The organism is Chryseobacterium sp. Marseille-Q3244, from assembly GCF_940807095.1.
GTDB lineage: Bacteria > Bacteroidota > Bacteroidia > Flavobacteriales > Weeksellaceae > Chryseobacterium.
The window spans coordinates 230,686-288,356 of sequence record NZ_CALNWX010000006.1 but is presented as its reverse complement, the minus strand read 5'-3'; the positions used below and the strand labels follow the sequence as shown (position 1 = coordinate 288,356).

At 35.1% G+C, this 57,671-nt stretch carries 53 protein-coding genes and 1 tRNA gene (2 of these 54 only partly in view); 32 read left to right on the top strand and 22 right to left on the bottom strand.

From position 1 onward, the window contains the following. On the top strand, nt 1-588 hold the 3' portion of the coding sequence (gene fmt / locus NBX25_RS13345; RefSeq protein WP_250253974.1) for a methionyl-tRNA formyltransferase. The gene continues 357 nt to the left of window position 1, outside the view; 588 of the gene's 945 nt are visible here — the last part of the coding sequence; its start codon lies beyond the left edge, outside the window; it ends in the stop codon at nt 586-588. Between the two features lie 123 nt (nt 589-711). Here the strand turns inward: fmt and NBX25_RS13340 are convergent, their stop codons facing one another. From NBX25_RS13340 to NBX25_RS13320, 5 genes are all read right to left on the bottom strand, one after another. Further along, nucleotides 712-1,296, bottom strand: coding sequence for a Crp/Fnr family transcriptional regulator (locus NBX25_RS13340; RefSeq protein ID WP_123857542.1), 585 nt, complete (start codon nt 1,294-1,296; stop codon nt 712-714). 98 nt (nt 1,297-1,394) lie between these two features. Then, nucleotides 1,395-2,516 carry a 3,4-dihydroxy-2-butanone-4-phosphate synthase gene (gene ribB, locus NBX25_RS13335; RefSeq protein ID WP_123910154.1) on the bottom strand — a complete coding sequence of 374 codons (1,122 nt, stop codon included), beginning with the start codon at nt 2,514-2,516 and terminating at the stop codon, nt 1,395-1,397. A gap of 67 nt (nt 2,517-2,583) precedes the next feature. Continuing rightward, entirely contained in the window at nt 2,584-3,588 is a 1,005-nt protein-coding gene (locus NBX25_RS13330; protein WP_123910153.1) for an LLM class flavin-dependent oxidoreductase, read from the bottom strand. Nucleotides 3,589-3,749: 161 nt separating this feature from the next. Further along, entirely contained in the window at nt 3,750-4,571 is an 822-nt protein-coding gene (locus NBX25_RS13325) for a hypothetical protein (protein WP_250253972.1), read from the bottom strand. A 4-nt stretch (nt 4,572-4,575) separates the two neighbouring features. Beyond that, entirely contained in the window at nt 4,576-5,535 is a 960-nt protein-coding gene (locus NBX25_RS13320) for a polymorphic toxin type 23 domain-containing protein (protein ID WP_250253970.1), read from the bottom strand. Between the two features lie 227 nt (nt 5,536-5,762). On the opposite strand from NBX25_RS13320, the gene NBX25_RS13315 reads away from it, so the two are divergent. Then, entirely contained in the window at nt 5,763-6,611 is an 849-nt protein-coding gene (locus tag NBX25_RS13315; protein WP_250253968.1) for a M12 family metallopeptidase, read from the top strand. 44 nt (nt 6,612-6,655) lie between these two features. On the opposite strand, the gene NBX25_RS13310 is transcribed toward NBX25_RS13315, so the two are convergent. Further along, on the bottom strand, nt 6,656-8,782 hold the full coding sequence (locus NBX25_RS13310) for a helix-turn-helix domain-containing protein (protein WP_123910149.1): 2,127 nt from the start codon (nt 8,780-8,782) through the stop codon (nt 6,656-6,658). An 82-nt stretch (nt 8,783-8,864) separates the two neighbouring features. On the opposite strand from NBX25_RS13310, the gene NBX25_RS13305 reads away from it, so the two are divergent. Then, nucleotides 8,865-9,317 carry a hypothetical protein gene (locus NBX25_RS13305; RefSeq protein ID WP_123910148.1) on the top strand — a complete coding sequence of 151 codons (453 nt, stop codon included), beginning with the start codon at nt 8,865-8,867 and terminating at the stop codon, nt 9,315-9,317. A 189-nt stretch (nt 9,318-9,506) separates the two neighbouring features. Here the strand turns inward: NBX25_RS13305 and NBX25_RS13300 are convergent, their stop codons facing one another. Continuing rightward, a complete protein-coding gene (locus NBX25_RS13300) occupies nt 9,507-10,043 on the bottom strand; it encodes a gamma carbonic anhydrase family protein (RefSeq protein WP_065395062.1) in 537 nt (178 codons plus the stop codon). A 167-nt stretch (nt 10,044-10,210) separates the two neighbouring features. Between NBX25_RS13300 and NBX25_RS13295 the strand changes: the two genes are divergently transcribed. From NBX25_RS13295 to hemH, 3 genes are read left to right on the top strand one after another with little or no spacing between them, the layout of a single operon-like run. Then, nucleotides 10,211-11,089, top strand: a complete 879-nt coding sequence (locus NBX25_RS13295) for a NifU family protein (RefSeq protein ID WP_123857551.1) — start codon at nt 10,211-10,213, stop codon at nt 11,087-11,089. A 10-nt stretch (nt 11,090-11,099) separates the two neighbouring features. After that, the gene (locus NBX25_RS13290; protein WP_123857552.1) at nt 11,100-11,636 is read left to right on the top strand and encodes an NADPH-dependent FMN reductase; all 537 of its coding nucleotides are present in this window, start codon (nt 11,100-11,102) and stop codon (nt 11,634-11,636) included. A gap of 5 nt (nt 11,637-11,641) precedes the next feature. After that, nucleotides 11,642-12,676: a ferrochelatase gene (gene hemH / locus NBX25_RS13285; RefSeq protein ID WP_250253966.1), complete on the top strand. Its 1,035-nt coding sequence runs from the start codon at nt 11,642-11,644 to the stop codon at nt 12,674-12,676. 74 nt (nt 12,677-12,750) lie between these two features. Here the strand turns inward: hemH and NBX25_RS13280 are convergent, their stop codons facing one another. The 3 genes from NBX25_RS13280 to NBX25_RS13270 form a co-directional block, all read right to left on the bottom strand. After that, a complete protein-coding gene (locus tag NBX25_RS13280) occupies nt 12,751-14,244 on the bottom strand; it encodes a hemolysin (RefSeq protein ID WP_250253964.1) in 1,494 nt (497 codons plus the stop codon). A gap of 309 nt (nt 14,245-14,553) precedes the next feature. Further along, on the bottom strand, nt 14,554-16,509 hold the full coding sequence (locus NBX25_RS13275; protein ID WP_123857554.1) for a M4 family metallopeptidase: 1,956 nt from the start codon (nt 16,507-16,509) through the stop codon (nt 14,554-14,556). Between the two features lie 330 nt (nt 16,510-16,839). After that, nucleotides 16,840-18,054 carry a type IX secretion system plug protein gene (locus tag NBX25_RS13270; RefSeq protein WP_123857555.1) on the bottom strand — a complete coding sequence of 405 codons (1,215 nt, stop codon included), beginning with the start codon at nt 18,052-18,054 and terminating at the stop codon, nt 16,840-16,842. 70 nt (nt 18,055-18,124) lie between these two features. On the opposite strand from NBX25_RS13270, the gene NBX25_RS13265 reads away from it, so the two are divergent. Further along, nucleotides 18,125-18,763, top strand: coding sequence for an MBL fold metallo-hydrolase (locus NBX25_RS13265; RefSeq protein WP_123911831.1), 639 nt, complete (start codon nt 18,125-18,127; stop codon nt 18,761-18,763). A 249-nt stretch (nt 18,764-19,012) separates the two neighbouring features. On the opposite strand, the gene NBX25_RS13260 is transcribed toward NBX25_RS13265, so the two are convergent. Genes NBX25_RS13260 through NBX25_RS13250 form a run of 3 tightly spaced genes read right to left on the bottom strand, consistent with a single transcriptional unit; the run spans nt 19,013 to nt 24,185 of the window. After that, the gene (locus NBX25_RS13260; protein WP_250253962.1) at nt 19,013-21,448 is read right to left on the bottom strand and encodes a TonB-dependent receptor; all 2,436 of its coding nucleotides are present in this window, start codon (nt 21,446-21,448) and stop codon (nt 19,013-19,015) included. Between the two features lie 23 nt (nt 21,449-21,471). Then, a complete protein-coding gene (locus tag NBX25_RS13255) occupies nt 21,472-22,953 on the bottom strand; it encodes a trehalase family glycosidase (protein ID WP_250253961.1) in 1,482 nt (493 codons plus the stop codon). 2 nt (nt 22,954-22,955) lie between these two features. Then, a complete protein-coding gene (locus tag NBX25_RS13250) occupies nt 22,956-24,185 on the bottom strand; it encodes an MFS transporter (protein ID WP_250253960.1) in 1,230 nt (409 codons plus the stop codon). 122 nt (nt 24,186-24,307) lie between these two features. On the opposite strand from NBX25_RS13250, the gene NBX25_RS13245 reads away from it, so the two are divergent. Then, nucleotides 24,308-25,171: an AraC family transcriptional regulator gene (locus tag NBX25_RS13245; RefSeq protein WP_123910142.1), complete on the top strand. Its 864-nt coding sequence runs from the start codon at nt 24,308-24,310 to the stop codon at nt 25,169-25,171. Nucleotides 25,172-25,291: 120 nt separating this feature from the next. Further along, a complete protein-coding gene (locus tag NBX25_RS13240) occupies nt 25,292-25,585 on the top strand; it encodes a DUF3892 domain-containing protein (RefSeq protein ID WP_250253959.1) in 294 nt (97 codons plus the stop codon). Between the two features lie 87 nt (nt 25,586-25,672). Here the strand turns inward: NBX25_RS13240 and NBX25_RS13235 are convergent, their stop codons facing one another. Then, nucleotides 25,673-26,227 (bottom strand): thioredoxin family protein, encoded by a 555-nt coding sequence (locus tag NBX25_RS13235; protein ID WP_250254009.1) that lies wholly within the window; start codon nt 26,225-26,227, stop codon nt 25,673-25,675. A gap of 311 nt (nt 26,228-26,538) precedes the next feature. Between NBX25_RS13235 and NBX25_RS13230 the strand changes: the two genes are divergently transcribed. From NBX25_RS13230 to NBX25_RS13215, 4 genes are all read left to right on the top strand, one after another. Next, the gene (locus NBX25_RS13230; RefSeq protein WP_250253957.1) at nt 26,539-27,135 is read left to right on the top strand and encodes a TetR/AcrR family transcriptional regulator; all 597 of its coding nucleotides are present in this window, start codon (nt 26,539-26,541) and stop codon (nt 27,133-27,135) included. A 369-nt stretch (nt 27,136-27,504) separates the two neighbouring features. Beyond that, complete coding sequence (locus NBX25_RS13225; RefSeq protein WP_250253956.1) at nt 27,505-28,665, top strand: efflux RND transporter periplasmic adaptor subunit; 1,161 nt, start codon at nt 27,505-27,507, stop codon at nt 28,663-28,665. Nucleotides 28,666-28,819: 154 nt separating this feature from the next. Next, nucleotides 28,820-32,002, top strand: a complete 3,183-nt coding sequence (locus NBX25_RS13220) for an efflux RND transporter permease subunit (RefSeq protein ID WP_250253955.1) — start codon at nt 28,820-28,822, stop codon at nt 32,000-32,002. A gap of 336 nt (nt 32,003-32,338) precedes the next feature. Beyond that, nucleotides 32,339-33,751, top strand: coding sequence for an efflux transporter outer membrane subunit (locus tag NBX25_RS13215; protein WP_123910139.1), 1,413 nt, complete (start codon nt 32,339-32,341; stop codon nt 33,749-33,751). A gap of 366 nt (nt 33,752-34,117) precedes the next feature. Here the strand turns inward: NBX25_RS13215 and miaA are convergent, their stop codons facing one another. Then, the gene (gene miaA, locus NBX25_RS13210; RefSeq protein WP_250253954.1) at nt 34,118-35,032 is read right to left on the bottom strand and encodes a tRNA (adenosine(37)-N6)-dimethylallyltransferase MiaA; all 915 of its coding nucleotides are present in this window, start codon (nt 35,030-35,032) and stop codon (nt 34,118-34,120) included. Between the two features lie 95 nt (nt 35,033-35,127). On the opposite strand from miaA, the gene NBX25_RS13205 reads away from it, so the two are divergent. The 3 genes from NBX25_RS13205 (at nt 35,128) to nadA (ending at nt 37,755) form a co-directional block, all read left to right on the top strand. Then, on the top strand, nt 35,128-35,985 hold the full coding sequence (locus NBX25_RS13205) for a YicC family protein (RefSeq protein ID WP_250253952.1): 858 nt from the start codon (nt 35,128-35,130) through the stop codon (nt 35,983-35,985). Nucleotides 35,986-36,065: 80 nt separating this feature from the next. After that, nucleotides 36,066-36,629: a guanylate kinase gene (gene gmk, locus NBX25_RS13200; protein ID WP_123910136.1), complete on the top strand. Its 564-nt coding sequence runs from the start codon at nt 36,066-36,068 to the stop codon at nt 36,627-36,629. A 106-nt stretch (nt 36,630-36,735) separates the two neighbouring features. After that, nucleotides 36,736-37,755: a quinolinate synthase NadA gene (gene nadA / locus NBX25_RS13195; protein WP_068944588.1), complete on the top strand. Its 1,020-nt coding sequence runs from the start codon at nt 36,736-36,738 to the stop codon at nt 37,753-37,755. A 54-nt stretch (nt 37,756-37,809) separates the two neighbouring features. Here nadA and NBX25_RS13190 read toward each other — a convergent pair whose 3' ends face one another. The 6 genes from NBX25_RS13190 to NBX25_RS13165 form a co-directional block, all read right to left on the bottom strand. Next, on the bottom strand, nt 37,810-38,013 hold the full coding sequence (locus tag NBX25_RS13190) for a hypothetical protein (RefSeq protein ID WP_250253951.1): 204 nt from the start codon (nt 38,011-38,013) through the stop codon (nt 37,810-37,812). Nucleotides 38,014-38,067: 54 nt separating this feature from the next. Next, on the bottom strand, nt 38,068-38,277 hold the full coding sequence (locus tag NBX25_RS13185; RefSeq protein ID WP_250253949.1) for a hypothetical protein: 210 nt from the start codon (nt 38,275-38,277) through the stop codon (nt 38,068-38,070). Nucleotides 38,278-38,329: 52 nt separating this feature from the next. Beyond that, the gene (locus tag NBX25_RS13180) at nt 38,330-38,527 is read right to left on the bottom strand and encodes a hypothetical protein (RefSeq protein ID WP_250253948.1); all 198 of its coding nucleotides are present in this window, start codon (nt 38,525-38,527) and stop codon (nt 38,330-38,332) included. 37 nt (nt 38,528-38,564) lie between these two features. Next, nucleotides 38,565-38,735, bottom strand: a complete 171-nt coding sequence (locus tag NBX25_RS13175; protein ID WP_164464447.1) for a hypothetical protein — start codon at nt 38,733-38,735, stop codon at nt 38,565-38,567. A gap of 71 nt (nt 38,736-38,806) precedes the next feature. Then, nucleotides 38,807-39,001, bottom strand: a complete 195-nt coding sequence (locus NBX25_RS13170; RefSeq protein WP_068944592.1) for a bacteriocin-like protein — start codon at nt 38,999-39,001, stop codon at nt 38,807-38,809. Between the two features lie 108 nt (nt 39,002-39,109). Beyond that, nucleotides 39,110-39,292, bottom strand: a complete 183-nt coding sequence (locus NBX25_RS13165) for a hypothetical protein (protein ID WP_250253947.1) — start codon at nt 39,290-39,292, stop codon at nt 39,110-39,112. 42 nt (nt 39,293-39,334) lie between these two features. Between NBX25_RS13165 and thrA the strand changes: the two genes are divergently transcribed. The 8 genes from thrA to NBX25_RS13125 all read left to right on the top strand — a co-directional run bounded on the left by thrA (nt 39,335) and on the right by NBX25_RS13125 (nt 47,384). Beyond that, nucleotides 39,335-41,785, top strand: a complete 2,451-nt coding sequence (thrA, locus tag NBX25_RS13160) for a bifunctional aspartate kinase/homoserine dehydrogenase I (protein WP_250253946.1) — start codon at nt 39,335-39,337, stop codon at nt 41,783-41,785. An 11-nt stretch (nt 41,786-41,796) separates the two neighbouring features. After that, the gene (locus NBX25_RS13155) at nt 41,797-42,732 is read left to right on the top strand and encodes a homoserine kinase (protein ID WP_250253944.1); all 936 of its coding nucleotides are present in this window, start codon (nt 41,797-41,799) and stop codon (nt 42,730-42,732) included. Nucleotides 42,733-42,739: 7 nt separating this feature from the next. Beyond that, nucleotides 42,740-44,044, top strand: coding sequence for a threonine synthase (thrC, locus tag NBX25_RS13150; RefSeq protein WP_250253943.1), 1,305 nt, complete (start codon nt 42,740-42,742; stop codon nt 44,042-44,044). 3 nt (nt 44,045-44,047) lie between these two features. After that, complete coding sequence (gene folB / locus NBX25_RS13145; RefSeq protein WP_250253942.1) at nt 44,048-44,416, top strand: dihydroneopterin aldolase; 369 nt, start codon at nt 44,048-44,050, stop codon at nt 44,414-44,416. Between the two features lie 34 nt (nt 44,417-44,450). After that, nucleotides 44,451-45,815 (top strand): DUF4403 family protein, encoded by a 1,365-nt coding sequence (locus tag NBX25_RS13140; RefSeq protein WP_250253941.1) that lies wholly within the window; start codon nt 44,451-44,453, stop codon nt 45,813-45,815. A gap of 42 nt (nt 45,816-45,857) precedes the next feature. Further along, complete coding sequence (locus NBX25_RS13135) at nt 45,858-46,355, top strand: RDD family protein (RefSeq protein WP_250253940.1); 498 nt, start codon at nt 45,858-45,860, stop codon at nt 46,353-46,355. Between the two features lie 59 nt (nt 46,356-46,414). After that, a tRNA-Cys gene (locus NBX25_RS13130) sits at nt 46,415-46,485 on the top strand. A gap of 671 nt (nt 46,486-47,156) precedes the next feature. Continuing rightward, nucleotides 47,157-47,384: a glutathione synthase gene (locus tag NBX25_RS13125; RefSeq protein ID WP_250253939.1), complete on the top strand. Its 228-nt coding sequence runs from the start codon at nt 47,157-47,159 to the stop codon at nt 47,382-47,384. 529 nt (nt 47,385-47,913) lie between these two features. Here NBX25_RS13125 and NBX25_RS13120 read toward each other — a convergent pair. Beyond that, entirely contained in the window at nt 47,914-48,360 is a 447-nt protein-coding gene (locus NBX25_RS13120; protein WP_123910124.1) for a hypothetical protein, read from the bottom strand. Nucleotides 48,361-48,665: 305 nt separating this feature from the next. On the opposite strand from NBX25_RS13120, the gene NBX25_RS13115 reads away from it, so the two are divergent. The 8 genes from NBX25_RS13115 to NBX25_RS13080 form a co-directional block, all read left to right on the top strand. Continuing rightward, a complete protein-coding gene (locus NBX25_RS13115) occupies nt 48,666-49,223 on the top strand; it encodes a YMGG-like glycine zipper-containing protein (protein WP_250253938.1) in 558 nt (185 codons plus the stop codon). A 51-nt stretch (nt 49,224-49,274) separates the two neighbouring features. Then, nucleotides 49,275-50,909 (top strand): LIC_10190 family membrane protein, encoded by a 1,635-nt coding sequence (locus NBX25_RS13110; RefSeq protein ID WP_250253936.1) that lies wholly within the window; start codon nt 49,275-49,277, stop codon nt 50,907-50,909. Between the two features lie 50 nt (nt 50,910-50,959). Beyond that, nucleotides 50,960-52,030, top strand: coding sequence for a chorismate synthase (gene aroC / locus NBX25_RS13105; protein WP_250253934.1), 1,071 nt, complete (start codon nt 50,960-50,962; stop codon nt 52,028-52,030). A gap of 17 nt (nt 52,031-52,047) precedes the next feature. After that, nucleotides 52,048-52,611 carry a thioredoxin family protein gene (locus NBX25_RS13100; protein ID WP_123910120.1) on the top strand — a complete coding sequence of 188 codons (564 nt, stop codon included), beginning with the start codon at nt 52,048-52,050 and terminating at the stop codon, nt 52,609-52,611. Nucleotides 52,612-52,622: 11 nt separating this feature from the next. Next, nucleotides 52,623-53,162: a TlpA family protein disulfide reductase gene (locus tag NBX25_RS13095; RefSeq protein WP_250253933.1), complete on the top strand. Its 540-nt coding sequence runs from the start codon at nt 52,623-52,625 to the stop codon at nt 53,160-53,162. Between the two features lie 84 nt (nt 53,163-53,246). Next, a complete protein-coding gene (locus NBX25_RS13090; RefSeq protein WP_123857582.1) occupies nt 53,247-53,588 on the top strand; it encodes a YkvA family protein in 342 nt (113 codons plus the stop codon). Nucleotides 53,589-53,709: 121 nt separating this feature from the next. Then, nucleotides 53,710-55,089: an orotidine-5'-phosphate decarboxylase gene (pyrF, locus tag NBX25_RS13085; protein ID WP_123910118.1), complete on the top strand. Its 1,380-nt coding sequence runs from the start codon at nt 53,710-53,712 to the stop codon at nt 55,087-55,089. Nucleotides 55,090-55,142: 53 nt separating this feature from the next. Further along, nucleotides 55,143-57,671, top strand: the 5' portion of a protein-coding gene (locus NBX25_RS13080) for a gluzincin family metallopeptidase (protein WP_250253931.1). 294 nt of this gene lie beyond the right edge of the window; the window shows 2,529 of its 2,823 coding nt (coding positions 1-2,529); it begins with the start codon at nt 55,143-55,145; its stop codon lies off the right edge, out of view.

Sequence of the window (57,671 nt, the reverse complement as noted above, 5' to 3'; positions counted from 1 at the left end):
GCTCCTATCAACTATGCAGTTATTAACGGCGAGGAAAAAACTGGAGCAACTACGTTCTTCATTAATGAAAAAATTGATGAAGGAAATATTCTTCTTCAGGAAGAGCTTGAAATTCTACCGGATGAAAATGCAGGAGGTCTTCATGACAGATTGATGGAAATGGGTTCAAAATTAGTCGTAAGAACATTAGATGGATTGGCTGACAATGCTATTGAAGAAAAACCCCAACCACAGGTTGAACACCCGAAAAATGCCTATAAAATATTTAAAGAGGATACTAGAATCAATTGGTTAGCACCCTCTAAAACTGTACATCAGTTTATTCTGGGAATGTCGCCTTATCCTGCTGCTTTCACAACTTTGAAAATTGGTAAAGAGGAAAAAGGATTAAAAATATTTGGTGGAAAATTTGAAACCTCCCATCATGGAAAACCTGCCGGAACATTGGATATTTCAAAAAGTGAGTTCAAAATATATACTCAGGATGGTGTATATTTTCCCCAGGAACTTCAGTTAGAAGGCAAGAAAAGAATGACAGTAAAGGATTTCCTGAATGGTTTCAGAAACTTTGATGAAATAACACTGTAGTTTTACAGTTGAATTTTAACCATACATACAAGTCACAACAGGTATTTTTGTTGTGGCTTTTCTTTTTTAAACCATTCAGGATCGTTAAGTCAAATAATTTTTTTAAGCAAAAAAAACCGAAACTTATTCATCTTTCTTTACAATATTTTTACGAACTCTGCTGAGAGATTCAGGAGTTACTCCCAGATAAGCTGCAATCTGAATATTGGTAAGACGATGGGCTGTTTGGGGATATTTTTTTAAAAATTCAATATAGCGCTCTTCAGAAGACTTGCTTAAATTATCAATAATTCTACGTTGTAATGCAATAATTGAACTCTGAAACTTAAGTCTCATTAATCTTTCCACTTCTGGCATCTCCTGGTAAAGCTTTTCTTTATCTTTTCTTGAAATCAAAAGAATTTCACTGTTCTCGAGTGCCTGAATGGTAAGCTTGGATGGAATCCTGTTGATAAAGCTGTCTATATCCGAGATCCACCAATTTTCAATAGCAAAATATAATATCTGCTCTGCTGCATTTCGATTGGTATGAAAAACCTTAAAACAACCACTCACTACAAATCCTTCAAAATCACAGATACTTCCTTCCATTAATAAAAACTCTTTCTTTTTTATTTTTCGATGGGTAAAGGCATTGCAATATTTTTCCAGCTTTTCATCTGAAATTTCCACATACTCCCGGATATGTTTTTGTAAAGACTCGGTCATGGTTTAAAAATAAAAAAAGGTTTAGAAAAATCCTAAACCTTTTATTTCATTTTATAAACAATTATTCAAAGTGAAGTAAATTCACTATTGCCTACTTATTATAGCTGTACCAATTCAGTAACCTCTACATCATATCCTCCAACCTGAGGCTTGATAGCAGGGTTTTGAGTGATTACTTTAAACTTATTGATTCCTAAATTCTTTAAGATTTGCGTTCCGATACCATAATCTCTATAGTTGTACGCTAAAGTAGGATGCTGCTCCTGCCCATCCTGATAGTTCAGGAATTGCTGAAGTTTTCTTAATGTATTTTCTGAATTTGAAACGTTATTGATAAAGATGATGGCTCCTTTTCCAGCTTCGTTCACCATATTGGTTACTTTTTCCAATAAAGGTTTTTCACCATTATTCAATCTTGTTAATACATCAAAATACGAATCTGAAGACTGTACTCTTACCAAAACCGGCTCATCTACTGTCCATGCTCCTTTTGTCAATGCAAAATGGATCTGATCGTTAGAAGTCTCTCTAAATGCATAGAAGTCAAAGTCACCGTAATGTGTTTTTACTTTTTTCTCTTCCAGTCTTTCTACAAGATTCCCTTTTTTAAGCTGATAGTGAATTAAATCTTCAATAGAAACGATTTTCATATCGTGCTTTTGAGCAAATGCTTGAAGTTCAGGTAAACGGGACATTGTTCCGTCTTCGTTCATGATTTCACAGATTACTCCACCTTCCTTCAAACCTGCTAAATGAGTAAGATCAATGGCAGCTTCAGTATGTCCTGCTCTTTTCAATACTCCTCCTTTTCTGGCACGAAGCGGGAAAATATGTCCTGGTCTCATGAAGTCTGTAGGTTTGGATTTTTCATCCATCAAAGCTAAAATCGTTTTCGCTCTGTCTCCTGCAGAAATTCCTGTAGAGGTTCCGTTTCCTAAAAGGTCAACAGATACGGTAAAAGCAGTTTCTTTAGGATCGCTGCTTCTGCTTACCATTACTTCAAGTCCTAGTTCATCACATCTTTTTTCAGGGAGTGGCATACAGATAAGCCCTCTTCCGTGAAGCGCCATGAAGTTGATAATTTCTGGTGTTGTTAATTCTGCTGCGCAAAGAAAATCTCCTTCATTCTCTCTATCCTCATCATCTACTACTATGATTATTTTCCCATTTCTAAGGTCTTCAATGGCCTCTGGAATAGTATTTAATTTAATCTCAGACATTTTTACTTTTTATTTGTGCAAAGATACTCATAAAAATAAGCATCTGCCAATTTATATGAATGGTTTATTACGCTTTGGATAAAGAGTTCACCGCTTCTCTGATGATCTCGTAAGATCTTACTCTTTTCTGATGATCGTAAATATGTGAATTAATCATCAGTTCATCTACATTAAACTTTTCCTGAAAATCTTTAAGCTTTGTCTTAATTTCATCCTGATCTCCGATAAACGTATATCTCAGCTTCTGCAAAACCATTGATTTCTCCATAGGTGACCATATTTCATCCATATCATCTACCGGTGGGGCAAAAGGTTTTCTGTCGTTTCTTATAATATTGATGAACGCCTGAAATAAAGTTGTAGAAATTTTATGAGCTTCCTCAGAAGTTTCTGCTGCTACTCCATTCACGCAGGCAATGATATACGGTTTCTCTGAATAGACTGAAGGTTGAAAATGTTCTCTGTAAATTTTAAAAGCCATTTCCATCTGTTCGGGAGCAAAATGTCCTGCAAAAGCGTAGGGCAGACCAAGTTCTGCAGCCAGCCAAGCACTATCTGTACTGGATCCTAAAATGTACAATGGAATATCCAATCCTTCTCCTGGAATAGCGCGAACCATTGCATCAGCATTTTCTTTGGAAAAATATCGTTGAAGTTCCAGAATCTGTCTTGGAAACTGCTCGTTAATGATCGCAGGATTTCTTCCTAGCGCCTGAGCCGTTAAGCCATCGGTTCCGGGTGCTCTTCCTAGTCCGAGATCAATTCTTCCTGGGAAAAGGGATTCCAATGTTCCAAATTGTTCTGCAATAATCAGAGAACTGTGGTTGGGAAGCATAATTCCTCCTGATCCTACTCTGATTTTTTTTGTTCCATTGGCGATAAAACCTATTAATACGGAAGTGGCTGAACTGGCAATACTTTCCATATTATGATGTTCCGCCAGCCAGAATCTTTTATAGTCTAAGCCTTCTGCATGATTGGCTAAGGACAAACTGTCCTGAAAAGTATCATGAATGCTTTTCCCTTGCTTTACCGGTGCAAGGTCTAAAACAGAAATTTCAAAATTTTTCATATTGAGATGTTAATTTTTAGATTTTAAAAATCATACAAATTTAAAACATCTGAATTGCATTAGTTACTTTTTGTAATTAATAGGATCTATTGATGAGTTCAGGGAAAAACTATTGGAAAGTATTTCACCTTCCTTATTATTTTTGTAATCCAACGAAATCATTAATGATCATTAATAAATCGGATACGGCCCTGTTTATAAAAGATATTTTTAAACTCATTATTTTCATCAATTGCATTATCATAGTTGAGCAAGACTTTTACAGCCTGATTTCCGCAAGCAATATATCTTATCCTGTTCAAAGAGATTTCATTACCAGCTTTTATCGCCTTTATGGAATCTTTATTATTAAATACCCTTGGCTCTACATAGGTAAAGTTTTCAAAATCATTAAGCTTTACAAATTTAAAATCACATCCTAAAATTTCGGATATTAACCGGGTGGAAGTATGAATTTCTTTATTTGCCTTAATTTTATAATTAATAACAGTATTAATATTCAAAGTATCATTTTTTCTCCTAAACTTCCAGATCATTTTCTCTTTATCACTTTTAAATATCATTGTTGTATCAGTAATTTTCCCGATAAAATAACTATTAAAAAAATAACTGTTTCCCTTTTTTCCGATTAAATAAGTATTCTTATCCTTATTCAAAATATATCGGGAAGGAGTTGTTGAAACAAAAAACATATGATTATTCTTAGTATTTACAATAATATACTGAATTTCTGTTCTGTATTTTTTGGAATCATACCCCGGCTGATTTACTCTCTGAGTATTGTTAAAGTACAAATATTTAGATTGATTATATCGTACATAAACTTCGTATTCTTTCTTATCTTTTTCATAAACTGTTATGAATTCATCATCCTCTTTGCCACATGCAAATCCAAGCTCAGCCGTTTCTTTATACATGACGTAAAATTTGCAGCTCATTAGTGAACAGATCACCATAAAGCATAATAATATTTTTGTTTTCATGGCATTATTGTTTTCTTATGTATAGAAATGGTTCAACAGAATAAAATTTATTGTAGGGAACAAAATGATACGGACAGTAGGTGAGCCAATGAATCAAATGTTGGGCATCCCATTTTGCAGAATTATACTGGTTAATATTGACTCCATATCCAACATTATTTTCTGTATATCTGGCGCTAAGCTTCCATAAGCTCTTATTATATTTATATTGATCTTCATCTTTATAGGTAACCATAGAAGCCCCAATATCATAACTTAACTGAAATGTTTCGTCTGTATACCCTGTAAATTTATGATAAGATAACTCCAATGAAGCATCTTGCAGATTTTCAGCCTTTCTCCAGCTGGTAGTATAAGACAATCCCCCTCCTCCTGTATAATAACGATCTTCACCATCTCCCAAAAACATTCTAGCAAAAAAGCTCCCATCGTTATAGGTGAATGCCTGAACTCCTTTAACATTGAGACCGGCAAAGCCCACTCTTTGAGTTTCTCTCTTTTTATCTGTTGTAAAAATCAAATTAGTTCCTAGTGATCCTGAAACAGAATATGGATTGTTTAAAGCAGGGATAGCAAAGTCTGCAAAATATTTTAAAGGATTATGAGTATCAGGATTATAATTAAATCCTGAAGTAAGTGTTAAAGCAAAGATGGCATCTAAAATCATACGATTGCTAGCAGATTTCCTTACATTATCACTTCCTAAACCCCCATTATATAGGTGAATTTCAGTATTCAGAGAGGGGTAAAAGCTTTTACTCAACCAAGTATTTGCCACTCCAAATGAAGTGGATATCTTAAAAAATAAAACCGGTTCATTTTTTAATCTGTTCTTATTCTCTTTACTTGTAAAATTAATACTGGCTTTCAGCGTCGCTCCAAACTGAAAATTATCCGAAGATTTCTCCTGAGCATGGTATAATCCGCACACAAAAGAACAAACTGAGATTAATATTGTTTTCATGGGCATTAGTTTATCATAAAGTTATAAACTAATGCCATCGTATACCATCCCCCTTTTGTGTTATTTTTTATATTTATTTCTCAGGTTACTCTCGCCACTTTTAAAATAATCTCAAGCAAATTCATTATCACTTTCATCTATATATTTATAAACATTTGAAAAATAATTCAAAATAAAGAGATATATTTATTATATTCGTATATAAACAATTTGAAAAAATCTTTATCATGAACAAAAAAATTAATAACTTGTTTTCTCAGGAAGTATTGACTAAAAGAACTTTCATAGTAAGCCTTGCGATGACTGCAATAGTATCCTCATGCAGCAAAAGTAATGACGAAATGGCAAGCGAAACCCAAACCAATGCAGTGAATATTGCTCATCTTAAAAAAGGGCAATTAAATGGCCAGGAAATTACTTATGAAAGAAAAAATGATTTGAATTTTTTCCAGGGAGACATTGTTCTTTCTGATCAACAATTATCAGAAGGAGGCACAGCCAATAAAGGAGGCGCCAGTTTATACAAATGGCCAAGTGGTAAAATATATTACACAATTGCCAGCAATATGGGCTCTATCAATGTTAATAAAATCAATACTGCAGTAAGTGAGTATAATAACAAAACCAATACTCAGTGGATTCCACGTACCAATCAATCTAATTATGTTGAGTTTATCTTCGGAAGTTCAAACGGATCAGATGGATGGGCTCATATAGGATACCAAGGCGGAAAACAGACTGTTTCTTTGGATCAATATATTTCGGTGGGATCAGTGATTCATGAAATGGGTCATACGGTAGGGCTTTATCATGAACATGCCCGTAAAGACAGAGATCAGTATGTAAGCATTCAGTGGAACAATATTCAGGACGGACAGGCTTATAATTTCAATAAATATACTTCCGGAACGGATATAGGTCCTTTTAATATCAATTCTGTAATGATGTACTGGCCAAATTCCTATTCTAAAAATGGTTTACCTACTATTAAAAGAGCAGACAACACTAATTTTACCTACAACAGAACAGGATTTACAACCGGAGATATCAATACCATTAATACAATGTATCCATAAATCTCAAACTCCTATTAATATCATGCAAAAAAGAAAAGAATTCCCTAGGAATTCTTTTCTTTTTTATAATTGTAATGATTGATTAAAATTCTGATTTCATTAAATTCAAAATGGTTAGGTAAAGCATTCTTCCACTCTGTTAAAGTCTCATGTGGATTTTTATAAAATTCATCTTCAAATGCCTTGATCTTATCTGAGGTAATGACTCTTGAAATATCCAGCAATCCCTGTTCCGCAAACTTGGCAAGATGGCCAATTACGGTTTCTTTCACCAATCCTCTTTCCAATGCAATTTCACCAATTGTTTTGCCTTGTTCAAAAAGTTGAAAAGTTAGAACCTGTGAAGGAACTTTAGCAATTTTCATGCTGACTTCTTTATCATTCTTTTCATCAAGAAGCTTTACTTCAAGAAGGTGAATATCCTTTAAACTATTTAGGTATTCTTCAATATCTTCCAGCCAGCTTTTCACTTCTTCATTGTATTGTTTCAGACCTTTTGCCCCTTTAATTTCAGCATAAAACTCTTTCAATGGATCGAAAATTTTATTTCGGGTTTCCGTAAAGAAGAAATTAACCGCTCCTTTGGACTTGCTTTCAATTTCGGACCATTCTTCTTTCTGTTCAATGAAATTATTCACCTTTTGAAAGATCACACGTTCCAGCTTTTCAAAGATTTTTCCAAGATTGGTAGCTTCATGTTTCAACTGAAGATACAGCTGATTGGCCTTAGCGCGGTCTATATTTTTAGTGGTAACAGAAAGCTTGTTCCACTCCTCTACTTCATTTAAAAACCATTGACAATCCACAGTACGAAGTACTTTTCTAATACTGTAATCGTATTTCTCCTGGTTCAAAATAGCATCTATATGATCGTTCGCAACCGTATTGCTATGGAATTGCAGGATTCTGTTGTCTTTAAAAATAACCTCAGGAGTGATTTTTGATTTTAAAACAATTCCTTCCAACGTTCGGCAACGTGATAAGGCTACATAGACCTGACCGGCAGTAAAACTTTTTCCGGCATCAATAATTACTTTATCAAAGGTAAGCCCCTGGCTTTTATGAATGGTAACAGCCCAGGCTAATTTGATAGGAAATTGCTCAAAACTTCCTAAAACTTCTTCCTTGATTGTTTTATCTGTATCCAGGAAATATTTTTTCTGTTCCCAGGTTTCTTTTTTTACGGTAATTTCTCTTTCACTTTCATCCAGAACAACGCGAATTTCATCTTCATCCAACCCGATAATCTCTCCAAGCTTTCCGTTAAAATATTTCTTCTCTCCGGAAATATCATTTCTGATGAACATAATCTGGGCACCTATTTTAAGTTCCAAAAACTGGTCATTGGGAAATTGATTTTCTTTAAAATCTCCAACAAGTTTGGCCTCATAGGTTTTAGGGTCTACTTTTATTTCCTTCAGTTTTTCCTGGTTGATTTCATCTGCCATTTTATTGTGAGAACACAGATAAACGTAAGATTCTTTCCCCATATCAAAATCCGGATCGTATCTTTTGTTCAGATGGTTGAAATCTATATTGGCTACATCACCATCACGAATGGCGTTCAATATCTCTAAGAATTCCTGATCAGACTGCCTGTAGACTTTTGTAAGTTCAATGGTAACAATCGGAATGTCTTTAATGGCATGACTGTCAAAAAAGAAAGGCGAATCATAATACATTTTTAGAATGTGTTCGTCTCTTACCACAGGCGGAAGCTGAAATAAATCCCCAATGAATAACATCTGTACTCCACCAAACCTTTGATTATTTCTCCTGATAAATCGTAAAGAAAAATCCATCATGTCCAGTACATCAGCTCTCAACATGGAAACCTCATCAATAATAATGATCTCAACCTCTCTTAGAAGCTTAAGTTTATCTTTACGATATTTAAAATGGGGCATCAGATCGGCAATATTATTAGCCAAACTGGTATCTATCCTTTCTGTGGTAGGCAAAAAAGTTCTCAGGGGTAATCCAAACATGGAATGGATGGTGACTCCACCCGCATTAATTGCTGCAATCCCAGTAGGGGCAATCACTACATGCTTTTTCTTTGTTCGTCTTACAAAATCGTTAAGAAACGTTGTTTTACCTGTTCCGGCTTTTCCAGTCAGAAAAACACTTCTGTTGGTATACTCTATTAAGTCAAAAAAATGATTGTTCATCGTTGTCAAAAATACGGAAATGAATTTGATTTTCTTACCTTGGCATAAGTTTTGAAAAATCTTAAAAAGAAAAAAGTCAATTGTGAAAAAAATTTTCCTGCATATCCCTGCAATAGTATTATGTACTACATTAACGCTGGTTTCCTGTAATTCAACAAAGAATCTTGATACTAATCTTCCCATAGATATTAGCAATCGACCTGCTGATGAAGACAGTCAAAAGTACGACCAGGCACAGCTGGATAAATTAAAAGCTTCCATTGAATCTGAAGCTAAAGGGGAAAATTGTACAAATGCCAGCGACTGGACCTTCGCTCCCATGGGTGTAAAGTCCTGTGGTGGACCTCAGCAATATATTGCTTATCCTAAAAAAATTGAGTCCTCAATTTTACCGAGAATTAATGAGTATACGGATAAAGTAAGAATTTTTAACGAAAAATATAATATTATGTCTGACTGTATGATGATTACGCCTCCGTCATATATTAAATGTATTGATGGAGAAGCACGATTAATTACTCCAGAATCAAAATAAAAATAAAGCAAAGGTTCTATATCAAATCAACACAGAAGGCTTGATATACAAAGCTCCGTCGAAAGACAGAGCTTTTGTTTTTTATGTATTAGATTCAAACCAGAGACCTGGAAGTTTCATATCAAGACCTGCTGTTCAATCAAAAATCTTGCATCCGAAACTCACACCATGCATCTCGTACTCTATTCTCTACAATTCGTAATCTTTCACATTCTCTTTATACCATGATGAGTATTTCACATAGTTATCTGCAATTCTGTTTACTTCGCCCTCCAATAGCTGAGCGTTGATATCCTTGATCTTTTTGGCAGGAACTCCACCCCAGACTTCTCCGGATTTAATATGTGTTCCCTGAGTTACTACAGAACCTGCTCCTACAATTGAATTTTCTTCAACCAGGCAGTCATCCATCACAATTGCTCCCATTCCGATCAGTACATTATCTTTGATTGTACATCCATGAACAATAGCATTATGACCAATGGATACATTATTTCCAATATTCAATGGATGTTTCTGATAGGTACAATGCAGCATTGCATTGTCCTGAACATTTACTTTATCACCCATCTTAATATAATGAACATCACCTCTGATCACTGCATTATACCAAACGCTGCAGTCTTTTCCCATCGTAACATCTCCAATAATGGTAGCGGTTTCAGCTAAAAAAGTATTTTCTCCGATCTGTGGTATTTTTCCTAAAAGTTCTTTTATAAGTGCCATAGTTTTAATTTGAAAATTTGAAAATAAGCCTGTTTGAAAGTCATGATTTTTACCTTCTGCTTTTTAGTATCTAACTTCTAAATTACAGTGATAGCAAAAATCTAACTCCCAATTTACAGCTTCTAACTTCTAATGCGTATTTTTGTATCTCAAATTTAACGAAAAAAATGCGTACCGTACTTATAGAACCAACTGAAAACCCAAAAGTGATGAAATTTGTAGCAGATTACAACTTGATTCCAGGGTCTTTGGAGTTGGACAGAAATTCAGATATTTCAGAAATTCCTTTGGCACAGGAACTTTTCAATTATCCGTTTGTAGAAAGAATTTTCATCACAGCTAATTTTGTAGCAGTAGCAAAACAGGATACTATCGAATGGGAACATGTAGCTGAAAGCCTGAAAAATGTGATTGAAGACGAATTATTGGCCAATCCAAGAATTTATCTTCAGAAGAAAAAAGAAATGTATCAGATCTATTCTGAGATGACGCCTAACCCGAATGTAATGAAGTTTGTTTCCAGCAAACTACTTATGGAAGGCTTTATAGAAGTAAAATCAAGAGAAGCAGCAGCTGAGGTTCCTTTAGCGGCAGCTATCTTTAAGGAATTTAATTTTGCAACTGAGGTTTTCATTTCAGATAACTTTGTAGCAGTTACCAGAGATAACTCTGTGGAATGGCATGAAGTAATGATGACCGTGCGTGCTCTTATTGCTGAGTATCTTCAAAATGGTGGTGAAATTTCAAACATTGAACCGCAGAAACACGAAAATCCTGTAGAAAAAATCATCAACAGAGACTATACTGATGATGAGCAGAAGATTTCTGATATCTTAAATGAATATGTAGCTCCGGCTGTAGAAAATGATGGTGGAAAAATTTCCCTTATGGAATATGATGAATCTACCAAAACAGCTAAAATGCTTTTACAGGGAGCGTGTTCAGGATGTCCAAGTTCTACGGCTACTCTAAAGAACGGAATTGAAAATATTTTAAAACAATTCGTTCCGGACCTTGTAGAAAGAGTGGAAGCAGTAAACGGATAATCAGGAGTTCATGATCCCTTCAAAAAAGATCCTCATCATTATTGGAAGCGCTACAAACAATTCCAGTAATCAGAAACTGATAGAACAGGTATTGGATAAGAATCCCAATATTACATTCCAGATGTATGATGATCTTTCTGTTCTTCCTCATTTTGATACGGCATTAACGGATGTTGATACGCCTGAGGAAATTATGAAGATCAGAGAAGATATTGAAGATTCAGCAGGTGTTATTATTTCTACTCCGGAATATATTTTCAGTATTCCGAGCAGGGTAAAAAACCTATTGGAATGGTGTGTTTCCACGAATGTTTTTCTGGATAAGCCTGTTGCCATCATTACAGGTTCTGCCCATGGAGAGAAAGGTCATGAAGAATTATTATTGATTTTAAAAACCCTTGGTGCTGTCATTGATGATAAACATCAGCTTTTAATCAAAGCGATAAAGGGTAAGTTTGAGCCTGATGGCTCAGTTGAAAACAATACCTTTGCTAAAGTATTAGAATTGGTAACAGATTTTGAAAAGTCTGTTTCATCATTAAAATAAAAAAATTGAATAAAAAAGGAATTTTACTGGTCAACCTTGGATCACCAAGATCTACAGCTGTAAATGATGTAAAGGAATATCTTGATGAATTTTTGATGGATGAAAGGGTAATTGATTACCGTTGGATCTTTCGGGCGTTGCTTGTTCAGGGGATTATCCTGAAAACAAGACCTGCTAAATCTGCCGAAGCCTATAAAACGGTATGGACGGATGAAGGTTCACCCTTGATCGCCATTACTGAAAAGATTCAGAAAAAGCTTCAAAAACTGGTAGACGTACCTGTGGAAATCGGGATGAGATATGCTGAACCCAGTATTGAAACCGGAATTCAAAAACTGGTGGATCAGGGAATTTCTGAAATCGTTCTTTTCCCGCTTTACCCTCAATATGCAATGAGTACTACAGAAACTGTTATTGAAAAAGCAGAAGAGGTAAGAAAAAAGAAATTTCCAACCGTAAAGATCAATTATATTCAACCTTTTTACAACAGAGATATCTACATCAATTGTCTTGCTGAAAGTATCAAGGAAAAACTTCCTGAGAATTTTGATGCTCTTCAGTTTTCTTATCACGGAGTTCCGGAAAGACATCTGTATAAAACAGATCCTTCCAACACCTGTAAAATTGATGATGCCAATTGTATCAACAGTCAGGTAGATACTCATAATGCTTACTGTTACAGACATCAATGTTATAAAACCACTGAGGCAGTAATTGCCAAGATGGGACTTCCAAAGGAAAAAACAATTGTTTCTTTCCAGTCAAGATTAGGAAAAGACAAATGGATTGAGCCTTATACAGATCAAACTCTGGAAACCATTCCTCAAAAAGGTGTTAAAAATCTTGCTGTGGTTTGTCCTGCGTTCGTATCAGACTGTCTTGAAACACTGGAAGAAATTTCTGTAGAAGGAAAAGAGCAGTTCATGCATGGTGGTGGGGAAAACTTCCACTACATTCCCTGTCTGAATGATGAAGACCGATGGATAGAAGTGGTAAAAACACTTTGCGAAGAAAAACTGAATGATTTTTATCTAGTATAATCATTTATCACAATATAAAAGGGCTGCCTCATCTTAAGGCAGCCCTTTTTATTTTTATGGGATATTCTTTTTAATTAAAAATTATCATACGAACCAAACCATGCAAACTCTGTAGTATGCGGAACAGAAACTTTGTTTCCGGCTTTATCATACAGGGTTATTCTGGTCATTGTTTCAGATTCTCCATCCCAGGTTCTTCCTACCCAGTTATGATCCAGCTTAAATCCTTCTTTGAACATTTGTTCCGGAACATGAATGGATGTAGAAGTTGGAGTAAAATACTTCGTATATGATCTTGTTATATAGGCCCCTGAACTATTACTTCTGAATGAAACATCAATATCCATTCTTGAGAATTCGTTGGTATTGTTAGAATTCGCTTTCAGGTTTAGCACTTTTACCCCTCCAAATCCTGTCCAACGTTTATCTCCTTTATAAACATAAGTTACAAGTTTAGCTCTATCAACACTTGTAGGATTGTCCAATTCAAGAGTTTCATCAGTAGCTACACTTCTCATTTGAGTAAAAATAGGGTAACCATAGAAATTAGAATCAAATTTCACATTGAACATAGAATACAGGTTATCCAAGGAATTTCCCCAGAAAGGCTCTGTACTCTTATCTCCTGTAGTCATAACCGTTACTACAGATTTTGATAAAATTTCTGTTGTTTCCTGGTTATATCCACCACCACCTGATACTTTCCAGATATTAAAGGTAGCCTCAATAGCAGATTTTACTTTTTCGTAAGAATATTCACTTTCAATCGCTAAATAAGCATATTTTCCATAAGTTACCTGTTTAGTAAAGTAAGGTTTGCTGGTAAAATATTGAGAAGGAACACCTGTCTGCTGAATGGTTTTAGCATCGTTATTGTGCTCCGGTGATTTAAAAAATCCATTTTTGCTAGGTTCGAATATTACATCGAATGAAGTTGCTACAAGTCTTGCAAAATAGATACTCTTATATTTTGTAGTATGTGTATTTTGAGACATTTTTGTAGTAAAAATGGTTCCTAAACCAACATTAAAAGAAAGTGCCTTCTGAACATCTGAATAGCTATAACATTCTGTTGCTGAATAATCAACACTTTTTTTCACCCCTGAATTGATATAATCATTGAAATTTTTAGATGTAACTGCCTGAGACAGCATATTATTATAGGTAGTAAATCCTTTTGGACTATCTATTCCTTCAATAACATAAGGATTAGAAAATGAGAAAATCAAATCATATGGATTCTTATCATAATTAACTTCTGAATCAAATGTAAAATTTTCAATTCTGTTTAAAGGATATACCGCTCCCGGATATATTGTTGAACTGTTAACACTGATATTTTTCCCTGTAGCCGGGTTAACTCCTGAAGCTCCCGCTTTTGTACTGTTATCTCCAACAAAGATGTGATCTTTATCAATAGTAGAGACATCCCAACTAAAAGGCTGAGTGTCGAAACGACCCATTTTTTGAGATTGATCAGAATGTAGAAATTCTTCATTGTTATTATCCCTTACACAGGAAATAAGGCACAGAGAAACTGCGCAGCAAAATAAAATAATCCGCTTCATTTTTTTATATTTTTTTTATTAGAATCCCCCATTAATAAATGGGGTCAGCGAATTTAAAAAAATATATTTCAACAAGAAGTGACTTCATAAATCAAAAATTAAATAAATGAGAAATATCATTATTAAGTGAATAATACACCCGAAATTTGTCTAGCTTTCAAATTAAATTTATAGAGAACAATACATAAAAAACCAAAAATAGCTTTAAGATAAAGGATTTCACAGGTTTATCATTTGATGTCAAACCTGTAAAAACAAAAGAATCTGCCTCTATTGAGGACAGATTCTTTATTTAAGATATATAAAAGATTATTTTTTAATTAAGTTTCCAGCTTTCTGTCCGTTCACGGTTACAACATAAACACCAGGAAGCATATTGGATGGCAGCTTTATTTCCAGTTTATTTGTCCCATCCGTAAGATTAACTTTTTCAGAAAGTTCTTTTCTTCCTGTTAAATTAACCACTTCTACAGTTCCTTTACCTTCTTTTCCATTAAACAATACAGTAAACCTGTCTGTTGCCGGATTTGGACTGATCGTATAAGGAGACTCATTAGCTGCTGATGCAATAAGTCCTGCCGGAGAGGTACCGCCTCCAACACCTACTGCATTCCAGGCATTAGTCACCTGTGTTACTTCATTACTTCCTGCCCCATACAAATCTGTAGCAGCTTGTAAAGAATATGTTCTTGTATTCGCATAATTGGAACTAGAAGTAAGGTAATTAGTCAGTGTTCTATAAGCAATTGCAGCTGCTTTATCAAATCCTATTCCTGAAACATTATAGGCAAAACCTTTATCATTAGTTCCTGTACCTCCTGTTACCAATAAATAATACCAAAAGTTAAGAACTCCCGAGTTGGTATGAACTCCACAATAATCATTGGATTGGCTAGGAGTTACACAACCTGAGGTAGTGGTAGTTTTCCAGTAGGTTCCCATATAAGTATCCGGCTGGCTGTAAGCATTAGGGTTTGCCATATTTCTGATCACATAACTGAAATCTTCACCCAATGTCCAACTCGCCTGACTTGGTCTGGCCCATTTTTCTATTGTATTACCAAAAATATCTGAAAACCCTTCATTCAGAGCTCCCGGTTCTCTTTGATATACCAAATTCGCAGTTTTAGAGGTCATTCCATGTGTGATTTCGTGTCCACAAACATCAATGGCTGTCAGAGGCTTTCCTCCGTTTGTGGTAGAACTTCCATCACCATAGGTCATTCTTGAGCCATCCCAAAATGCATTGAAATAATTGGTGGAATAATGAACATATGATTTTATAGCAAAATGATTGTTATCAATACTCTTTCTGCCAAATTTTGTATACAAGTAATCTACCGTCATTTCTGCTCCCCAGTGTGCATCTGTTGCATACTGATCTTTATTGGTATTTACATTATTCCAAACATTATCAGAGTCTGTAAAATCTACTGCCGTTGAGTAATTTGTTCCTTTTTTTAAGTCATAAGTTTCAACAGCTGTTCCACCGTTTCTTCCGGTCTCTCTTAGTCTGTAACTTCCATTATAAGAGTCTGCAACAATATTTCTGTTTCCGCTATAACCTGTTGTAGCTGTTCCCGGTGTATTAATATCATGAATCAATGCGTCAGTTCCTAATATCTTTCCATTTTTTGCATCTACAAAAACATATTGTCTGCTTAATGGCTTTTCTGCATAAATATCAAATTTATAGGCTAAGGTAAGATCATTTAGCTTTTCGTCAGTAGGTTCTGAATAGTAAACCAGCTCACCCTTGGGTGCAAAACTGGCATTTTTATCATTCGTTTCTCTTTTAATAAAATCTTCTTCATCTTTATTCTGCCATTTATAAGATTCTGCCCCTACAAATGATAAGGCATTTTGCAGCGCTATACTTTCAGAAAGGTTTGCCTGTTTCTCAACGCTTTGAGGAACATCAAGAATCCATTTTCCTGTCTGTCCTACTATTTTACCGTTTTTAGTCTGTACAGCCATCATTCCATATTCTACAGGAATACCATTCACTGTTTGCTGGAATCTGTGAGTTTCAAACCCTAGCTGGTCTGTTTCAGCACCCAATTTACGAGATTGCCCCGGTGAAAGTCTTTCAGATCTTTCATCAAATAAAACAGGACTTCCCTGAAAAGCAGGCCCGTTTTTATCAAATCTTAGAAATTCTGCGTGTAATCCATTTTTACCGGAAATTACTTTTGATGGAGTGTTTTGTCCAAAAACGAAGGAGCAGGCTGCAACGCTGACTGCTAAAATAAATTTTGTTTTCATAAATAATATTTGTTAAGTGTAAAACGAAGGTATAAACTTTTCACAACAAAATGATATATATGTTATTTAAAATTCAATTGAAAATATAAATCATTAAACAAACCACAATAACGATTTTAAAACAAAGAGAAATAATTAAACATAATTTTATTATTATAAATAGTTTTCATGAATTAATTTCACAAAAATCATTCTTTTGTGAATTATTATTTTCATTATGTACTGCATTTTATTGGATAAAATTATCCTTATTTGATATTTTGGATAAAAAAAATAAGGTTATCTCTTTCGAAATAACCTTTATTATCATTTAATATTGATTTTACATTTTTATTTTCTAACCGGAGTCCTGAATTCTCCATACCCCATCAATCCATCATAATTACGCCCAAAAGGGGCAAAGTAAAGAAAAGCCTGATAAAGGTTTTCAGTCTGCCAGAAATTACCATTCACCTCACCAAAATCTAAAGGTGCATCCCCTTGTTTTGTGGCAAGAATATAGTTATAAAACCCTTGCTTCAGGAATAATTTAGCTACATATTGTTTCGTTGCAGCATCATATTGCATCTGATTTTCTTTGCCAGGTTTAAAATTATTGAATCCTCCAAGAATATAAATATCTTTATCTACCGGATCTGATTCCAGATAAAAATATACCCAGGAATAATCTGCTTCTCTTTCAGCATCCCTTTCTCTTCCCAGGTCATTTCTTCTATAGTACCAGGCTCCGTTTACATCGGGTTGGTATTGATAATTTAAAGGAAATGCCCAAACCGGATATAAATACGTATGATTGACATCATCTTTAACTTCTACGGCACGAACCATATCCGCAGGAGTCGTCATGTTTTTATTATCGAAATAATAGAATTCATTATCTCCGGGGAAAGCAAGATTCATTTGCTGGAAAAGCAGCTGGTTCCCCAAAACAGAACTTGGTTTCAAATTGGAAACCGTCATATTGGGATTGTTATTCTGCATCACATTCAAACTCATAGAGTTTACATTGGAAGAAAGATCACCAGCTTTCGGTAAAGCCTGTATTTCTACTCTCTGATTGATATTAGGATTTTTGGCGTCTGCTATTCTTGAAACATTCACGCCTAAAGTCGCCATATCTTCCACCAGATAAAATCTTCTTTTAAAAAGCGGTTTATCTACAGAATCTTTGTAAACAATCAGTTCATAATTTCCTGATATTTTCGGTTGAATTTTATCATTAGGAAAAGTCAGCTTATAATGAGTATATGCCTGTAAAGTGTTGAATGAATATTGAAACTTGTCTAAAAGCGCATTCATAGTACCCGTGGCAAATTCCGTAAAGAACAAATTATCATCATTCCAGTTTCTGTCATAATGTTTGATGGTATATCTGTAGATCTCACTACCATTGGTAAGATCATCAAAGCTTAACACCAATTGTTCACCGAATTTGATGACCGGCGTTTCATCATTCGTCTGTGGGTTGAATAGCTGGATACTTTGGATATTTTGTCCATAAACCAGTCCACCCAGGGAAAGTAAGAGTATTCGCAAAGTTTTCATTATGACGAAGATAACGAAAAATAGCCATTTTCTTAATAATATCGTATTTTTGAATAAAAATATTCAGATTATGCTTCAGATTCAAGGTTTCGTATGCAACTTCGCGAGTGAGAATACCTATATTCTTTATAATGAAAATAAAAATGCCTGGTTAATAGATCCAGGAAATATGAATGAGCAGGAGACCAAAGCCATTGATAATTTTATCAAAGAAAAAGAACTGAACATTCAGAAAATTCTTTTAACTCATGCACATATTGACCATGTTTTGGGACTTCAATGGGCATTTGATACGTTTAAGGTTCCGGTGAATATGCATCAGGAAGATCAGGAAGTTCTTGATATGCTTCAGGCGAGTGGAATGAGATTCGGATTCCCTGTTGATCCTGTAAAAGTAGATATCGAATATATTAACGAAGGAGAAGAACTTGAGCTGGATGGAGAGAAATTTAAAATTTATCACGTTCCTGGACATTCTCCGGGAAGTGTTGTTTATCACAACGAAAATCAGAAATTCATGATCTCCGGTGATGTATTGTTTGAAGGCAGTATCGGCAGAACAGATCTTTACAAAGGAAATTATGAACAATTAATTGATGGTATCAAAACAAAACTTTTCGTACTGGACCCTGACACACAGGTTTTCTCCGGTCATGGAAACCCTACTTCGATTGGTTTTGAAAAGCAGTATAATCCGTTTTTTAAATAGGCAGGAATCGGGTTTTAGAGTCGGAAAGTTTGAGGGTATAGGTGCGACACACATCTTTATCATTCTGGAAGAATCTAAGTATTGTATTTAAAACAATCAGGAGTGCTGTGAAATAAGATATTTAATCGCTCACAGATTATGCAGATTTCTATTTATAATAAAAGCGGTTTAATCTACATCGTCTGTGAGGGAAATAAAAAAACCGTCAGGACTAGGCCCTGGCGGTTTCATGTTATAAAGAAATAGAGTTTAGAAATCTAAAGTAATAGATGCTCTGGCAGCTGCTCCCATAATAGGTCTTGCCATTCTTATATTTCCGGCTACAGTCTGAGACCTTGGATCTCCTTCTGTAATTCCGATCGTATTAAAGATATTGGTTCCATCTACTGCAAAGCGAATTTTTCCTAACTGATAAGACATTCCGGCTCCAAATTCAGTAAATGAAGGCAGAATATTATCATCTGTATTTCCTTCATTCTGGAAACGTTTTCCATAATAATTCATGCTCACATACGCTCTCCATTCTTTGGTAATATTCACCGCAGGCGCAATATTGAAATAGAACTTAGGAATTCTTCTTACAATATTTCCACTATAATCGAAGGTAGTACCATCAGCATTTCGTCCGTTAAAATCTTTATATTTCGGATTCTGAATGGTCCCGTTGAAAGTAACTTCAAAGACATTATTGAATAATCTCGCATATCCTTCAATTTCTACCCCAAAATTGGTAGTATTGGCAAATTTATTTTCCGAAGTTCCGTCTGAGTAAACATCTGTAAATGAAAGGTTTTTAAGTGCCGAATAGAAAGGAATCACTGCAATATCGAAAGTACGGGAATAATACTTATACCCTACTTCCAACTGGTTGGTTAATACAGGTTTTACAACACTTAAATTTCCTATATTATTGTAATATGCTTCTTCATTTGGAGATCTGAATCCATGGGAAAAACGGGCATATATCGCATTTTCACGATTGATCTTATAATTAGATGCCAATGTATAAGAGACTTTATTAATATCATAATACCAATAGGTAAACTGATTTCCGAGAACATTCATATGGTCATCAGCAGTCGTGGTATCAAAACCATGAGTTCCATCAACGGTTAACCCTGAATTATTAAGATTGGCTGTAGTCGTATTAACTTTGTATCCTCTGTAGAAGTCGCGGCTGTAGCGGATTCCTCCATTAAAGCTTAATGCATCCGTCACATTGTAATCCAGATTTAAATAAAGATCATTCAGACTTCCCTGGATCTGTGAATCCCTAAGCAAAGTAGACATATCCGTCACTCCGTTATACGTTTTAGAATATCCTACACTGCTTGGACTAAGAGATGGATCTACCAGGTTTAGCAGCTCGGGCCTGTCTGTAGCAGTAGTCAGGATATTACTCCAGTTCCAGTATTGATGGGATTTCCAGTTTGATTTATAAAATCCGGCCGTTACATTTCCTTTGTCGAATTTATAATTGAACTGTAGATCATTCACAAAATTATTCATCTGCTTATCAATCGCCCAGAACCCTAGTTTTTGAACAAATTGAGGATCAACCAAAGCTCCATTGCTTACCATAGAATACTGGTAATTGGTCATTCCCATACCTTTCGCAAAATCTGCTCCGGTTTGAGGTGCCCCTGCCGGGAAAATCCCCGTATAATTCATATTGATATTGGTGTACCGGGTTTTATTTAAAACGCTGAAGTTTCCACCCAGGTCATATTTAAATTCTGCTCCTAATACATCTACTTTCGGATGAATTCCATCTTCCAGGTTTCTGCTGAAAAAACCACCTCCGGCCTGTGGAATGTTTAACTGACTGATGGCTCTGTAACTGTACGTTCCATAATTAGGATCAAAACCGTTGAATCCTTTTAATTTATCACCATCTTGCGTCAATGGAATCGGGAGGAAGAAGGTATTTCTGTCATCCAGTTTTTTATAATACACTTTAACGTAGCCTTTATCAAAGACATACTTCAGGTTCATTCTGATCTGCCCACCATTATTAGCTTTGAATCCTGTTTTTCTGATTCCGTCATCTGATCTATAGAAACCACCTATATTGAAGAATAATTTATCTTTCACCAAAGCACCCCCCACATTAAGATCTGTACGCATTAATCCATAAGTACTGGTTTCAAGCTTGGCAGTTCCTTTAAAGTCATTAGTTCCTTCTTTGGTAATAAAGTTGATAAGCCCTCCCGGAGAATTATTGGCATAAATAGACCCTGACCCTCCTCTTAAAGCTTCCAGACGGCTTACAGAATTATCTACACGGAAAAAATTATCCGCATTGGCAAACTGAAGTGCTCCATCTTCAAAAACCGGAAGACCATCTTCCTGAACCTGCACAAATTCGTACGCTCCAGCAGAAGGGATTCCTCTTGCAAAAAGGTTATTTCCAACCTCACCTCCTGAAGTTTCCACAGCAAATCCCGGAACTCTCTGTAGCAAAGCTGCTGCACTGATGGGATTCTGCTTTTGAATTTCCTTGGCACTGAATGTGGAAATAGCAGTACTGGATTCTATTTTTTTCTTGGGATTGGAATTCCCTGTAATGACAACCTGATCGATAGAAGAAACCTTCACAGAATCTTGTGGAGTTTCCTGTGCATATGCTTTATTGAAATATAATACAGCAGTTGCGGCAATTAAAAAGATTGATTTTTTTTTCATAGCCCTATTTTTTATTGTTAGTTTCAGTTTTGTTGTAGTTTTAAATACACTCCATTCGTCCAACCGAATCCGTCCTGATTGGGATATTCCCCGCCTCCTGCAATTGTTTCCGTATCTAATGCATTGTATTTTTCCATCAATTTTCCAGTGTTCTTATACACTCTTTCCACATTCGAACACCAGTTGTTTTTAATAAGTTCCGCCTCATCATCAAAACCATAATTTTTCATGGCTTTAAAGCCAAGCCATTGATAAGGAGCCCATGCATTGGGTAAATCCCATTGTTGACCTGTTTTTTTAGTCGTAGTAACCAACCCTCCCGGATATAAAAATTTTTCAAAAATGGTTTCAGCCACTGCTTTGGCTTGATTCTGATCTGCAATTCCCAGAAATAAAGGGTAAAGAGCAGCAATATGTTCAGACGGTGTTTTTGTGTTTTTTTGAATATGATAATCTTTGTAAATCTTCGTCTTTTCATCCCAGAAGTATTTATTAATCATATGTCTTCGGCTTGCTGCTCTTTCAGTAAAATAATTTTCTTTGTCTTTCAGATGTTGAAGCGCTGATGATTTTGCCAGTGTTGTTTCTAAATGCCATAAAAGACAGTTTAAGTCTACCTCAGCAAGATTCAGCGTTTCAATAGTCTGTATATGTTCTCCATCTGCAAACCATCTGCTGGAAAAATCCCAGCCGGATTCACAGGCACTTCTTATATTTCTATAAAATTCTTCTCCTGACGCATTTTCCTGGTCTTCAATATCAATCAGATAACTTTCAGGACGAGGTTCGTTTTCTGTGTCATAATATCTGTTCAGAACATCTCCATCCTTAGTTTTTACTACTCTTTTCAACCCAGTCCCAATTTTTGTTTCCTCTTCCCCGTCCATCCAGAAAGCATATTCTTTTTCTAAAGTATCATCATATTGAGTATAAATAGTATCATCATTTTTAGTCTCAGCAAGAAGATCAAGCATCAGCGAAAAATAGGGAGGCTGTGAGCGGCTTAAGAAATGAGTCCTGCTGGCATTGGGAACAAATCCAACATTTTGAATCAGGTAAGAACAGTTTTCTACAATATTCTCCATCATTTCTACTCTACCTGAAACCTGCAGCCCAAGCATAATAAAATAGCTATCCCAATAAAAAAACTCATTGAAACGTCCACCCGGAACGATATAAGGTTTTGGTAATTTTAAAAGAGTGCCTTTTTCTTCGTAAGCTGTGCGTGTCAATTCATCCCAAAGCTTTTCTATATGCTGCCCGATTGGAAGATGATCTTCTCTACGGATAGAAACTTTAGCACCTAGAAAATCAAAATAAGTCATCACAAAATTTTTCAGGTCGAAACCGGCAGTATCTTTTTCCTGTTCGTATTTTGCATTAATCTCCGCAATCGGAAATAAAGGAACGGCATCGGTCATCATTTTCTGATCTTCAAAAATCTTCGACTTTTGTACGGCATCAAAAAGTACCTGGATTTCTTTTATATAAAGCTGATTACTCATAATTATTTCTTAGGGTTAATTTTTAATTTATTCATGAAAATTGCTGAAGTTATCAACAATGAAAGGGGAATCAAAGACAGGTAAAATGCCTGCTGTCCGCTGAATTCCTGAAACACAAAACCTGTAATGATTGAACCTATTGTTCCCCCGATGGCAGAGAAAACCACGATCAATCCAGACATCGCACTGTGTAAGTATTTAGGGATGGAAGCAAGAATCACTGAGTTGATACTCGGATAAATCGGGGCCAGTAAACCTCCCATTAATGGAAATAAATACACTACAAGTGGTGCATTCAGCCAATTTGTACCGGCATCAATATGAATATTATGAGTTAGCGGAAGCACCAAAAGTAAACTTACAGCAAAACCAATCACACAGAATGACACCACATAAATCCAGCTGATTTTCCTGGAAAAGAAACCTGATAAGAATCTTCCCAATGCAAAAGCTCCTGCTAAAACAGCACCCGCCTGAATACTCATGGAGGTTGGAACTTTTAAAATTTCTTTATAAAAAGTGGGAGTCCATGTCTGGAAACTCTGCTCCACCAATACAAAAAGAAATGCACACAGTAAAAAGAACAATACTTTTTTATAGCTAAATAAACTTACGCTATTTTTTAAATCACCTAATAAATCGGTTTTCTCACTTTTCGCTTCTTTTTCATTCAGTTTTGAAAAGAATAAAAATAGGAAAGACAAAGCTGAGAGAATTCCTAAGATCCAATATACATTAAGCCAATGGGTAGATTTCGGATTGTGATCGTCAATATATAAACTGAATAAAACATTTCCTGCCAAAACTCCGATCATAAAAAATCCTTCCAGAAATCCCATAAAGCTTGAGTGCTCTTTATCCGTTTCTGTTACCAAACCAATGGAGGTAAAAACAGAAATTTTAATAAGCGCAAAAGAAACTCCTACAATGGCAAATAATACTTTGAAGATCCAGAAATCATTTGTAAACGGCATCACAAAGCACATTCCGCTCACCAGAAATAGTGCAATCAGCATTGAATTCTTAATCCCAATTTTAGGAAGAAACGAAGCGAGAATAAATGAACAGATCGCAATCGGAAGATCTTTAAAGCCTTCCAGTACACTAGCAGATGATTTTGAAATCCCGAAGTTCTGCTGTACCTGCAAAATCACTGTTCCCACAGAATTCAGAAGAATTGCGAAAACAAAATAGTTCAAAAATAAAACCGCCTTGATGTTGAAGTTTTTCATTCAGGTTATTTCTTTGCGGCTAAGATAGAAGCATTTCTGTTCACAATAATTTAACACAATAAATCAATATTTGAACAATATTAATATAATTAGTATTTTAGTGATTAAATATGATTAATTAAATGAAAGTTACTTTTGAAAGAGTAATTCCCAATGAGAAAAGCTCCTTTCGTACCATTCATAATAACTCTCCTATTTCAGAATTCAAATGGGAGTACCATTATCATCCCGAAATTGAGCTGGTATGTGTCATTTCCGGGAGCGGAACCCGTCACGTTGGCTATCATAAAAGCAATTATACACATGGAGATCTCGTTCTGATCGGTTCTAATATTCCCCATTCAGGATTTGGATTGAATTCTATTGATCCGCATGAAGAAATAGTCCTTCAGTTTAAAGAAGAAATTCTCCAGTTTCCCCAACAAGAAGTGGAAGCCAGATCCATCAAAAATCTGCTTGAACTTTCAAAATATGGCATTCACTTTCATCATAAAGTAAAGAAAGCTCTCCTTCCGAAATTAAAATTGATGTTGGAATCAGAAGGTTATAAAAGATATTTATTGCTGTTGGAAATTCTTTTTGAACTTTCAAAGTGTACAGACTATGACCTTTTGAATAAGGAAATTATGCCTTACACCATTATTTCAAAGAATAAAACGCGTCTTGAAAATATTTTCACTTATGTAGAACACCATTACGACAAGGAAATCAATATTGAAGATGTCGCAAAACTGGCAAACCTGACTTTACCGGCCTTTTGTAATTTTTTTAAAAAAGCAACCCAGATCACCTTTACAGAATTTGTAAACCGATATCGCATCAATAAAGCCTGTCTGCTGATGGCTCAGGATAAATCGATTTCAGAATGCAGTTACGGTTGTGGCTTCAATAATGTAACCTATTTCAACAGGATGTTTAAAAAGTATACAGGAAAAACACCTTCAGAGTTCATTAAAGATTATGCTCATAATAAGGTAAGTGTATAGATTAAAAATATTAAGTCTAATTTTTTTTAATCCCTCGGTTTATGGAAAACCGTAAAGACATATAATTGTCATAATCTATTTTTGTTAAAACTATTTATTAACAATCTTAAATATAAAATTATGTCAATTAGAATTACATGTATTAACAAAGACAATGGCTATCACGAGAACCCTAATTTAGCAATTACTTACCTCGGCTGGATAAATGAAACAACTAAAGAATCTGGAAAAAATACTAGACTAGAAATATATTCTTGGATAAAGGAAAACAATGGATATGCTTATGTTACTGATAATAATGGTAATAAAGCAAAAGTTATTACTGCCGAGACAAGCTATGGAACTAAATATTTAAAGACAGAAGCAGATAATACAACGAAAAACAATTTATTATCACTACCAGAATGTAAATAATTGTTTCATCTTTTAAATTTAAAAAGCTGTTCCTAAAGAACAGCTTTCAATTTAATATTATATAAATAACTTTCAATTCTCAGCTAGCTACTTCCATTTAATATTACATCCCATACTAGGTCTCTGAATTTCTTCCTGAGATTCTCCAGCTAAAAGATTTTCAAAAGCAATAATCAAATCTTCTCCGGTAACATCTTTGTTATTTCCAGGTCTTGAATCATCCATCTGGCCTCTGTATACAAGGTCTAATTTATCATCAAAGAAATAGAAATCAGGAGTACATGCCGCTTCGTAAGCTTTTGCAATAGCCTGGCTCTCGTCAAATAAATAAGGGAAATCAAAATTTCTTTCGATTTGGAACTCAATCATTTTTTCAGGAGAGTCATCCGGATATTTTTCAATATCATTAGCATTGATCGCGATGAATTCAATTCCTTTTTCATTATAGTCTTCATACAATTCATTGATTTTATCAATTACATGAAGAACAAACGGACAGTGGTTGCACATGAAGATAACCAGCGTTCCTTTTTCTCCTTTCAGTTCTTCTAAAGACTGAAGTTCATTCGTTTTTGACGGGTTCGGAAGCTCAAAAAACGGAGCTTTTGTACCTAATGCCAACATATTGGAGGGAGTATTCATATCCTTTTTCTTTAGTTTCACAAAGATAAAAATTTCTTTGGTTATATTGGTAAGGAAGATGGAGGCTGGAAGATGAAAGTTTATTGAAGCCATAAAATATCTATTCTCATATTCTATTTATTGACTCAGGCTATTTACCTTATTAATTATTACAATAATTTTTTAATTATATACTTAAACTACTTCCAGCAACCATTCTTCCAGCTTCCGGCCTATCTCAAATTCCTTATTTTTTCATTAAATTTAAAATATCGTTTGGAAGATATCTTCAAAAGTTTGTAGTTTTGCTAACACTGTTAGAAAAGAATATCATGGGCTTACATGAACGTCGTCAAAGAGAAAAAGAATCCATACGTGCAAGTATCTTGCAGGCGGCATTCACTTTGGCGAAATCTGAAGGCTGGGCATCACTATCTATGCGTAAAATAGCGGACGCTATTGAATACAGCGCACCGGTGGTGTATGATTATTTCGAAAACAAGGATGCTATTCTATTTGAAATTTCATTAGATGGCTTTCACAAATTACACATAGAATTATTAAAAGCACAACAGCAATATGATACTCCGGAAGAGCAGCTTGTAGCTCTTGTAGATGCTTATTGGAACTTTGCTTTTAATAATAAGGAATATTACCAACTCATGTTTGGACTGGGAATGCAATGTTGTGGAAAAGGGCAGATGAAGAAAGAATTCTCTTCGTTCCAGGAGTTGATTTATGAATGTACCTATAACATCATTGAAAAAAACGGATCGAATACAGATAATGCATGTCATATGTCTCACGCCCTATTTTCAGCGGTTCATGGGATGATTTCCATTATGATGATGCGTACAGGAGATATTCCATCTACTATGAATAAATCGACTTTGGATGAGACCGTTTCATCATTTATTAAGTCTTTATAATATTTTTTTGAACTAAAATTAACACTGTTAGGAAATTTAACACTGAATTAATGTAATATATTCGTTAAATCCTAATTAAAAATAAAAAAACATCTATGTAAAACTCTACACGATTCGATTGTTAAAGGTACTTATTTTTTCTTTTTAAATTAACACCGTTAGCAAAATTAACATGATTTACACCTCACATCTTCATATACTTAAACATTAAAAACAATTTTCAATTATGGAAACAATCGACTTGATCGGACATTAAAAATTCTGTAATTTTTTTTGAACAATTCATTAACACTGTTAGGAAAAAAAACAGCATTTATTAAAAAGAAACATTACTTCAATCTAACACTTTATTTAAAAATTAAATTAACAATGAACATACCTGGAAAAACAAGGTTTATTGTACTTATATCAAGTATAATTCTTTTACAGAGCTGCACCAAGGCTGCGGAAGGATCCAATACTGCACCTCCAGCTCCTGAACTTCCGGTTTATACCGTTATATCCTCTCCTGCTACCACCTATCAGGAATTCCCAACTGCTTTAGAAGGGAAAAACAATGTGGAAATCAGATCTCAGGTTGATGGATATCTTGACAGAATTTATGTAGAGGAAGGCGCTTATGTAAGAGCCGGACAACCTTTATTTAAAATAGACTCAAGAACTTATGGTGAGCAGATGAATATGGCGAATGCTAATCTTCAGGCTGCCAATGCCAATATACAAAAGGCAAAAGTAGAAGTAGACAGACTTCAGCCTTTAGTTGCTGCAAAAGTTGTATCTGATGTTCAGCTTAAAACAGCAAAAGCCAACTATGAAGCCGCTATAGCTGCCGCATCACAAGCCAGAGCATCTGTTGGCAGTGCTAAAATCAATGTAGGATTTACAACGATTACTGCACCCGTAAGTGGATATATCGGACGAATTCCTTTTAAAAAGGGAAGCCTGATCTCAAGAACTGATCCTAATCCATTGACTTTACTATCAGACATCAGTGAAATTTATGCCTATTTCTCTTTAAGTGAACTTGATTTTATTGCTTTTCAGAATAAATATCCCGGCGCAACTTTAGAGGAAAAGTTAAAAAATATGCCTATGGTAGACTTGGTTATTGCCGACAACAGTACTTATCCTGAAAAAGGAAGATTAAGCATTGTAGACGGACAGTTTGACAAAACAACAGGAGCCATCAGCGTACGTGCCGTTTTCCCTAATACCAACGGAACACTGAGAACCGGAAATACAGGAAGAATACGTATGCCGCAACTGATTTCAAATGCAGTGGTTATTCCACAGGAATCTACTTTCGAAATTCAGGATAAAACGTATGTCTATGTAATGGGCAATGATAAAAAGGTAACCGGAAAACCTATTAAAATTTCAGGAAAAACAGACAGTTATTACTTTATCTCTGAAGGACTTTCACCAGGAGAAAAAATTGTCTACACCGGAATCGGAAACCTGAAAGACGGAGCCTCCATCAAACCCAAAGCTATTTCTTCGGATAGCCTATTGAGAGCAAAGCCGTTGTAACTGTTTAAACTTTTTTAACCACAAAAGTCATAAAAGCTTTTAGATAAGTATATACAGTTGAATTGATTATGCTGATAAGTACATATAAGTATTTGAAAATCTTTAAAACTTGAGTGTTAAAAAAGTGTAAGCAAATTAAAAAAATAAACTTCTTATGTTAAAACAATTTATAGAAAGACCGGTCCTTTCCACGGTCATCTCCATAATACTCTTATTATTGGGAGCTTTGTCTCTCTTTAATTTGCCTATCGCCCTCTTTCCGGATATTGCTCCACCGAGTGTCCAGGTAACGGCTTTTTATCCGGGAGCAAATGCTGAAGTAGTGGCACGTTCTGTAGCAACCCCTATTGAGGAAGCTGTGAACGGAGTGGAAAACATGACGTACATGACTTCCAACTCCAGTAATGACGGTACCATGACCTTAAGCGTTTTCTTTAAGCAAGGATCTGATCCCGATAATGCTGCCGTAAACGTACAAAACCGTGTATCAAAAGCAATGAGCCAGCTTCCTCAGGAAGTAGTACAAGCTGGAATTTCCACTCAGAAAGTTCAGAACAGTATGATTATGTTTATGGGATTAACGAGTGATGATCCTAAACAATATGATGAGCTTTTCTTGCAGAATTATCTAAAAATCAACATCATTCCTCAGATACAGCGTATTCCGGGAGTTGCACAGGCACAGGTATTCGGAACCAGAGATTATTCGATGAGAATCTGGCTGAAACCGGACAGATTAGCTGCTAATAACCTTTCTCCACAGGAAGTGTTAGGCGCTATCAAAGATCATAACCTTGAAGCTGCTCCGGGACGTCTTGGACAGGGAAGTAAGGAAACTTACGAATATATCCTTAAATATAAAGGAAAACTGAACAAGAATGAAGACTATGAAAATATCGCCATCAAAGCGAATAGTGACGGTTCTTTCTTAAGATTAAAAGATGTTGCAAGAGTAGAATTCGGATCTTATACTTATACAGCGGCCAACAGAGTGGATGGAAAGCCTGTTTCAGGGTTTGCTATTTTACAAACAGCTGGTTCCAATGCGAATGAGATCCTTACTGAGATTGAAAAACAGGTAGACCAGTTCAGTACTACCCTGCCTAAAGGAGTGAAGCCAATTATCATGTATAACTCCAAAGATTTCCTTGATGCTTCTATTCATCAGGTCGTTGAAACATTGGTGATTGCATTTATTTTGGTATTTATCGTAGTATTTATTTTCCTTCAGGATTTCAGATCTACTTTAATCCCAGCCATTGCCGTACCTGTCGCTATTATTGGTACATTCTTCTTCCTTCAGTTATTTGGTTTCAGTATCAACATGCTTACTTTATTTGCATTGGTTCTGGCCATCGGTATTGTGGTAGATGATGCTATTGTCGTGGTAGAAGCCGTCCATTCTAAAATGGAACAAACAGGAATGCCTGTGGAACACGCAACCATGAACTCCATGAGTGAGATTTCCGGAGCCATTATTTCAATTACATTGGTGATGTGTGCAGTATTTATTCCGGTTGGTTTTATGCAAGGTCCTGCGGGAGTTTTCTACAGACAGTTCGCCTTTACATTAGCCATTGCCATTATGATTTCGGCGGTGAATGCTTTAACGTTAAGCCCAGCATTATGCGCCCTTTTCTTAAGTGATCCTCAAGGAGAGCACGGTGAACATGGTCACAAAAAAGGTTTTGGAGCGAGGTTTTTCAATGCATTTAATGCCAGCTTCAATAATATGACCAAAAAATATATTTACAGTCTTAAGTTTTTAATCAAAAACAAATGGGTAGCTATTGGAGGCCTTGTTGTCATCACAGCAGCGAGTATTTTTATGATTAAAAAAGCACCATCAGGATTTATTCCAACAGAAGACCAGGGATTTGTATTATATGCAGTGAATACTCCTCCGGGAAGTTCATTGGAAAGGACTCACAGAGCGACTGAACAGATTGATAAAATCATTAACGGAGAAAAAGCAACCAACCACCTTTGGGTAGCCGATGGAATGAACTTCATCAGTAATGCGAATGCTTCTCCATATTCTGCAGGTTTTATCAAACTTAAAGATTATGATCAACGTGGAGAAATGAAGGATCCGGATCAAATTGCTGCTGCATTAACAGGAAAAGTAAGCCAGGTAAAAGACGCTAATGCTTTCTTCTTCAATTTCCCTACCATTCAGGGATTTGGTAACGTGTCCGGTTTTGAATTTATGCTACAGGATAAAACCAACGGATCTTTTGAGCAATTGGGAACCACGACTCAACAATTCATTGGTGAATTAATGAAGCGTCCGGAAATTGCCTTTGCCTTTACAACGTATGCAGCCGGAAATCCACAATACACCATTGATGTAGATACAGATAAAGCCAATCAGTTAGGAGTTTCTATCACCGAATTAATGCAGACCATGCAGATTTACTACGGAAGTAGCTTCGTTTCTGATTTCAACAGATTCGGGAAATACTATAGGGTAATGGCTCAGGCAGATATTCCTTACCGTACGGATATTAATTCTTTGGAGGGAATCTATGTGAAAAACAAATCTGGAGAAATGGTTCCTGCTAAAACTTTAGTCACCTTAAAAAGAACCTTCGGGCCGGAAACTGTGACGAGAAATAACCTTTTCAATGCGGTAACTATTAATGGTACTCCAAAACCGGGATACAGTACCGGAGATGCCATTAAAGCTGTAGAAGAAGTTGCTCAGAAATCACTTCCGAGAGGCTATGGATATGAATGGACAGGAATTACGCGTGAGGAGATCAAAACAGGAGGACAAACAACTTTTATCTTCTTACTAAGTATTTTATTTGTGTATTTCCTGTTAGCTGCTCAATACGAAAGTTATATTCTTCCGTTTGCCATTATTTTAACTATTCCAACCGGAATATTCGGAGTATTTGCCTTCACAGGTCTGGCAGGAATTGATAACAATATTTATGTACAGGTAGGATTAATCATGTTGGTGGGATTATTAGCAAAAAATGCCATCCTGATCGTAGAATTTGCTGTTCAGAGAAGAAAAGCAGGAAGATCATTGATTGAATCTGCACTTCAGGCTTCAAGATTACGTCTAAGACCCATCCTGATGACTTCTTTTGCTTTCATCGTAGGAATGCTTCCATTAGTTTGGACGCAGGGAGCTTCTGCAAAAGGAAACCATTCTATTGGGTATAGTACCGTAGGTGGAATGCTTACAGGAGTAGTATTCGGAATTTTCATTATTCCTGTGATGTATGTTGTCTTCCAATATCTGCATGAAAAAATGCCAAGCAGAAAGAAGAAAAGACTTCTGAAAAAGCAAATGGAAGAAGAACTTCTGGCAACTCCTCATTAATTAAATGGTAACAAAAAATGGAATTTATAAATCATAAAATATTTCAAACACTTAAGTGATTTTAAGTTAAAAATATATTGCATAAGAAGTACACATAAGTTTTTGAAAATCTTTGATTTTCTTGTCCGAAAGCATCTGTGTAAATCTGCGCAATCTGTGGGAAATAAAATTTTTCAAATAAGATTACACAAAAGTTACAAAAGCTTTTGCATAAGCAGTACACTTAAGTTTTTTTGAAAATCTTTGATTTTATCACCTGAAAGCATGTGTGGAAATCTGTGGGAAAATAAAACCCTTAAAGTTTTGTACTCCATTAAAGTCTATTAAAGAAAAACTATGAAAAGACTAAAAAATATTATATTAACATTCGCCATAGCTTTAGGATCTGTTTCGTGTGTGTCAAAACTGGCATACACGGAGCCGGACCTTCCGCTACCGGAAAAATTCCAGTACACGGCCACTGCTGATACAGCAAGTATTGCCAATCTGGAATGGAAACAATTTTTCAATGACCCTATTTTACAAGGTCTGATTGAAAAAGGAATTAAAAATAATTATGACCTTCAAATTGCCCTAAAACAAGTAGCTTCTTCACAGGAAAAACTGAAACAGGCAAAATATATGCAATATCCTGATGTTGGTTTTGGAGTAGCGGCTCAGATTTCTAAGCCATCTAAAAACAGTATGAACGGACAAAGCTTAAACCTGTTTTTAGGTCAAAGCCATGTTGAAGATTATAATGCAGCCTTCAATCTTTCATGGGAGGCCGATATCTGGGGGAAAATCAAAAACCAGCAAGAAGTTTCCAGAATGCAGTATCTGCAAACGTATGAAGGTTCAAAGGCTATTCAAACTCAAGTGGTAGCCGCTATTGCCCAGGGATATTACAATCTTCTGATGCTGGATAAACAGCTGGCAATTGCCAAATCCAATCTGGAGTTAACCAGTAATACTCTATTAATTACACAAAAAATGTGGGAAAGTGGAGATACCACTTCTTTGGGAGTTCAGCAGGCTACTGCTCAGAAACAAGCCACTGAACTTTTGATCTCTCAATTGGAACAGAATATTGCGATTCAGGAAAATGCATTGAGTATTCTGGTAGGTGAGACGCCTAATAAAGTCAACAGAACGATTGAGATGTCTGATACTTCTCTGCCTCAAAATATCATGGCAGGACTTCCTGCAGCTATGGTAAGCCGCAGACCGGATGTACGTCAGCAGGAATTGGTTTTACTGGAATCTAATGCCATGGTAGGAATTGCCCAGGCCAATATGTATCCTGCTTTAAAGATTACAGCAAATGGCGGAGTTAATTCATTTAAATTCGATAACTGGTTTCAGATTCCGGCATCATTATTTGGGTCGGTTTTAGGAGGAATTACTCAGCCGATTTTCCAGAAAAGACAATTAAAAACCGATTTTGAGGTAGCTAAAATTCAAAGAGAGAAAAATGTATTGGCGTTCCGTCAAGCCGTATTAAATGCAGTAGGGGAAGTTTCTGACGCTTTAGTTTCTAATGAAAATTTAAAAGTCCAGGAACAAAAAGCAGCAGAACAGTCCACTACATTGAAAGATGGAATTAAAAGTGCACAACTTCTTTACAGAGGAGGTTCTACCAATTATCTTGAAGTGATTACCGCACAGGGAAATTCTCTTCAGGCAGAGTTGAATCTTGCTTCCATTAAAAGACAAAGATTAAGCAGCATTGTAGATTTATACAGAGCGCTGGGTGGCGGTTGGAAGTAGTAAATTAAATTATATTGTTTGAGATGCGGTTCTTTATAGGGCCGCATTTTTTTATTGTTAAATCATTGTAAATCAACATAAACTCTATGCTTTAGATTATCCCCAGGACATCTAATTATATGCTGTCATTCTGAACGGAACAACGTGGAGTGAAGAATCTCTGAAACAATATACAAGATTCTTCCTTCGTCAGAATGACAAACAATACATATAGTCTTTGTCATTCCGAGGAATCTCAATGTCTGTCTTCAATTTTTAAATGATTAAAGAAATTAAATTTCATCAATGCGAATCAATAGATTTTAAGAACAGCATTCCTTAAAGCCAAGCTCCCCTACCCTCTTATAATCTTAATAGTTCAAAAATTTATTTCTGAAACTGCTCAGTAATCCAAAGAATCAAATCCTCATAATCCTGCTGAGAATATCCCAACTGCAAATAATGAATATCATCAGCCTTTCTATACCATGTCAATTGACGCTTAGCATATCTGCGGCTATTCTTTTTAATTTCAGAAACGGCAAATTCAAGATCCCATTCTTCATCTAAATATTTGAATAATTCAGTATAACCAACCGTATTCAAAGCAGTCAGTCCTTTGAATTTCTCCAGACCTTTTACCTCATCCAAAAGACCCTTTCCCATCATAATATCCACTCTACGGTTGATTCTATCATACAATTCTTCTCTTGGCGCTTCAATTCCAATTCTGATGACGTTAAAATCTCTGGAATCCTGAGAAACAGCAATCTGTTCAGAATACTTTTTATCGGTTTGCCAGATCACATCAATAGCACGTAAAAGTCTTCGGTGATTGTGAATATCGACTACTTCAAAATATTCGGAATCTAATTCTTTTAAAATTTCCTGAAGTTTTTCAACACCTTCCTCTTCCATAAGTTTCTGAAGCTTTTCCTGATTTTCAACATTGGCTTCAGGCAGATCATTCAACCCTTCAATCACAGCTTTTTCATACATCATACTTCCCCCTACAAGAATGACGGTGTTATGTTTTTGAAAAAGTTCAGTGAGTTTTTTCAGGGCATCTTCTTCGTATTGACCAATTGAATAGTATTCTTCAACGGAAAGATTGCCGATAAAATGATGAGGTGCTTCAGCCAATTCTTCTTCAGATGGTGCTGCTGTTCCTATTTTCATTTCCTTGAAAAACTGCCGGGAATCACAGGAAACAATTTCGGTATTGAAATGTTTTGCCAGATCAATTGCCAGTTTTGTCTTCCCTATTCCGGTGGGTCCTACTACAGAAATCAGATTTTTCATCAGTGCACATTCATTATTTTATCAGTAAAATAGAATCTTTTACAGATTTCACTGTGCTAATTTAAATGTTTATCTTTGTAGAACAATAAAAAACTATGATTTTATCAATGACTGGCTTCGGTAGAGCCGAAGGTGTTTTTGAAGGAAAAAAAATAACAATAGATATTAAATCACTGAACAGCAAGAGCTTTGATTTAAATATCAAAATTCCTTTACGTTACAAAGAAAAAGAATTTGAGATCAGAAAAATTCTTAACGATAGAATTATCCGTGGAAAAGTTGACTGCTATGTCAATCTTGAAAATCTTGAAGAATCTAATGATGTAAAAATTAATAAAGGTTTAATTGATTCATACATCAATGAACTTAAAAATATTGCATCAGATGGTCCTGATTTCGAATATCTGAAAATGGCAGTAAGATTGCCGGATGCCATCACCTCAAGACCTGATGAGCTTACGGAAGGCGAATGGGAAGCATTAGCAAAAATCGTTCATGCTGCAGTAGATCGATTTGAAGAATTCAGAAAAACTGAAGGCAGTATTTTACATGAAGAGCTTAACAGAAACATTCAAAACATTGATAAATATCTGGGCGAAGTGATTCCTTTTGAAGAAGAAAGAATCGTAAGTGTAAAAGAACGTTACCAAAAAACTCTGAAAGAATTCGAAAATGTGGACGAAACCCGTTTCTATCAGGAAATGGCTTACTTCACAGAAAAACTGGACATTTCAGAGGAAAAAGTAAGACTGACCCAGCATTTGAAATATTACAAGGAAGTAATGGACAATGAATCTTTCAATGGTAAAAAACTGGGCTTTATTTCCCAGGAAATCGGAAGAGAGATCAACACTTTAGGTTCTAAAGCCAACCATGCCGAAATCCAGAAACTGGTAGTGATGATGAAGGATGATTTGGAGAAAATTAAAGAACAAACGTTAAACGTGTTGTAGTGACCAGGTACGAGATGCGGGATCACAATTATTATTGATTAGATAAGCAACTCGGACTCTGGAGCTCGAAACTCAAAAATATGGATAAAGTAATTATATTTTCAGCACCGTCTGGAAGCGGAAAAACTACATTGGTAAAGCATTCTCTTGAAACTTTCCCTACACTGGAGTTTTCAATTTCATGTACTACAAGACAGCCAAGAGGAAGTGAAGTGCATGCAGTAGATTACCATTTTTTATCACCTGATGAATTCAGACAGAAAATTTCAGAAGATGCTTTTGTAGAATATGAAGAAGTATACACTGATAAATATTACGGAACTTTAAAATCTGAAGTGGAAAAGATTTGGAATCAGGGAAAAGTTGTTATTTTTGATGTAGACGTAAAAGGAGGTATCTCCCTGAAAAAATATTTTGGAGAAAAGGCGTTGTCTATTTTTATAGAACCACCTTCCATTGAAGAACTGGAACGAAGATTGATTTCAAGAAATACGGACGATGATGAAACCATCAAAACCCGTGTAGAAAAAGCTGAAGAAGAGATGTCTTATGCCAGTGAATTTGACAGGATCGTCATCAATTCCGATCTTGATGAAGCTAAAAAAGAAATAGAAAGTTTAATAAAAAGTTTTATCAATAATTAATGGCTGGAAGATGGGGGTCAGAAGATGAAAGGAACGTACTTTCATCAAAATCTAACTTCTAATTTCTAACCTCTAACTTCTGATAATAAAAAACATTGAGGTTGATATGAGTACCGAAACATTAGAAAAAGCTAAATCTGCGATTCCCGTAAAAGGATTCCTGGATATAAAAGACATAGCGATTCCTCAGGGAGAAGAACTGGTAAAAGCCATTCTAAAACTTAAGGAAGAGAAAAACGCTGTAATCCTTGCCCATTATTACCAACCGGGAGAGATTCAGGATATTGCTGATTTCCTTGGAGATTCTCTGCAATTGGCAAGACAGGCAAAAGAAACTAATGCTGACATGATTGTATTCTGTGGAGTACATTTCATGGCTGAAGCAGCAAAAATTCTTAATCCAACTAAAAAAGTAGTTCTTCCTGATACCATGGCTGGATGCTCTCTGGCAGACGGATGCTCTGGAGAAGGATTAAGAAAAATGCGTGAGCAACATCCTGATGCTTTAATTGCTACTTACATTAACTGTAATGCAGAAACAAAGGCTGAAAGTGATATTATCGTAACAAGCTCAAATGCTGAAACCGTTATTGAAGCGCTTCCAAAAGACAGACCCATCATTTTTGCACCGGACAAAAACCTGGGAAGATATTTATCTAAAAAGACAGGTCGCGATATGATCCTTTGGGACGGAAGCTGCATAGTACACGAGGCATTTTCAATGGAAAGAATTGCAAAACAGCTTGCAGACAATCCGGATGCAAAAATGATTGCACACCCGGAAAGTGAAGAAGCTGTTTTAAAATTAGCACACTTCATTGGTTCCACTTCTGCTCTGCTGAACTTTGTAGAAAAAGATGATTGCCAGAAATTCATCATCGCAACAGAAGAAGGGATTCTCCATGAGATGAGAAAACGTGCACCACACAAGGAATTAATTCCTGCATTAGTTTTCGACGAAAGTTGTAACTGCTCAGAATGTTTCTACATGAAACGTAATACAATGGAAAAGCTGTATTTATGTATGAAATATGAACTTCCTGAGATTCTTATCGACGAAGAATTAAGATTAAAAGCATTGAAGCCCATTGAGGCGATGCTTGATCTTTCGAAAAGTATAAAGTAAATTTAAAGCACTGTTTTTACAGTGCTTTTTTATTTTTGATGAGTCATCTTTATATTAAGATACTCCTCCATCCATACACTCCATACTTACAATTACACATGCTTTGCAATAAGTAGGAAGCGCTTGATAAGCACTACATGGAGCATCATTGGGACCAGTTCCATATGTTGTATGCTGTGGACATCTGCTACAGTTTGATCCAATTGAACCATTTATGCCTCCTAATTCTTTTCTGTTTAATTTCTTTATATTTTTCATAGTTATTTTAATTTTTTGATGTTATTGAATAGTATTGTTTAGCAAAATTTTCATTTAGTGACCATAATAATCAGAATAATCCGGTCCATAGCAATCGGCACTTACATCAACGCAATTTCTACACGCAGGAGATAATGCCCAAAAAGCCATACAGCCATTGGTATACTCAGGACCATCTCCATAGTTTCCGGAAGTCGGACAGAAGTTACATCCCGTTCCTTTACCATTAATATCCTTCAGGTTTGTTCGTGATAATTTTTTCATGTTTAGATTTGTTATTAATTAATGTTTTACTGATCATTGATAATTATTCCTGTTAACTATCTCCAAAACAAGATCTGCTGACTCTAACACAATTTTGGTCTTTGCAGTAATCCGGTAATGCAAAATAATTATCACAGGTTCCAGTGTATTCCACTCCCGGCCCATACTTAATATGAGCTGGACATCCGTTGCAAAGAGAAGCATTCGCACCTTTAATATTTTTAAGATGATGTCTGGATAACTTTTTCATATTGCAAAGATTTTGAATGATTTCAATTTGATTCAAATTACAGCATGGGAGGATAGCATTTTCCACCAGGCTTAAGCCAGCATCCCCATCTGCCTCCACCCATAAAACATACAAGTTGTTCACTACCACAAGCTTCGATTTGAATTTGTGTAGCGCCACCACTGATATTCTTCTTCTGCTCTCTTGATAATCTTTTAATTGTTTTCATATTATTTTAATTTTAAGATGATAAAGCAAAAAAGCACTGTAATAACAATGCTCTTATATTATTGAAAGATATTAATAACGGTCAAAACAGTCCATGCTTACTAATACTCTTTTTTTACAGCACTCTGGCAGCCCATAAAAGTCTCCACATGATCTTGGTTCATTTGGTCCATAAGGTCCAACAGGACAATTTTCATAACAATCCCCTATTCCACCACCATTAATTGATTTTAAATGTTCTCTTTTAATTTTTTTTGAATTTTTCATTGGATATTCATTATAGTTAGTTTGATAAATGTAAGATTTTTAATTAATTACACAAAATATTTCTCTATAAAAGGATTTACAAATTTATTATGTTAAAAGTTTGCTATTTCAAAATAATTTGTACATTTGTCCTGTTACAATGAATTTTTCAAGAAACATATCTGATATTTCTATCCTGAAGTCACCTATTTCAGGAGTATCTGCTGTTTCTACATTCACAACTACAACAACTACCCCATAAAGGGGTAAATTTTCACATATTATTTCCGGTACCTGTACTCTTTTTTTCAAAGAGTAACTCACTCACTTTATCTAACCTCAAATAAATAATAGATGAAAATCTTAAAATTCGGCGGAACATCAGTCGCCAATTCTCAGAATATCCTGCTGGTGGAAAATATTATCAAAAAGGAATCTTCAAAAAGCAATGTTGTAGTCATTTTATCTGCACTTCATGGTGTAACAGATCTTCTTATTAAGGCTGCAGAATATGCAGCTGTTAAAAATGAAGATTATTTACAGTTGCTTAAAAATGCGGAGGAAAAATACCTGAACCTTGTCAAGGAACTTATTACTGTACTGGAACAAAGTTCTTTACTAAGTTTTGTAAAAAAACACTTCAATGATCTGGAAGATCTATACAACGGAATTTTCGTTCTTGGAGAGCTTACCCCAAGAATCAAGGATAAAATTGCCTCATACGGAGAATTTTTATCATCCAGTATCATTGCAGCAAGACTTCAGCATCAGGAAATGGATTGTTTATGGATGAATGTTTCACAACTCATTAGAACCGACAGCAATTTTACTCATGCGAAAGTAAATTTCAGCGTCACTGAAAGCAATATTAAAAATTATATCAACAAGCATCAGAATCGTATCCTGATAGGTCCTGGTTTTATAGCCAGTGACGAAAAAGGCCATACAACAACATTAGGACGTGGTGGTTCAGATTATACTGCTGCTATAATTGCTGCTGTCATTCAGGCTGAGGAACTTCAGATATGGACGGACGTAAGTGGAATGATGACTGCTGATCCTCGCTTGGTTTCCCATGCAAAACCCATCGCAGAAATTTCCTATCATGAAGCTATGGAGCTTTCTCATTTTGGAGCAAAAGTTATTTATCCACCATCTATTCAACCTGTGATGGTAAAAAATATTACGCTTAAAATTAAAAACACCTTTGATCCGGAAGCGCAGGGAACATTAGTATCCCATAATCTGGAAATTTCGGAAAATGAGAAACATGAGGTAGCAGTAGGAATTTCAAATATGGGCCATATCGCCCTTCTCACTCTGGAAGGTAGTGGAATGGTAGGAATTCCTGGAATTTCCGCAAAACTTTTTCAATGTCTTAGCCAAGAAAAAATAAATGTGATTCTCATTACCCAAGGTTCTTCGGAACATTCCATTACTATCGCCATTCACGAAAAAGATATATCAATTGCTGAAACGATGATTAATGCTTCCTTTGCTGATGATATTGATTTAAAAAGAGTAGCTCCGGTTCATATTGAAACAGATCTTTCAATTGTAGCTTTAGTAGGAGAAAACATGAAAAGTAGAAGTGGGGTAAGTGCTAAAATGTTTGGGTGTCTAGGTAATAATGGAATTAATATCAGAACTATTGCACAAGGTTCCTCAGAAAGAAACATCAGTGTTGTTGTTGCTGAAAAAGATGCCAGAAAAGCAGTTAATGTCCTTCATGAAGAGTTTTTCGAATCAGAAATAAAACAAATTCATCTTTATATCTGTGGAACAGGAAATGTGGGCACCAAGCTTATCCAGCAGATCTATAATCAGAATAAATATCTGAGAGAAAACCACTTCATCAACTTAAGAATTGCTGGTCTGTCCAACAGCCGAAAGATGATTTTTGCAGACAAAGGAATTTCCAAAGAAGAATACCTCAACTGGAATGAATCAGGTATTGAGGCTTCAGCTCAAAAATTTGCCGAAGAAATCAAAGCCCGTAATTTAAGAAACTCTGTTTTTGTTGATATCACCGCAAGTTCTGAAATTCCTGAAGTATATGAAGAACTTTTGAAAAGGAGTATCAATATTGTTGCCTGTAATAAAATTGCGGCTTCATCGGATTTTAACAGATATACGACATTAAAGAATACCGCCAGAAACCATAATTGCACTTTTCACTTTGAAACGAATGTAGGAGCCGGGCTTCCGGTAATAGGAACCATTAATGATCTCATTAAAAGTGGGGATAAAATAACTTCTATTGAAGCTGTACTTAGTGGAACATTAAATTTTGTATTCAACAACTACGATGGAAGCAGAACATTTTCTGAAGTGGTAGCTCAGGCACAAAAAGAAGGCTATACAGAACCGGACCCAAGACTGGACCTTTCCGGAACCGATGTGGCCAGAAAGATTTTAATCCTTGCCAGAGAGGCCGGATATTCACTTCAGTTTGAAGAAATTGAAAATATAGGTTTCCTACCGGCAGCCTGTATGGAAGGTAGTGTAGAGCATTTCTATGAAAAGCTTACAGAATATGAAAGTCATTTTAAGTCTTTATTGGGTAACGCCCAAAAGGAAGGAAAAATACTGAAGTATATTGCAGAATTTGAAGAAGGAAAAGCCAAAGTAGGTTTACAGCATGTTGCTCCGGGAAGCGATCTGTTTCATCTTTATGGAAAAGATAATATTGTCATTTTTAAAACCTTAAGATACTCCGAACAACCATTGGTCATCAAAGGAGCCGGTGCAGGAGCTGAAGTGACTGCCAGTGGTATTTTTGCAGACATTATCCGTTCAGTTTAAAAACAAAAAATATGAAAAAAGTAAAATTAAAGATTCCGGCTACTGTAGCCAATTTAGTATGTGGATTTGATATTCTTGGAATGGCTGTTAATGAACCTTATGATGAAATGGAAATCCGTTTACTGGAAACTTCGGAAATCATCATAAAGCATACAGATTCTTTCGGGCTTCCTGAAGAGCCGGCTAAAAATGTTGCAGGTGTTGTACTTTTAAAAATTCAGGAACATTTCAACTTAAAAAATGGCTTTGAAGTTATTATTCATAAACATATAAAACCGGGAAGTGGACTAGGTTCCAGTGCGGCTAGTGCTGCCGGAGCCACCATAGGAGCCAATATCATATTGGGAAATATCATGTCAAAAGATGAAGCGGTACATTTTGCCATGTTTGGAGAAGAACTCGCTTCCGGAGTTCGTCATGCCGATAATATCGCTCCATGTATCTATGGTGGAATTACTTTAGTAAAATCTACAGATCCCATTGATATCATTCCATTGAATGCCCCTGATTTATTTGTTGCCGCCGTACATCCTCAGGTTGAAGTTAAAACTTCCGATTCAAGACAAATTTTAAAGAAAAATATCGCCTTAAAAAGCGCTGTTGAACAATGGGGAAATATTGCAGGATTGGTAGCAGGTATTCAGAAAAATGATTTTGCACTGATTGGCAGAAGTCTCAACGATGTCATTATAGAACCTATACGTAGTATTTTAATTCCAAAATTTGATGAAATTAAATCAAAAAGTCTTGAGCTTGGAGCTCTGGGAGGAGGAATTTCAGGATCAGGACCTTCTATTTTCATGCTGGCAGAAAAAAAAGAAACGGCAGAAAAAATTGCTGACCTTATGAAAACCATGTATGATGAAATTGACATAGACAACTTCGTTTATGTTTCCAAAATAAATCCTGTTGGAATTGAAGCCATTGAAGAATCAAAACTAGATTAAAGACAAAATGAAATATTATAATTTAAAAGACAGTAAAGAAAGCATTGATTTCAGAACTGCAACCATAAAAGGACAGGGAAGAGATAAAGGATTATTCTTTCCTGAAAAGATCCCTTACTTCGAAGAAGAATTCATTCACAATCTCTCTAAATATTCTGATGAGGAGATTGCTTTTCAATGTATGAAAGACTTTATTGGAGATGAAATTCCTTCAGCAATACTTAAAAAGATTGTTGAAGAAACCATCAGCTTTGAAATTCCTTTGAAAAGAATTAATAATGACATTTCAGTTTTGGAACTTTTTCATGGCCCTACTCTGGCATTCAAAGATATTGGTGCAGGATTTATGAGCAGATGTCTGTCTTATTTTTTAGAAAATCAACAGAAAAAAGTTACTGTTTTAGTAGCGACTTCCGGAGATACTGGCGGAGCTGTTGCTCATGGATTCTATGATCTTCCGGGCATTGATGTTGTCATTCTTTATCCTAAAAATAGGGTAAGCCCTGTTCAGGAAAAGCAACTTAGCGCATTAGGTAAAAATATTTACGCGCTGGAAGTTAATGGCAGTTTTGATGATTGTCAAAATCTGGTAAAACAAGCTTTTTCCAGTGAAGAAGTCAATAACCAAGTCTTCCTGACTTCTGCCAATTCTATCAATATTGCCCGATGGCTTCCGCAGCAGATTTATTATATGTTAGCATTAAAACAATGGCAGCAAATAGAAAACAAAGCTCCTGTAATCTGTGTTCCAAGTGGAAATTTCGGGAATATCTGTGCTGGAATTTTGGCTCATTTACGTGGTCTTCCTACAGAACATTTCATTGCAGCCTGCAATACCAACGATGTAATCCCTGAGTATTTGGAAACCCAGAATTTTAGCCCTAGAAAGACTGTCGCTACTTTATCCAATGCTATGGATGTGGGAAACCCCAGCAATTTTGTCAGAATTCTGGAACTTTTCAACAATGAGTTTGATGCTCTAAAGAATAAGATATCCGGCTATTCCATAGATGATAAAAAAACCATGCAGACAATTACAGATGTCTACCACAAGGATCACTATGTTCTGGATCCTCATAGTGCAGTAGCATTTGCTTCACTTGAGCAATATATTAAAGAAAATCCAGGTAAAAAAGGTTTCATCCTGGGAACAGCACATCCGGTAAAATTTCCTGGTGCTGTAGAAAATGCAATCAAAACAAAAATTGAAATTCCCCAATCTTTGGAAGCCCTAATGAAAAAGGAGAAAAAAACTGTAGAAATAAATTCAGATTTTGAAGAATTAAAACGATTTTTGCTTGATAAAAATTAAGCAATGAGTAAGATATATCTTGAAGATGTAAAAATATATGCCTACCACGGGGTTTTACCTGAGGAAAATATTATTGGCACCTACTATATTTTAAATGCAGAACTTCATACCGATTTGTGGAAGGCAGCAGAATCAGATGACCTGAATGATACCATAAGCTATGCAGATATCAACGATATTCTTCATCAGGAAATGAAAATCAAATCCAAATTGCTGGAACATGTTGCGGGAAGAATTATTTCAAAAATACATGATCGTTTTCCACAAATCGACTATATCAAGCTTAAGCTTACCAAAACAGCACCGCCTATGCAAGGTGAAATGAAAGGCGCAAGTATTGAACTGGAAAAAAGTTTTAAACCGGAAAATTAAAATTCTTATTTTTATTTTCTAAAAAAATACAAAATTGAAATTCGTTAAAATATTATTTTTAGTAGCATTTATCAATACTTTTGGTCAGACAGGTGTTGATAATCAATTGGCCAGTTATAATTTTCCGAAGATTAAATCCAGCATTACCATGCCGGTAACAATCCCACTTTCAGAGCTGAGCAATATGGTAAACGCCTCTGTAAAAGATCTCATCTACCAGGATGATTCTTATACAGATAATAATAATGACCAGTTTAAAGTAAAAGTATGGAAAACCAGACCCATTCGCTTAGTTGGAGGAACCAGCCAAAATCTATTGATTGAAGTTCCTTTAAAAATATGGGCAGAGAAAGGAATCGGAACCCTGGGCGTTTATTCCTATCAGAATACTACTTTTGAAACCGTAATGTCCTTTAATACTACGGTTACATTTAAAAACAACTGGACAATTACTACCAATACACAACCCAACGGCTTCCGATGGGTAACAAAACCGGTATTGGATTATGGAAGAATACAAATTCCGATTACTCCTATTGTTGAAAAGAGTTTAAAAGAACAACAGGAAAAATTCTGTAAAACCATCGATCAGCAAATGGCTACCCAGCTAAACTTCCAGCAATATGCTATTATGGCCTGGAATACATTTGCACAGCCATTCAATATTTCAGAAGAATATAATACATGGCTAAAAGTAAGTCCGGTGGGCGTTACCATCACTCCTTTAAAATTCTATGGAAATCAGATCAATGCCACCCTTGGAATTGATATTTTCTCAGAAACTTTTACAGGAAATAAACCTGCAGCCTCTCCTACTGTAACTTCAGCAAGTAATTTTAATTTTGCTCCAACTGTTGCAGATAAATTTGTTTTGCAGACTACAGCCAATATTCCTTTTACAGAAGCCAGTAATATGGCCAGAAAAACATTTCTCAACAAAGAATTTGATATTAGAGATTCCAAAGTAAAGGTAACAGACATCAGAGTGTATGGTGTTGACAACAGAATTGTTATTGAAGCACAGACAGATGGTTATATCAAAGGGACTGCTGTAGTTTCGGGAATTCCTGTATATGATGAAACTAAAAGAAAAATTGTCTTATCTGATACGAAATTCAAGCTTAAAACAATGAATATTCTCCAAAAGACAGCCTCACTTCTATTCCAGGGGAAAATTGTAAAGATGATTGAAGAGGAATATGGAATTCCAACCCAGGAATTGGAAGAAACATCCAGAAAAAGTATTGAAGATGCTTTCAACAAGGAATATTATAAAGGATTAAAGATGAGCGGAAAGGTATTTAATCTGAGACCAAGCAAAGTTCTTCTCAACAGTACAGGAATTACTGCTGTCATTGATACTAATGCCACTTTAAAACTACTTGTGAACGGACTTTAAAAATCAAATAAAATCCAGTTAAAAAAAACTAATAACCGACCCATGAAAAGAATTTTAAATATTGTTGAATACAATAAGGCTTCATTATGGATTAGGTTTGCCAATAATTTCATAGATGTTATCATCATATATATTGTCAATTACCTCCTCTCTAGTATTTGCAATTTCCTTTATAACATTACTTCACTTGAGTTTTTCTACTTCTATAGTAATGGAGGCTTTTTATGGAGTCTCTTTATTGGAAATTTCAACTATTACCTTTATTATTTTCTGATGGAAAACTATTTAGATGGAAAAACCATTTCAAAGTATATTACAGGGACCAAAGTAATCAGTACAGATGGGACAAAACCAACAACCCAACAAATTATGTACAGAAGTCTTTCCAGAATTGTTCCTTTTGATGGGCTCTCATTTCTTGGGGTAAACGGATGGCACGACAGCTGGAGCGACACAAGAGTAATTAATCTAAAAAATTATATGGCTGAAATTCAAGCAAAAAGCGAAATTGACAGTCTAGGAAAGAAAGAAATCGCATAAAAACTTTGGTTTGTATAGAAATTTAGCTATATTTGCACACCTCAAAAATGGTAAAACATGGTACTTTGGCCGAGCGGCTAGGCAGTGGTCTGCAACACCATCTACAGCGGTTCGAATCCGCTAGGTACCTCTTTAAAACCTCTAAATTTTATTTAGAGGTTTTTTTTATGCAGTTTTATTTATAAAATTAGAAAGGATCAACTTGTTGATTCCACTCTTGTTTACTAAAATGAATCAAGTTTTAAGAATTACAGGAGGAATTTCAAACTCTTCAAAATAAAACAAACTCTACCACATAGGAGGAGCTTGTTTTACAACACAAAAAAGAATGATGGATGACAATTATTTTTCTCAAAGATAATCCAACTTCAACCCCATCTTTTATGAGTACTGTCATATACAAAAAAAAATCCTCGGAAATTCCGAGGATAAAAACTAATAACCATGAAAACTCAAATTAAACATGAGTTGCATTGGTATATTGAAAAATCGTGCCAAGAATTACTTTTTTCGAAAAAAAATTAAAATTTTATTCATAAACAGAGAAAATTAAATTAAAAAATAACCACTCAAAACCTATTGAACTTTAAATATATACAAATAATAACTCTACTAAACATATCAACACATTATCAAATCCAATAATACTTAATAAATCAATAATTAAAAAAAACTTTAAAATAAAAAATTAAGCAAAGAACAATAAGACTTCAAAATATCGCATGAAGCAAAGAAGGCAGAAAAAATCACAACTTGGCACAATTTATTCTGTCATTTAACATACCATTTAAATCTAATATCATGTCACAAAAACAATTTAAAAAAACAGATTTTGCTCAGAATCATGAAAAGCAATATCAGATTGAGTTCAAAGTAAATGAAATAGGTGAAGGCAGCAACCTTACTCTAGAAAGACTGAATGAAAAAGGGGAATATGAAATAATACAAGCTCCTATCCGAAGATTAAATGAAAGCATATTTGTAGTTTGGGATCACCCTTTTGACGGCAGAATAATTTTTGATGAATAAAGGACTCAGCACATGGATGAAACTACATCATCAAAAAAGCCCCCATCCGGAGGCCTCAAAAAACACAAATGATGAAAAAAAATTTTATATCAGAAATAAAAATTTCAACTCAAAAATAAGCCTTCTTTTTCTTCTATTTTATGAGCACAGTCATATAACGTTTTTATTTACACTTCTTCAACGTCTTCTCTTTGCAATAAAAAAGTTCCCCAAAATGAGGAACTTTTATCATAAGGATAATATGGAATAGAAAATGTTTACTCAAAGATACCATTCTTATTCCTCTACAGATATGAGTATAATCATAAAGGCATTAAAAAGAAAAGGCCTCCATGCGGAGGCCTAAAAAACACAAATGATGAAAAAAATCTATTCAGAAAAATCCAAACAGAATATCATGTAAACTGTTTATATATTCCTCCCATTAAGAAGTTCTCATATATTCAACAGTATTAATAACTACATATTGATTAAAAATCCTCATTCGAGGATTTGGTAAATGTAGATAAATATTTTGTCTTTCACAAAGTTATTCTTCCCATGTGATAGGAACATATATTGTAATGTATCCATCATCATCTACATTTTCATCCGATACTGTAGCAATTACTGTTCCATATCCTACCCAGCCTCCCTGGCCCTGGATGCCTGAAAATTCATAGGTTCCTTCCGGAAGATCTTCCTCAGAATACTGGGGAAGCGCACGGTAATTGTATTGACCGGTGAAATACTCATCTCCTGTAGCAGTGTTTTTGGCAACAAATCCTCCCAAATCAAATCCTGAACCTGAAAGCATTTTTGTTCCACTTTGAGATATCAATCCATAACGAACCGGATATGTCTTTGTTTTTGCATCCTTAATCGATACTTCTGTACGAGTCTTAGATGGATTCTCCACAACATCAGTGGAAGAAAACGAAGTAGTAACAGCCAGTAATCCTACTACAGCTGCTACTGTAAAAATTGATTTTTTCATATTGAAAGTAATTTAGTTTCTCAAAAATAGGCATCATAAATTAAATCAACAAAAACTATGGATTAACTATATCTTACAAATTCATTTTAGTAAAAATTTCGCGGCATAAGCAGAAAACTACAATAAATCTCCATTAGAAGATTCACTCCAAATCCTCTTTATTACTATGATCTTTATCAGGATTTAGAATTCATTTGAATCTTTTACTATCAACTTTAACATTCTTTAACTGAATTTTGGCTTCATAATTGAAAATAAATCTAAAATTAAAGCCGTTTAGGCTTAAGCTTATTAAAATTTGAGTTATGAAAAAGATAGTATTAGCAGGTTTTTTATCCGTTTTCTTACTAACGGCCTGCAAGAAAGATGACAGAACTGCTGAGAAATCACTGGAAGAACAAAAGCTTGAATTCCAGTCAAGACAGCTTGAAATAGAACGACAAAAACTGGCTATTGAAAAAGAAAAGCTGGTATATGAGGCTCAAAAAAAAGCAGACAGTATCTCTGAAACCAAGAAAGCGAAAGCTACTGCTGAAAATAATTCAAAACCAAAAGTGATAAGAGAAACCCGAACGATATACCGTGACAGAAGCTCTCACTCTAACTCAGGCGGTGGAAGCAATGGTGGATACGCTGATAACGGAAGTGGTACTTCACAGGGAACTACTCAGAAAAAAGGAATGAGTAAAGCAGCCAAAGGTACTATTATTGGTACTGTAGGTGGGGCAGCCGCAGGGGCAATCATTGCTAAGAAAAACAGGGGTCTGGGTGCTGTAATCGGAGGTGTGGTAGGTGGAGCTACCGGATATACCATCGGTAGATCACAGGATAGAAAAGACGGAAGAGTACAACCAAGAAGATAATTTTTTTACCATAACATATAAAGATTGCTTATTTTTAAGCAATCTTTTTTTATGATACTCATTCTGTTTTCCACCATTTTTCTTCTTCCGGTCTTATCAGGACTTGGAAAAATCATGGAAAAATTCTTTGGAATCTTATTTCAGGGCATCTCCGGAAAAATACTTTCAGGAATCATGGGAGTAAGTCTTACATGGACTGTCTTTTCTTTTTTTATTCCCCTGAATATTTATGTAGAAGTTACGACTGTCTTATTAGGGTTACTCTACTTTTTTAAAGAAAGGCTGTATCTGGAATTTTATAGATTCCCCAAAAAAGATTTGTTTTTAACAGTGTTCATTTCCTTTATAATAGTTTTTACCGGATCTTATTATCCTTATATATTGGACCATTTCGGATATTATGTCCCAACCATTCAATGGTTGACGGAATATGGGCTTATCAAGGGAATTTCCAATCTGGATCTTACATTGGGGCAAATGTCGATATGGCATATTTTTCAAGCAGGTTTCTCCAATTTTTCAGATCCTTTTCTGAGAATCAATTCGATTTTACTGGTTATCTATACCCTTTACATTCTTGAAAGAAAAAGCTGGATTCAGCTATGTTTCATTCCAATATTATTACTTTTTTCACAGTCACCCAGCCCTGATCTTCCTGTTATTATCTTTTCTTTAATTATTTTAAATGAGGTTATATCCGGAAATAGAAATATCAGTATTCTCTTTGCCTTTTCTGGTTTTGTTTTTGCTATAAAACCAACTATGATCTGGTTGCCAATACTGGTTTTCCTTTATAATTTTTTTATTTTTAAATCAGATTTTAAAAAGCTGTTGTTCGGAGGTCTTATTTTATTGTTATTCTTTATTAAAAATATCTGGACATTTGGATATCCTGTATTCCCGATATCTATAGGAGATTTTGGTTTCATCTGGAAACCCAACCCTGAGGTATTGAAAACTTCTTCCCAATATGCGATTCTGAAAACCTATGACATGCAGTATTCGTATGAAGAAATTCAAAGTTTTTCCACTTGGGAACATATAAAAAACTGGTTCTTTCTGAAGGGTATCAAATCAAAAATCAATAGTCTGTTCATACTAAGCTTATTCGTTTTTTCAGTATTTGCCTGGATGAAGAAAAAGAAACTCATCACTCTGATCTGTATCTCCTTGTTGATAAAAAGTATACTTGTACTGGCTTTTTCAGCACAATACAGGTTTTTCATAGACGTATTTTTCGTTATATTTTTTGTTTTGTTTCATGAATATTCAGATAAAAGAAAATCCATTGCTGTTTTTTCTGTATTCAGTTTACTTTTTATTTCATTATTAACTTTCCCCACACTTATTCAACAGTATATTCCAAGTTTTCAATTAGGACATTTTATGGCCGGATTTAAAAAGGAACAGCTTTATCAGCCCTCGTTTTATGAGTATCATCAATTCGACAGTTTTAAGGTTGGCAACTTAAAATTTAATGTCTCCAAAAACTATCCTTACAACTTTGAAACCCCTCTTCCTGCTATTTCCGAGAGTTTTATTTTTGACGATGCAAAAGCCGGAATTTTCCCTCAACCTATTGACAAAAATAATATAGCAAAAGGATTCATCTGGAAAAGAATGACTTACAAAGAGAAAAAAGAAGCAGAAACAGTCATCAATAAAATCGAAAACATTCATAAATAGAACAAATACTGAAACTTTATTATGTGAAGAAAAAAAGGTAATTTTGTATCATGTTCAATACATTAGGTAATCTTCTTAGTCTTACAACATTTGGAGAAAGTCACGGAGTGGCTTATGGCGGTATCATCAATAATTTTCCGGCAGGTTTAACGGTAGATCTCGATAAAGTTCAATATGAACTGAACCGAAGAAAGCCCGGACAGTCAGCTATTGTTACTCAAAGAAAGGAAAGCGACACGGTAAAGTTTCTTTCCGGAATTTTTGATGGAAAAACAACAGGTACGCCCATTGGTTTTATCATTGAAAACGAAAATCAAAAATCAAAGGATTATGACCATATTGCTGGAGCCTATCGTCCTAGTCATGCAGATTTCACATATGATCAGAAATTTGGTTTCAGAGATCACCGCGGAGGAGGAAAATCTTCTGCCAGGGAAACCATGAACTGGGTAGTGGCAGGAGCTTTAGCCAAGCAACTATTACCAGAGATTGAGATCAATGCTTATGTTTCTTCTGTAGGCGATATTTTCTGCGAAAAACCATACCAGGCTCTTGACTTTTCTCAAACGGAAAGCAATGATGTACGTTGTCCGGATGCTGAAACGGCAGAAAAGATGATTGCCAGAATCAAAGAAATTAAAAAAGAAGGAAATACAATTGGAGGAACCATTACCTGCGTGATCAAAAATGTTCCTGTAGGAATTGGTGAGCCTATATTTTCAAAACTCCAGGCTGAACTGGCAAAAGCAATGCTGAATATCAATGCCTGCAAAGGCTTTGAATATGGAAGCGGATTCTGTGGAGCAAAAATGACAGGAAAAGAACATAACGATCAATTCAACACGGATTTTACCACAAAATCTAATCTTTCAGGAGGAATCCAGGGAGGAATTTCCAATGGAATGGATATTTATTTCCGTGTGGCATTCAAACCTGTAGCCACTATTTTAAGACCTCAGGACAGTATTGATAAGGAAGGAAACCCGGTGATTGTAGAAGGAAAAGGACGTCACGATCCATGTGTCGTACCTAGAGCTGTTCCTGTAGTGGAAGGCCTTGCTGCATTTGTTTTGGCAGACTTATTTTTGATTAATAAAACGAGAAACATCAATAATTTTTAATATAAATATTTTTGGTAATGAAAAATTACTGGGACCAGGGAATTTCTTTTGAAGAATACCTTCAAATTGCACAACAAAGATTAGACAATCCTGCTAACCAACAGGAAATTGAATATAAACAATATTATGAGCTTGGACTTCAGAGAATGGACAGAACCATTAAAAAGTATGTTCCGGATGAAGATCAAAGAAAAGAATTAGAGTCTAAGAATTTTGACGGAAAGATTTTAATCATTTCTGAGGCTTGGTGTGGCGATGCCAGTGCAACAGTTCCGGCACTTTTTAAATTCTTTGAAGGTCATAATGAAATCAGAGTTTTTTTAAGAGACAGTGATAAGAGTTTAATCAACCAGTTTTTAACCAATGGTACTGAGTCTATCCCTAAGGTATTAATTCTTGATAAAGATTTTAATGTAAAAAATTCATGGGGTCCCCGTCCAAAATATGGATATGAGCTATTGATGAAATATAAAGCTGATCCGGAGGGGTATCCAAAGGATACTTTCTATAATGACCTGCAGATCTATTATGCAAAAAACAGAGGTAAAGATGCCGTTCAGGAAATCTTAGATCTGTTATAAAAAAACAGAATATGAAAAAAGGGATTATTTTTATTGTAATAATTGTCATCATTGGTATTATAGTATTTGTACCGGGAGTGAAGGATTTTCTGAAAAATCAGTTCTTCCCTATCGCTACCATTGAAAATGCAGTACACATCAATGAAGAAGATTATGATATAGACCTTAAAGGTATCAATGCACCCAGCACTAACCTTAAAAATTTCAAGGATAAAGCTGTTTTCCTTAACTTCTGGGGAACATGGTGCCCACCGTGCAGAAAAGAATGGCCATCTATTCAGAAATTATATGATACAAGAAAAGATCATGTAGATTTTGTACTTATCGCCATGAATGATAAAGAAGAAGATGTTAGAAAATTTCTAAAGGAAAATAATTATACGGTGCCTGTGTATATTGCACAAAGCCCGATATCTGAAAAGATCCTTCCTAAAGTTTTTCCTACGACTTTTCTTCTGGATAAAACCGGCAGAATTCTTATTAAGGAAGATGCCACAAAAGACTGGGACTCAGAAACTGTGCATCAGTTTATTGATAATATCATCAAATAATTTTTTAACTAAATTTTATAATTTGTTGGTACAGGATTTGTGAAATTTATACCATTGAAAAATTTGTTTAAATCCAAACACAAAATGAAATATTCAAAATTAAATCTTGCAAAAGAAGCTATCAATCACAAGGGCTTTGTAAAAAAGATCCCTGATATTTTCAGAATGGTAAAAATGTGGAGAAAAGGAAGCTATCCGATGAAATCCATTGACATTATTCTTCCTCTATTGGGAATTTTATATGTCATCTCCCCTATTGACCTTCTTCCTGAATTTGCCATCCCGGTGCTTGGAGTAATGGATGATCTGGCCGTATTGTCACTTACCATTCCCAAACTCATCAAAGAGGTGGACAAATTTTTGCTTTGGGAAGCTGAACAAAAATATAATGGCACTCAAATGATTGATGCCGAGATCGTAAAATAATAGTTTATTTATATTTTTAAAACCATTCTGTTTTTGCAGAATGGTTTTTTATTAATCAATTGGCAATAAATTTTTAAGCCTTATTTCAAATCCTTAAATTTGCAATATCTAATAAAAAATAATGGAAAGTAAAAAAGAATTCTTTTTGGAGTGCTACAAGCTAGGCATCATTAAATTTGGAAGGTTTACCCTGAAAAGTGGTATAGAAAGTCCTTTTTATGTAGACTTAAGACCTTTGGCTTCGGATCCTAAAATTTTAAAAAATCTTGCTAATTATTTATTGGAAATGCTTCCATTAGATAATTTTGATTTAATTTGTGGAGTTCCATATGCTGCCCTTCCTATGGCTACGGCTATGTCACTGGAAAGTTATATTCCATTAATTATTAAAAGAAAAGAAGCAAAAAGCTACGGTACCAAGAAACTGATCGAAGGAATTTATCAAAAAGGACAGAACTGTCTTTTAGTAGAAGATGTCATCACTTCTGGAAAATCTTTGGTAGAAACTATTGCTGAAGTAGAACAGGAAGACCTTAAAGTTGCTGATATTGTAGTGGTCCTGGACAGAGAGCAAGGAGGAAAGCAACTGTTGGAAGGTAAGGGGTACAGAGTGCATACTCTTTTCAATATTTCTGAAGTGTGCGAAATTCTTCAGGAAACTGGTGAATTATCAGATGAAGAAGTGAAGAGAATTCAGGACTTCTTACAGGGTAACCATATTCAGTTTGAAGAAGAAACCAGAGCTTCTTATGAACAAAAGCTAAGCAATACCCAACATTCTGTTTCAAAAAAATTATTGGAAACAGCATTGGCAAAAAAATCTAACCTTATTGCTTCTGCAGATGTTACAACCACTCAGGAATTATTAGATTTTGCAGAGAAAGTTGGACCTCATATTATTGCTTTAAAGACCCACATCGATATTATTTCTGATTTTGATTATGAAAAAACAATCACTCCTTTAAAAGCAATCGCTTCAAAGCATCAGTTCTTATTGATGGAAGACAGAAAATTTGCAGACATTGGAAATACACAAGAACTACAATTTACGAGTGGAGTTTTCAAAATTACTGATTGGGCTGATTTTGTAACATCCCAGGTTATTGGTGGTTTTGAATCTTTAGACTGCTTTAAAAATGTAGGAGTGGTAGCCATCGTTGGAATGTCTTCAAAAGGAGCTTTAACTACAGCTAGCTATCGTGAGGAAGCATTAAAGGTAGCTTTATCTCACCCTAATGTAATTGGAGGAGTTTCTCAGAATAAAATCCCTGAAGATCTGTTGTTATTCACCCCAGGTGTAAATCTTGCAGATTCTGGAGACGGAAAAGGGCAACAGTACAACACTCCGGAACACGTTTTCAAAACGCTACACACGGATTTTATTATTGTAGGAAGAGGAATCTATAAATCTGAAGATCCGGAAGCGGCAGCAGTTACTTATAAAAATGAAGGTTGGAATGCCTATATTAATTCTTTGGAAAAAAAAGCAATTCAGAACTAAAATCCTATAAAGTATATACAAAATAAGCTATATTTGAGCTTTATCACGGATATTTGAAAAAGATCAGCATTTGCCTTATTTTGTTTTGTGGAGTTATACACGTTTCTGCACAGAAAGACAGTATATACATTGGAGCAAAACTTTCTCCTGACAGGAAAACCCTTGAGGTGAATCAGGAGATTGTTTATTACAATCATTCTGATAAAGACCTGCAGACGATAAAACTTCTGAACTGGATTTCGGCTTATAACAAACGCGGAACATCCTTAGTCTACAGAAAATTGGAAGACCGAAATAACGATTTACATTTTGCAAAAGACCATGAACTGGGAAAACTTCTGGAGCTCAATATTAAAGATTCAGGAAACCAGGAAATACCCGTCAATGCAATTTCAGATGAAAATCTTTTTCTTCCTCTTAAACAGGCATTACAACCAGGTGAAAGTATCACCCTGCAGTTACACTACCGTATGCAACTTCCCGATAAAAAATTTACGGAATATGGGACATCCGGTCAGAACACTGCCTTAAAATATTTCTTTATTGTTCCGGATCATTTTGATCCGGACAATATTTCTGAAAGAAAATACCATGACATTGAAGAATCGGTAAGTTTCAATACTTTCTGGACCGTCAATTTTGATATTCCAGTCAACAGTTTTATCGAAAGTAATCTGCCACAGATTCAAATGAATTCTTTTCAGGGATACCTGGATTCAGATCCTGAATTTTCAGTTTCTTTCAATACTTACCCGGTCATAAAAACCAATATTGATGGTACAGATACTGAAATTAAGTTTGGCTATAATATCAAACCTGATGAAAAACAAAATCTGGAATTTTACTTACCTCTTCATTTAAAATTTCTTAAGGAAAAAATAGGGTCTCTTCCGAAAAGTATATTTATCTCAGATAAATTCAGAGCAAAAGAAGACTTCTTCGGAAATAATGATATCACTTTCTGGAAATTCAGATTCCCTTTATTTACAGATGCTGAAAAAACTGATCTTGATTACTTTGGAATCATTACCAAAAAAGTTCTGGATGAAAAGGTCATTGCCGATAAACAAGAAGACCATTGGTTCAAAAATGGTCTAAAATCCTATCTTGAAATCCAGTACCTTAAAAAATTCTATAAAGACACCAAGCTTCTAGGGATGTTACCGGAAGCCAAAATTCTTGGTATCAAACCTTTAAAATTATTTCATGCATCTAAGGTAAAGCTTCTGGACCGTTATGGACTGTCTTACCAATATATCATGCTTCAAAATCTGGATCAGAAGATTGATGAGAATTTTACAAGTCTAAGTAACTTTAATGATATGGCTATTAGTAGTTTTGAGACAGGAAGCCTGTTCAATTATTCTGCTGATAAAATGGGTGATGAGCGTTTCAATACTCTTGTAAAGGAATATCTTTCAAAAAATTCAGGAAATAAAATTAATCCGGATGACTTTTTGAAACAGCTATCAGAAAAAGAAAAATCTGCCCATTACCTTGAAAGTTTTTTTAAACAGAAAAACAGGGTTAATTTTAGACTTAAACATATTAAAAAAGAGAACGATTCTTTACATATTAAAATTGCAAAAAATACGGACGCTTCTATTCCGGTAAAATTGGAAACAGAAACCAAAGCCGGTGAAAGAAAATCTTATTGGATAGAAACAGAAGAAAATGAGAGGTTAAAAGAAATTTCTCTTCCTGCATCAGATAATATTTATAAAGTAACCTTAAATAATGATTACATTTTCCCGGAGTCCAGTTATCGGGATAATTTTCTATACGCCAAAGGACTATTTTTAAATACAAAAAAAATTAAGTTTAAACTCATAAAGGATATTCCCAATCCTGAATACAACGAAATTTATGTGAGTCCGAGAGTTCGATTCAATAATACATATGATAAATTTTTGTTAGGAGCTAATTTTAAAAATCAGTCATTTTTTGACCAGAAATTCCTGTATTCATTTACTCCAACATACAGTACAGGAACAGGAAAACTAACTGGTTCAGGAGGTATATCTTACTCTTTCCTGCCGGCTGAAAGCATGTTTAGAAGTATTACATTTGGAGCTTCCGGATCTTATTTCCATTATGATTACAACTTAGCATATACAAAGGGGTCTGTATTTTCAACTCTAAACTTTAGAAAAAATCCAAGAAGTACAGTCAGCAGAAGTGTTGGTGTTTCTTATAATTATTTTGAAAGAGACCTTAGTCCTGCGATGATGGCCAATGACGACTATAAAAAATATAATCTTTGGGGATTAGGATATAGCTACAGTGACAGCCAGATGATCCATGAAAAAAGTTTCAGTCTGAGTGCACAGGGTATGGAAGATTTCAATAAGATTACTGCCGAAGGATTCTACAGATGGGAATTTGCTCCAAGACAAAAGCTGAGTGTCCGTTTATTTGCCGGATATTTTCTTAGAAATGACACCCGTAATGACTTATTCAATTATGGAATTTCAAGGGTATCAAACTATACCTTCTCTTATAATCTTTTAGGAGAGAGTGCCAGCAGCGGTCTTCTTTCACAACAGTTTATCCTTGCTGATGGTGGATTTAAATCATTTCTT

Excerpts from the sequence above, each read along its gene's own strand:
- NBX25_RS13340 (WP_123857542.1), bottom strand. The coding sequence starts at position 1,296 with ATGACCGAGTCTTTACAAAAACATATCCGGGAGTATGTGGAAATTTCA.
- ribB (WP_123910154.1), bottom strand. The coding sequence starts at position 2,516 with ATGTCTGAGATTAAATTAAATACTATTCCAGAGGCCATTGAAGACCTT.
- NBX25_RS13330 (WP_123910153.1), bottom strand. The coding sequence starts at position 3,588 with ATGAAAAATTTTGAAATTTCTGTTTTAGACCTTGCACCGGTAAAGCAA.
- NBX25_RS13325 (WP_250253972.1), bottom strand. The coding sequence starts at position 4,571 with ATGAAAACAAAAATATTATTATGCTTTATGGTGATCTGTTCACTAATG.
- NBX25_RS13320 (WP_250253970.1), bottom strand. The coding sequence starts at position 5,535 with ATGAAAACAATATTAATCTCAGTTTGTTCTTTTGTGTGCGGATTATAC.
- NBX25_RS13315 (WP_250253968.1), top strand. The coding sequence starts at position 5,763 with ATGAACAAAAAAATTAATAACTTGTTTTCTCAGGAAGTATTGACTAAA.
- NBX25_RS13310 (WP_123910149.1), bottom strand. The coding sequence starts at position 8,782 with ATGAACAATCATTTTTTTGACTTAATAGAGTATACCAACAGAAGTGTT.
- NBX25_RS13300 (WP_065395062.1), bottom strand. The coding sequence starts at position 10,043 with ATGGCACTTATAAAAGAACTTTTAGGAAAAATACCACAGATCGGAGAA.
- NBX25_RS13295 (WP_123857551.1), top strand. The coding sequence starts at position 10,211 with ATGCGTACCGTACTTATAGAACCAACTGAAAACCCAAAAGTGATGAAA.
- NBX25_RS13290 (WP_123857552.1), top strand. The coding sequence starts at position 11,100 with ATGATCCCTTCAAAAAAGATCCTCATCATTATTGGAAGCGCTACAAAC.
- NBX25_RS13280 (WP_250253964.1), bottom strand. The coding sequence starts at position 14,244 with ATGAAGCGGATTATTTTATTTTGCTGCGCAGTTTCTCTGTGCCTTATT.
- NBX25_RS13275 (WP_123857554.1), bottom strand. The coding sequence starts at position 16,509 with ATGAAAACAAAATTTATTTTAGCAGTCAGCGTTGCAGCCTGCTCCTTC.
- NBX25_RS13270 (WP_123857555.1), bottom strand. The coding sequence starts at position 18,054 with ATGAAAACTTTGCGAATACTCTTACTTTCCCTGGGTGGACTGGTTTAT.
- NBX25_RS13265 (WP_123911831.1), top strand. The coding sequence starts at position 18,125 with ATGCTTCAGATTCAAGGTTTCGTATGCAACTTCGCGAGTGAGAATACC.
- NBX25_RS13260 (WP_250253962.1), bottom strand. The coding sequence starts at position 21,448 with ATGAAAAAAAAATCAATCTTTTTAATTGCCGCAACTGCTGTATTATAT.
- NBX25_RS13255 (WP_250253961.1), bottom strand. The coding sequence starts at position 22,953 with ATGAGTAATCAGCTTTATATAAAAGAAATCCAGGTACTTTTTGATGCC.
- NBX25_RS13250 (WP_250253960.1), bottom strand. The coding sequence starts at position 24,185 with ATGAAAAACTTCAACATCAAGGCGGTTTTATTTTTGAACTATTTTGTT.
- NBX25_RS13245 (WP_123910142.1), top strand. The coding sequence starts at position 24,308 with ATGAAAGTTACTTTTGAAAGAGTAATTCCCAATGAGAAAAGCTCCTTT.
- NBX25_RS13240 (WP_250253959.1), top strand. The coding sequence starts at position 25,292 with ATGTCAATTAGAATTACATGTATTAACAAAGACAATGGCTATCACGAG.
- NBX25_RS13235 (WP_250254009.1), bottom strand. The coding sequence starts at position 26,227 with ATGAATACTCCCTCCAATATGTTGGCATTAGGTACAAAAGCTCCGTTT.
- NBX25_RS13230 (WP_250253957.1), top strand. The coding sequence starts at position 26,539 with ATGGGCTTACATGAACGTCGTCAAAGAGAAAAAGAATCCATACGTGCA.
- NBX25_RS13225 (WP_250253956.1), top strand. The coding sequence starts at position 27,505 with ATGAACATACCTGGAAAAACAAGGTTTATTGTACTTATATCAAGTATA.
- NBX25_RS13220 (WP_250253955.1), top strand. The coding sequence starts at position 28,820 with ATGTTAAAACAATTTATAGAAAGACCGGTCCTTTCCACGGTCATCTCC.
- NBX25_RS13215 (WP_123910139.1), top strand. The coding sequence starts at position 32,339 with ATGAAAAGACTAAAAAATATTATATTAACATTCGCCATAGCTTTAGGA.
- miaA (WP_250253954.1), bottom strand. The coding sequence starts at position 35,032 with ATGAAAAATCTGATTTCTGTAGTAGGACCCACCGGAATAGGGAAGACA.
- NBX25_RS13205 (WP_250253952.1), top strand. The coding sequence starts at position 35,128 with ATGATTTTATCAATGACTGGCTTCGGTAGAGCCGAAGGTGTTTTTGAA.
- gmk (WP_123910136.1), top strand. The coding sequence starts at position 36,066 with ATGGATAAAGTAATTATATTTTCAGCACCGTCTGGAAGCGGAAAAACT.
- nadA (WP_068944588.1), top strand. The coding sequence starts at position 36,736 with ATGAGTACCGAAACATTAGAAAAAGCTAAATCTGCGATTCCCGTAAAA.
- NBX25_RS13190 (WP_250253951.1), bottom strand. The coding sequence starts at position 38,013 with ATGAAAAATATAAAGAAATTAAACAGAAAAGAATTAGGAGGCATAAAT.
- NBX25_RS13185 (WP_250253949.1), bottom strand. The coding sequence starts at position 38,277 with ATGAAAAAATTATCACGAACAAACCTGAAGGATATTAATGGTAAAGGA.
- NBX25_RS13180 (WP_250253948.1), bottom strand. The coding sequence starts at position 38,527 with ATGAAAAAGTTATCCAGACATCATCTTAAAAATATTAAAGGTGCGAAT.
- NBX25_RS13175 (WP_164464447.1), bottom strand. The coding sequence starts at position 38,735 with ATGAAAACAATTAAAAGATTATCAAGAGAGCAGAAGAAGAATATCAGT.
- NBX25_RS13170 (WP_068944592.1), bottom strand. The coding sequence starts at position 39,001 with ATGAAAAATTCAAAAAAAATTAAAAGAGAACATTTAAAATCAATTAAT.
- thrA (WP_250253946.1), top strand. The coding sequence starts at position 39,335 with ATGAAAATCTTAAAATTCGGCGGAACATCAGTCGCCAATTCTCAGAAT.
- NBX25_RS13155 (WP_250253944.1), top strand. The coding sequence starts at position 41,797 with ATGAAAAAAGTAAAATTAAAGATTCCGGCTACTGTAGCCAATTTAGTA.
- thrC (WP_250253943.1), top strand. The coding sequence starts at position 42,740 with ATGAAATATTATAATTTAAAAGACAGTAAAGAAAGCATTGATTTCAGA.
- folB (WP_250253942.1), top strand. The coding sequence starts at position 44,048 with ATGAGTAAGATATATCTTGAAGATGTAAAAATATATGCCTACCACGGG.
- NBX25_RS13135 (WP_250253940.1), top strand. The coding sequence starts at position 45,858 with ATGAAAAGAATTTTAAATATTGTTGAATACAATAAGGCTTCATTATGG.
- NBX25_RS13125 (WP_250253939.1), top strand. The coding sequence starts at position 47,157 with ATGTCACAAAAACAATTTAAAAAAACAGATTTTGCTCAGAATCATGAA.
- NBX25_RS13120 (WP_123910124.1), bottom strand. The coding sequence starts at position 48,360 with ATGAAAAAATCAATTTTTACAGTAGCAGCTGTAGTAGGATTACTGGCT.
- NBX25_RS13115 (WP_250253938.1), top strand. The coding sequence starts at position 48,666 with ATGAAAAAGATAGTATTAGCAGGTTTTTTATCCGTTTTCTTACTAACG.
- NBX25_RS13110 (WP_250253936.1), top strand. The coding sequence starts at position 49,275 with ATGATACTCATTCTGTTTTCCACCATTTTTCTTCTTCCGGTCTTATCA.
- aroC (WP_250253934.1), top strand. The coding sequence starts at position 50,960 with ATGTTCAATACATTAGGTAATCTTCTTAGTCTTACAACATTTGGAGAA.
- NBX25_RS13100 (WP_123910120.1), top strand. The coding sequence starts at position 52,048 with ATGAAAAATTACTGGGACCAGGGAATTTCTTTTGAAGAATACCTTCAA.
- NBX25_RS13095 (WP_250253933.1), top strand. The coding sequence starts at position 52,623 with ATGAAAAAAGGGATTATTTTTATTGTAATAATTGTCATCATTGGTATT.
- NBX25_RS13090 (WP_123857582.1), top strand. The coding sequence starts at position 53,247 with ATGAAATATTCAAAATTAAATCTTGCAAAAGAAGCTATCAATCACAAG.
- pyrF (WP_123910118.1), top strand. The coding sequence starts at position 53,710 with ATGGAAAGTAAAAAAGAATTCTTTTTGGAGTGCTACAAGCTAGGCATC.